At 71.5% G+C, this 56433-nt stretch carries 50 protein-coding genes and 1 tRNA gene (1 of these 51 running past the window's edge); 18 read left to right on the top strand and 33 right to left on the bottom strand.

Annotated elements, in window-relative coordinates; genetic code table 11:
• Positions 1-26: the 5' end (the start) of an energy-coupling factor ABC transporter permease gene (locus tag ACFYNP_RS27975; RefSeq protein ID WP_388420614.1), read on the bottom strand. 1021 nt of this gene lie to the left of the window's left edge; the window shows 26 of its 1047 coding nt (coding positions 1-26); the start codon lies at positions 24-26; the stop codon falls past the left edge of the window.
• Positions 27-240: 214 nt separating this feature from the next.
• Here ACFYNP_RS27975 and ACFYNP_RS27970 point away from each other — a divergent pair, with 214 nt between their 5' ends.
• The gene (locus ACFYNP_RS27970; RefSeq protein ID WP_388789173.1) at positions 241-675 is read left to right on the top strand and encodes an SsgA family sporulation/cell division regulator; all 435 of its coding nucleotides are present in this window, start codon (positions 241-243) and stop codon (positions 673-675) included.
• A 185-nt stretch (positions 676-860) separates the two neighbouring features.
• Here the strand turns inward: ACFYNP_RS27970 and ACFYNP_RS27965 are convergent, their stop codons facing one another.
• Both ACFYNP_RS27965 and ACFYNP_RS27960 read right to left on the bottom strand, forming a co-directional pair.
• A complete protein-coding gene (locus ACFYNP_RS27965) occupies positions 861-3086 on the bottom strand; it encodes an MMPL family transporter (RefSeq protein ID WP_388789170.1) in 2226 nt (741 codons plus the stop codon).
• Positions 3087-3203: 117 nt separating this feature from the next.
• Positions 3204-3779 carry a TetR/AcrR family transcriptional regulator gene (locus ACFYNP_RS27960; RefSeq protein WP_388420611.1) on the bottom strand — a complete coding sequence of 192 codons (576 nt, stop codon included), beginning with the start codon at positions 3777-3779 and terminating at the stop codon, positions 3204-3206.
• A 233-nt stretch (positions 3780-4012) separates the two neighbouring features.
• On the opposite strand from ACFYNP_RS27960, the gene ACFYNP_RS27955 reads away from it, so the two are divergent.
• Positions 4013-7270: a S41 family peptidase gene (locus ACFYNP_RS27955; protein ID WP_388789167.1), complete on the top strand. Its 3258-nt coding sequence runs from the start codon at positions 4013-4015 to the stop codon at positions 7268-7270.
• A 597-nt stretch (positions 7271-7867) separates the two neighbouring features.
• Here ACFYNP_RS27955 and ACFYNP_RS27950 read toward each other — a convergent pair.
• The 3 genes from ACFYNP_RS27950 to ACFYNP_RS27940 are packed head-to-tail and all read right to left on the bottom strand — an operon-like array spanning position 7868 to position 11228.
• Positions 7868-8758: an SDR family oxidoreductase gene (locus ACFYNP_RS27950; protein ID WP_388789164.1), complete on the bottom strand. Its 891-nt coding sequence runs from the start codon at positions 8756-8758 to the stop codon at positions 7868-7870.
• Positions 8755-9693 (bottom strand): alpha/beta fold hydrolase, encoded by a 939-nt coding sequence (locus ACFYNP_RS27945; protein WP_388789161.1) that lies wholly within the window; start codon positions 9691-9693, stop codon positions 8755-8757. Before ACFYNP_RS27945 ends, ACFYNP_RS27950 begins: the two co-directional genes overlap by 4 nt.
• Positions 9690-11228 carry a flavin-containing monooxygenase gene (locus tag ACFYNP_RS27940; RefSeq protein ID WP_388789158.1) on the bottom strand — a complete coding sequence of 513 codons (1539 nt, stop codon included), beginning with the start codon at positions 11226-11228 and terminating at the stop codon, positions 9690-9692. The genes ACFYNP_RS27945 and ACFYNP_RS27940 overlap by 4 nt, the downstream gene beginning before the upstream one ends.
• A gap of 200 nt (positions 11229-11428) precedes the next feature.
• Here ACFYNP_RS27940 and ACFYNP_RS27935 point away from each other — a divergent pair, with 200 nt between their 5' ends.
• The gene (locus ACFYNP_RS27935; protein ID WP_388420619.1) at positions 11429-12049 is read left to right on the top strand and encodes a MerR family transcriptional regulator; all 621 of its coding nucleotides are present in this window, start codon (positions 11429-11431) and stop codon (positions 12047-12049) included.
• A gap of 19 nt (positions 12050-12068) precedes the next feature.
• On the opposite strand, the gene ACFYNP_RS27930 is transcribed toward ACFYNP_RS27935, so the two are convergent.
• Positions 12069-12872, bottom strand: coding sequence for an exodeoxyribonuclease III (locus ACFYNP_RS27930; protein WP_388789155.1), 804 nt, complete (start codon positions 12870-12872; stop codon positions 12069-12071).
• Positions 12873-12930: 58 nt separating this feature from the next.
• Between ACFYNP_RS27930 and ACFYNP_RS27925 the strand changes: the two genes are divergently transcribed.
• The gene (locus ACFYNP_RS27925) at positions 12931-13416 is read left to right on the top strand and encodes a GNAT family N-acetyltransferase (protein WP_388420605.1); all 486 of its coding nucleotides are present in this window, start codon (positions 12931-12933) and stop codon (positions 13414-13416) included.
• 122 nt (positions 13417-13538) lie between these two features.
• Here the strand turns inward: ACFYNP_RS27925 and ACFYNP_RS27920 are convergent.
• The 7 genes from ACFYNP_RS27920 to galU form a co-directional block, all read right to left on the bottom strand.
• Positions 13539-13612: transfer RNA gene (locus ACFYNP_RS27920), tRNA-Ala, on the bottom strand.
• A gap of 74 nt (positions 13613-13686) precedes the next feature.
• Positions 13687-14784, bottom strand: a complete 1098-nt coding sequence (glpR, locus tag ACFYNP_RS27915) for a gephyrin-like molybdotransferase receptor GlpR (RefSeq protein ID WP_388420604.1) — start codon at positions 14782-14784, stop codon at positions 13687-13689.
• 174 nt (positions 14785-14958) lie between these two features.
• Complete coding sequence (locus ACFYNP_RS27910) at positions 14959-15585, bottom strand: GNAT family N-acetyltransferase (protein ID WP_388420618.1); 627 nt, start codon at positions 15583-15585, stop codon at positions 14959-14961.
• Complete coding sequence (locus ACFYNP_RS27905) at positions 15582-16181, bottom strand: molybdenum cofactor biosynthesis protein B (RefSeq protein WP_388420603.1); 600 nt, start codon at positions 16179-16181, stop codon at positions 15582-15584. Before ACFYNP_RS27905 ends, ACFYNP_RS27910 begins: the two co-directional genes overlap by 4 nt.
• Positions 16178-16717, bottom strand: a complete 540-nt coding sequence (moaC, locus tag ACFYNP_RS27900) for a cyclic pyranopterin monophosphate synthase MoaC (RefSeq protein ID WP_388789152.1) — start codon at positions 16715-16717, stop codon at positions 16178-16180. Before moaC ends, ACFYNP_RS27905 begins: the two co-directional genes overlap by 4 nt.
• Before the next feature lie 59 nt (positions 16718-16776).
• Positions 16777-18078 (bottom strand): gephyrin-like molybdotransferase Glp, encoded by a 1302-nt coding sequence (glp, locus tag ACFYNP_RS27895; RefSeq protein WP_388420601.1) that lies wholly within the window; start codon positions 18076-18078, stop codon positions 16777-16779.
• Between the two features lie 5 nt (positions 18079-18083).
• Positions 18084-18986: a UTP--glucose-1-phosphate uridylyltransferase GalU gene (gene galU / locus ACFYNP_RS27890; RefSeq protein WP_388420600.1), complete on the bottom strand. Its 903-nt coding sequence runs from the start codon at positions 18984-18986 to the stop codon at positions 18084-18086.
• Positions 18987-19090: 104 nt separating this feature from the next.
• On the opposite strand from galU, the gene ACFYNP_RS27885 reads away from it, so the two are divergent.
• Positions 19091-19672 (top strand): 5-formyltetrahydrofolate cyclo-ligase, encoded by a 582-nt coding sequence (locus ACFYNP_RS27885; RefSeq protein WP_388789149.1) that lies wholly within the window; start codon positions 19091-19093, stop codon positions 19670-19672.
• A 55-nt stretch (positions 19673-19727) separates the two neighbouring features.
• On the opposite strand, the gene ACFYNP_RS27880 is transcribed toward ACFYNP_RS27885, so the two are convergent.
• On the bottom strand, positions 19728-22478 hold the full coding sequence (locus ACFYNP_RS27880; RefSeq protein WP_388789146.1) for a penicillin acylase family protein: 2751 nt from the start codon (positions 22476-22478) through the stop codon (positions 19728-19730).
• A gap of 310 nt (positions 22479-22788) precedes the next feature.
• Between ACFYNP_RS27880 and ACFYNP_RS27875 the strand changes: the two genes are divergently transcribed.
• The 6 genes from ACFYNP_RS27875 (at position 22789) to mscL (ending at position 28728) form a co-directional block, all read left to right on the top strand.
• Positions 22789-24411 (top strand): potassium/proton antiporter, encoded by a 1623-nt coding sequence (locus ACFYNP_RS27875; protein ID WP_388789311.1) that lies wholly within the window; start codon positions 22789-22791, stop codon positions 24409-24411.
• Positions 24412-24704: 293 nt separating this feature from the next.
• Positions 24705-25976, top strand: a complete 1272-nt coding sequence (locus ACFYNP_RS27870; protein ID WP_388419881.1) for an MFS transporter — start codon at positions 24705-24707, stop codon at positions 25974-25976.
• A 68-nt stretch (positions 25977-26044) separates the two neighbouring features.
• Positions 26045-26359, top strand: coding sequence for an FmdB family zinc ribbon protein (locus tag ACFYNP_RS27865; RefSeq protein ID WP_388789143.1), 315 nt, complete (start codon positions 26045-26047; stop codon positions 26357-26359).
• A gap of 115 nt (positions 26360-26474) precedes the next feature.
• Positions 26475-27308 carry an S-methyl-5'-thioadenosine phosphorylase gene (locus ACFYNP_RS27860; RefSeq protein WP_388789141.1) on the top strand — a complete coding sequence of 278 codons (834 nt, stop codon included), beginning with the start codon at positions 26475-26477 and terminating at the stop codon, positions 27306-27308.
• Positions 27309-27543: 235 nt separating this feature from the next.
• On the top strand, positions 27544-28098 hold the full coding sequence (locus ACFYNP_RS27855; protein WP_388789139.1) for a hypothetical protein: 555 nt from the start codon (positions 27544-27546) through the stop codon (positions 28096-28098).
• A gap of 123 nt (positions 28099-28221) precedes the next feature.
• Entirely contained in the window at positions 28222-28728 is a 507-nt protein-coding gene (gene mscL / locus ACFYNP_RS27850; protein WP_388419887.1) for a large conductance mechanosensitive channel protein MscL, read from the top strand.
• A 22-nt stretch (positions 28729-28750) separates the two neighbouring features.
• On the opposite strand, the gene ACFYNP_RS27845 is transcribed toward mscL, so the two are convergent.
• The 12 genes from ACFYNP_RS27845 to ACFYNP_RS27790 form a co-directional block, all read right to left on the bottom strand.
• Positions 28751-28984 (bottom strand): hypothetical protein, encoded by a 234-nt coding sequence (locus ACFYNP_RS27845; RefSeq protein WP_388419889.1) that lies wholly within the window; start codon positions 28982-28984, stop codon positions 28751-28753.
• A 144-nt stretch (positions 28985-29128) separates the two neighbouring features.
• Positions 29129-29545, bottom strand: a complete 417-nt coding sequence (locus ACFYNP_RS27840) for a hypothetical protein (RefSeq protein WP_388420027.1) — start codon at positions 29543-29545, stop codon at positions 29129-29131.
• Between the two features lie 215 nt (positions 29546-29760).
• Positions 29761-30414 (bottom strand): ubiquinol-cytochrome c reductase iron-sulfur subunit, encoded by a 654-nt coding sequence (locus tag ACFYNP_RS27835; RefSeq protein WP_388789136.1) that lies wholly within the window; start codon positions 30412-30414, stop codon positions 29761-29763.
• A complete protein-coding gene (locus ACFYNP_RS27830) occupies positions 30411-31013 on the bottom strand; it encodes a 4Fe-4S dicluster domain-containing protein (protein WP_100574070.1) in 603 nt (200 codons plus the stop codon). The genes ACFYNP_RS27835 and ACFYNP_RS27830 overlap by 4 nt, the downstream gene beginning before the upstream one ends.
• Before the next feature lie 6 nt (positions 31014-31019).
• Positions 31020-33317, bottom strand: coding sequence for a molybdopterin oxidoreductase family protein (locus ACFYNP_RS27825; RefSeq protein ID WP_388789134.1), 2298 nt, complete (start codon positions 33315-33317; stop codon positions 31020-31022).
• Positions 33314-34435 carry an MFS transporter gene (locus tag ACFYNP_RS27820; protein ID WP_388789131.1) on the bottom strand — a complete coding sequence of 374 codons (1122 nt, stop codon included), beginning with the start codon at positions 34433-34435 and terminating at the stop codon, positions 33314-33316. Before ACFYNP_RS27820 ends, ACFYNP_RS27825 begins: the two co-directional genes overlap by 4 nt.
• A 39-nt stretch (positions 34436-34474) precedes the next feature.
• The gene (locus tag ACFYNP_RS27815; RefSeq protein ID WP_388419897.1) at positions 34475-34870 is read right to left on the bottom strand and encodes a hypothetical protein; all 396 of its coding nucleotides are present in this window, start codon (positions 34868-34870) and stop codon (positions 34475-34477) included.
• Between the two features lie 152 nt (positions 34871-35022).
• Positions 35023-35853 (bottom strand): pyruvate formate-lyase-activating protein, encoded by an 831-nt coding sequence (gene pflA / locus ACFYNP_RS27810; RefSeq protein WP_388419899.1) that lies wholly within the window; start codon positions 35851-35853, stop codon positions 35023-35025.
• A gap of 112 nt (positions 35854-35965) precedes the next feature.
• Entirely contained in the window at positions 35966-38236 is a 2271-nt protein-coding gene (gene pflB / locus ACFYNP_RS27805; protein WP_388789129.1) for a formate C-acetyltransferase, read from the bottom strand.
• A gap of 342 nt (positions 38237-38578) precedes the next feature.
• On the bottom strand, positions 38579-40009 hold the full coding sequence (locus ACFYNP_RS27800) for an MFS transporter (RefSeq protein WP_388419903.1): 1431 nt from the start codon (positions 40007-40009) through the stop codon (positions 38579-38581).
• A gap of 248 nt (positions 40010-40257) precedes the next feature.
• A complete protein-coding gene (gene nirB / locus ACFYNP_RS27795) occupies positions 40258-43020 on the bottom strand; it encodes a nitrite reductase large subunit NirB (RefSeq protein ID WP_388789126.1) in 2763 nt (920 codons plus the stop codon).
• A gap of 262 nt (positions 43021-43282) precedes the next feature.
• Entirely contained in the window at positions 43283-44029 is a 747-nt protein-coding gene (locus tag ACFYNP_RS27790) for a DUF1838 family protein (protein WP_388789123.1), read from the bottom strand.
• Between the two features lie 518 nt (positions 44030-44547).
• Here ACFYNP_RS27790 and ACFYNP_RS27785 point away from each other — a divergent pair.
• Together ACFYNP_RS27785 and ACFYNP_RS27780 are read left to right on the top strand one after the other, a co-directional pair.
• Positions 44548-45219 carry a sirohydrochlorin chelatase gene (locus ACFYNP_RS27785; protein ID WP_388789120.1) on the top strand — a complete coding sequence of 224 codons (672 nt, stop codon included), beginning with the start codon at positions 44548-44550 and terminating at the stop codon, positions 45217-45219.
• A gap of 29 nt (positions 45220-45248) precedes the next feature.
• Positions 45249-46409 carry a low temperature requirement protein A gene (locus ACFYNP_RS27780; RefSeq protein ID WP_388789118.1) on the top strand — a complete coding sequence of 387 codons (1161 nt, stop codon included), beginning with the start codon at positions 45249-45251 and terminating at the stop codon, positions 46407-46409.
• 58 nt (positions 46410-46467) lie between these two features.
• Here ACFYNP_RS27780 and ACFYNP_RS27775 read toward each other — a convergent pair whose 3' ends face one another.
• Both ACFYNP_RS27775 and ACFYNP_RS27770 read right to left on the bottom strand, forming a co-directional pair.
• On the bottom strand, positions 46468-46656 hold the full coding sequence (locus ACFYNP_RS27775) for a hypothetical protein (RefSeq protein ID WP_388789115.1): 189 nt from the start codon (positions 46654-46656) through the stop codon (positions 46468-46470).
• Positions 46656-46856 carry a hypothetical protein gene (locus tag ACFYNP_RS27770; RefSeq protein ID WP_388419915.1) on the bottom strand — a complete coding sequence of 67 codons (201 nt, stop codon included), beginning with the start codon at positions 46854-46856 and terminating at the stop codon, positions 46656-46658. Before ACFYNP_RS27770 ends, ACFYNP_RS27775 begins: the two co-directional genes overlap by 1 nt.
• 183 nt (positions 46857-47039) lie before the next feature.
• Here ACFYNP_RS27770 and ACFYNP_RS27765 point away from each other — a divergent pair, with 183 nt between their 5' ends.
• From ACFYNP_RS27765 to ACFYNP_RS27745, 5 genes are all read left to right on the top strand, one after another.
• Positions 47040-47870, top strand: coding sequence for a helix-turn-helix domain-containing protein (locus tag ACFYNP_RS27765; protein ID WP_388789112.1), 831 nt, complete (start codon positions 47040-47042; stop codon positions 47868-47870).
• The gene (locus tag ACFYNP_RS27760) at positions 47867-48070 is read left to right on the top strand and encodes a DUF397 domain-containing protein (RefSeq protein ID WP_388419919.1); all 204 of its coding nucleotides are present in this window, start codon (positions 47867-47869) and stop codon (positions 48068-48070) included. The genes ACFYNP_RS27765 and ACFYNP_RS27760 overlap by 4 nt, the downstream gene beginning before the upstream one ends.
• Before the next feature lie 85 nt (positions 48071-48155).
• Positions 48156-49208 (top strand): P1 family peptidase, encoded by a 1053-nt coding sequence (locus ACFYNP_RS27755; protein ID WP_388789110.1) that lies wholly within the window; start codon positions 48156-48158, stop codon positions 49206-49208.
• A 112-nt stretch (positions 49209-49320) separates the two neighbouring features.
• Complete coding sequence (locus ACFYNP_RS27750) at positions 49321-50619, top strand: Ig-like domain-containing protein (protein ID WP_388419923.1); 1299 nt, start codon at positions 49321-49323, stop codon at positions 50617-50619.
• Between the two features lie 223 nt (positions 50620-50842).
• Positions 50843-51673, top strand: a complete 831-nt coding sequence (locus tag ACFYNP_RS27745) for a DUF6227 family protein (RefSeq protein ID WP_388789308.1) — start codon at positions 50843-50845, stop codon at positions 51671-51673.
• Positions 51674-51754: 81 nt separating this feature from the next.
• Here the strand turns inward: ACFYNP_RS27745 and ACFYNP_RS27740 are convergent, their stop codons facing one another.
• The 4 genes from ACFYNP_RS27740 to ACFYNP_RS27725 form a co-directional block, all read right to left on the bottom strand.
• The gene (locus ACFYNP_RS27740) at positions 51755-52009 is read right to left on the bottom strand and encodes a hypothetical protein (protein ID WP_100574054.1); all 255 of its coding nucleotides are present in this window, start codon (positions 52007-52009) and stop codon (positions 51755-51757) included.
• Positions 52010-52160: 151 nt separating this feature from the next.
• On the bottom strand, positions 52161-54188 hold the full coding sequence (locus tag ACFYNP_RS27735) for a fructose-specific PTS transporter subunit EIIC (protein WP_388789107.1): 2028 nt from the start codon (positions 54186-54188) through the stop codon (positions 52161-52163).
• Between the two features lie 91 nt (positions 54189-54279).
• Complete coding sequence (gene pfkB / locus ACFYNP_RS27730; RefSeq protein ID WP_388419929.1) at positions 54280-55230, bottom strand: 1-phosphofructokinase; 951 nt, start codon at positions 55228-55230, stop codon at positions 54280-54282.
• Positions 55227-55988 carry a DeoR/GlpR family DNA-binding transcription regulator gene (locus tag ACFYNP_RS27725; protein ID WP_388419930.1) on the bottom strand — a complete coding sequence of 254 codons (762 nt, stop codon included), beginning with the start codon at positions 55986-55988 and terminating at the stop codon, positions 55227-55229. The genes pfkB and ACFYNP_RS27725 overlap by 4 nt, the downstream gene beginning before the upstream one ends.
• Positions 55989-56433: the final 445 nt, after the last annotated feature.

Raw genomic sequence — 56433 nt, 5'->3', positions numbered from 1 at the left:
TTGATGAATCCGTCGGGTACATGCATGGGTGGACTCCGATTTCCCGTTGGCGCCCTCTTCCCTGCGCGGCATGCGCAGAACCGTTTGATGATAGTGCCTTGTTGCGAACACCTCGCAAGAGCGGCCGAGTGACACATGCCAAGCCGACTCACCGAGGGCTTACCCAAAAATTATGGGACATTGGATAACAAATAACGCGTAACGGTACCCAGCAGCAGCACCCAGCGTGAGGAGCGATCGATGTCCCCCGCAGTCGAGGGTCACGCCGAGGACCACGCCGCCGCCGACCGGCCCTCCGCGGGGCCCTCCGCGCGTCCCTCCGTGGAGGATCACGCCCGCGCCAGAATCGTCACGGACGCCCCGCTCTCCCACCCGGTTCCGGTGGCACTGCGCTACGACGCGGCCGGCTCGCCCGGCGCGGTCTGCTTCGCCTTCCCCGGCGGCAACGAGTGGATCTTCCCGCGCGACCTCCTGGAGTCGGGCCTGCGCGCCCCGGCCCGCAAGGGCGATGTGAGCGTCTGGCCGTGCGGCCGGGCCCAGACGGTGCTCGAATTCCACTCGCCGGACGGGGTGGCGGTGGTCCAGTTCGACAGCTCGCCCCTGGTCCGCTTCCTGCGCCACACCTACGCCACCGACGCGCCCGCCGCCCCCGCCCCGGCCGGCCCCCGGCGCTGAGCCCCGGCCCCCAATGGCTCCACGCGAAGGCCCCCCGTGCGCATCGCACACGGGGGGCCTTCGCGGTGTCGGCGGTCCCGTCCCCACAGGCCGCCCGCACCGGCCGGGACCCACGGCCGCTCGGTTCGTGGGGCCCGGCGTTCAGGGGGCGGGGGTCGGACCCGCGCCCGTTCAGGGGGCGGGGGTCAGACCCGCGCCAGCTCGCGGTCGCCGTCGGCGTCGCCGGACTCCTGGTGCCCCCGCAGCCCCTCGCCCTCGACGTCGACGTTGGGCAGCACCCGGTCGAGCCAGCGCGGCAGCCACCAGGCCTTCGCGCCGAGCAGCGCGAGCACCGCGGGCACGATCGCCATCCGGACGATGAACGCGTCGAAGAAGACCGCGATCGCCAGACCGAAGCCGATCATCTTGATCATCTGCTCGCTGGAGCCGATGAAGCCGGAGAAGACCGCGATCATGATCACGGCCGCGGCCGTCACCACCCGGGCGCCGTGCTTGAACCCGGTGACGATCGCCTGTCCCGGCCGCTCGCCGTGGACGTACGCCTCGCGCATCCGCGTGACCAGGAAGACCTCGTAGTCCATCGCGAGGCCGAAGACCACGCCCACCATGAAGATCGGCATCATCGACATGATCGGGCCGGTCTGCTGCACCCCGAACACCGAGCCGAGCCAGCCCCACTGGAAGACCGCGACGACCGCGCCGAGGGCGGCGACCACCGAGAGCAGGAAGCCGAGGGCCGCCTTCAGCGGGACCAGGACCGAGCGGAAGACCACCATCAGGAGCAGGAAGGCGAGGCCGACGACCAGCGCCAGATAGGGCAGCAGCGCGTCGTTCATCTTCTGCGAGAAGTCGATGTTCATCGCGGTCGAACCGGTCACCAGGAGCTTGGCCCCGGTGTCGGCCTTCAGGGAGGCACCGGTGTCCCGGATCGAGTGGACCAGGTCCTCGGTCTCGGTGGAGGACGGCTTGGACTTCGGGATGACCGTGATGGTCGCCGTGTCGTCGCCGGTGTCCTTGTTGTACGCGGGCGGCAGCACCGGGCCCACGTCCGGGAGCTTCTTGATCGCGGCGACCGTGGCGTCGGCCGCGCCCCGCACGCCGCTCGCGGCATCCTTGCCGTCGACGACGACCATGAGCGGACCGTTGAAGCCGGGGCCGAAGCCCTCGGAGAGGTTGTCGTAGGCGCGGCGCTGGGTGGTGGAGGTCGGCTGCGAGCCGTCGTCCGGCAGACCCATCTGGAGCGAGCTCGCCGGCAGCGCGATCGCGCCGAGGCCGATGACGCCGACGAGCAGCACCCACACCGGCTTGCGCAGCACGAAGCTCGCCCAGCGGGTGCCCATGTTGGGCTTGCCCTCGGCGGCCTTCTCGCCCTGCACATGTGCCTTGCGCGCCTTGCGGCCCAGCACCCGCTTGCCGGCGAAGCCGAGCAGGGCGGGTATCAGGGTGAGCGCGATGAGCACGGCGATGACGACGGTGCCCGCGGCGGCCGCGCCCATCTTGGTGAGCATCGGGATGTTCACGACGGCGAGGCCGACGAGCGCGATGACCACGGTCAGACCGGCGAAGACGACCGCGGATCCGGCCGTGCCCACGGCTCGTCCGGCGGCCTCCTCGCGCTCCCTGCCCTCGGCGAGTTCGGCCCGGTAGCGGGAGACGATGAACAGGGCGTAGTCGATGCCGACCGCGAGCCCGATCATCATCGCGAGCGTGGACGTGGTCGAGCCGAGGTCGAGCACATTGGCGAGGGCCGTGATGGTGGAGACACCGATGCCGACGCCGATGAGGGCGGTGAGCAGCGGAAGCCCCGCGGCCACCAGCGAGCCGAAGGTGATCACCAGGACGAGGCCCGCGAGGACCACGCCGACGATCTCGCCGGAGCCGGTCTCCGGCATGGCCTGGAGCGCGTCACCGCCGATCTCGACGGTGAGCCCGGACTTCTTCGCCTCGTCGCCGCTCTTCTTGAGCGCGTCGCGGGTGCTGTCGGTCAGCTCCATCGCGTTGGTCTTGTACGAGACCTGGATGTACGCGATGGAACCCTTGCCGTTGCCGGAGACGGCGTTGGCCTTGAAGGGGTCCGTGACCGAGCCGACCTGGTTGGAGCCCGTCTCAAGACTCTTGACGGTCTTCTCGACCGCCGCCTTGTTGGCGGGGTCGGCCATCTTCTGGCCGTCGGGCGCCTTGAAGACGATGCGGGCGGTGGCGCCGTCGGCGGCCTGGTTCGGGAACCGCTCCTTGAGCAGGTCGAAGGCGCGCTGCGCCTCGGTGCCCGGGATCGAGAAAGAGGAGGAGGTGGCGGTGGTGGCGGAGGCCGCGCCGAACCCGGCGAGGGCGAGCAGCGCCACCCACACCAGGGCGACATAGTGGCGGCGCCGGAAGGCGAACCTGCCTAGGCGGTAGAGGAACGTGGCCACGAGGGCGTACTCCCGGTCAAGTCGTATGGAACCAGCAGGGCATGGGGAACCAGCCCGACGACGAGAGCGGCGTGCGTCAGGTGGAGCGGGTACTGCGCGGGGAGCCGGGCGGGATGCCTAGCGGGGGTCGCCGAGGGCGGGGAGGACCACGGCGTCGAAGTAGTCGGCGAGGAAGGCCTGGTCGACCGGGCGGTCCTCGATGAACTGCCGGGCGGCGAAGGCGCCGACCATCATGTGTACGACATAGGGGAGGGCGCGATTGTCCGCGGCGACCTCACCGCGTTCCACCGCGCGCCGCAGCACGGTGCCGAGACCGGTGATCTCCGGCTCGATCAGTACCTCGCACAGCGCCTTGTGGAGCTCGGGGTTGTCATGGACGGCCCGCATCAGACCCCGCATCAGCGCGGAGTCCTTCTCCATCTGACAGTCGTCCTCGCGGGCGACCATCGCCTGGAAGTCGCCGCGCAGCGAACCGGTGTCGATCTCGGCGAGACTGACCGGCTTGTTGTGCCGCAGCGCCCGCGCGACCAGCTCGGGCTTGCTCCCCCACTGGCGGTAGAGGGTGGCCTTGCTGGAGCGGGTGCGGGTGGCGACGGCGTCCATGGTGAGGGCGTCGTAACCGACCTCGCGCAGCAGGTCGAGCACGGCTTCGTAGAGCTCCGCCTCGCGTTCCGGGGTGAGCCTGCCCGCCATGATCGACCTCCTCTCCTTCTTCGTACCGTACGAAGGTAACTCCGTCACGAAGCGAAACGGAACCGTTTCGCTTGTGTCGTCGACCACAGGTGTCGGAACGGGATAAGTACGCGTACGGGAGCACGCGGAAAGCGCGCACCGGAGCACGCGGAAGGCGGCGGAAACGGAATCGGGAGCGGAATAAACCCCTCCCACAAGTTGCCGCGCCCCTTCCCCGCGGAAAGCATTGGGGGGTGAGTGACGACGCCGCGTACCTCCGGTTCCCGCATCTGCACGACGACTTGCTCTGTTTCGCCGCCGAGGACGACCTGTGGGTCGCCCCGCTGGTGCCGGCCGGGCACAGCCCCTCGCGCGCCTGGCGGGTCACGGTCGACCGCACCAAGGTCGGCCATCCCCGCTTCTCGCCCGACGGGAGCCGGATCGCGTACACGACCTGGCGCAGTCTCGACCCGGAGATCCATCTGGCCCCGGTGAGCGGCGGTCCGGCCCGCCGGCTCACCTTCTGGGGGTCGTCCGACGCCCGGGTGTGCGGCTGGACGCCCGACGGCGACATCCTCGCGGTGTCCTCGCACGGCCAGCCGTTCTCGTACTTCTCCTGGGCCTACAGCGTGCCCACCGACGGCTCCCCCGGCGGAAAGCTGCCCTGGGGCCCGGTCTCCGACATCGCCGTCACCGATGTCGAGGGCGAGCGGCGCACCCTGCTGCTCACCGGAAAGCCGCCGCACGAGCCGGCCGCCTGGAAGCGCTACCGCGGCGGCGCGACCGGCCGCCTGTGGCTGCACGGCGAGCGGCTGCTCCCCGACATCGGCGGCCACCTCGACTCGCCGATGTTCGTCGACGGCCGCATCGCCTTCCTCTCCGACCACGAGGGCGTCGGCAACCTGTACTCCTGTCTGCCCGACGGCAGCGACCTGACCCGGCACACCGACCACGACGCCTTCTACGCCCGGCACGCCTCCAGCGACGGCCGCCGGGTCGTCTACCAGTGCGCGGGCGACCTGTGGATCGTGGACGCGCTCACCCCCGACTCGGCGCCGCGCAAGCTGGACGTACGCCTGGGCGGTCCGCGCGCCGGGCGGCGCAGCTACCAGGTGCCGGCCGCCAACCACGTCGACTCGCTGTCCGTGGACACCACCGGCCGGGCCAGCGCCGTCGTGGTGCGCGGCAGCCTGTACTGGCTCACCCACCGCGACGGCCCGGCCCGCACCATCGCCGACACCCCGGGGGTGCGGGTGCGGCTGCCGGAGATGCTGGGCGGCAACGGCCAGGTCGCCTACATCACCGACGCGGACGGCGAGGACGCCGTCGAGATCGCCTTCCTGCCGCGCGCCAGCGGCGAGCGCGAGCCGCGGCGCCTGGCGGCGGGCGAGCTCGGCCGGGTGCAGGAGATGGTGTCCGACCCGGAGGGCGAGCGCCTGGCGATCGCCGCGAACGACGGCCGGCTGCTGCTCATCGACGTGACGGAGGAGTCCACCGGCGAGGTCACCGAGCTGATCCGCTCGGTCAACGGGCCCGTCCGCGACCTCGCCTTCTCGCCCGACGGCGCCTGGCTGACCTGGTCGCACCCGGGCATCGGCCGCTCGCTGCGCCAGATCAAGATGGCCCGCATCGCCGGGCCCGGCGGCCGCACGGTCGTGGACGTCACCAACGGCCGCTTCGAGGACGAGAACCCGGTGTTCACCAGCGACGGCCGCTATCTGGCCTTCCTGTCCTGGCGCGGCTTCGACCCGGTCTACGACGTGCACACCGGCGACCTGTCCTTCCCGCTCGGCTGCCGCCCCTATCTGGTGCCGCTCTCCTCGGCGACGCCCTCACCGTTCGCGCTCTCGCCGGACGGGCGGCCCGCGGCCGGCGGCATGGACCCGCTGGACGACTCGGGCGACGGCACGGTGACGGTGGAGGTGGAGGGTCTGGAGAGCCGGGTCACCCCGTTCCCGGTCTCCGCCTCCAAGTACTCGGCGCTCCACCCGGTCTCGGGCGGCGGCCTGGTCTGGCTGCGCTGGCCCATCTCGGGCGCGCTCGGCGAGACCTTCGCCAACCCGGCCGACACCTCGGGCCGCCCCACCCTGGAGCACTTCACCATCGCCAAGGCCCGCAGGACCGAACTCGTCGACCACCTCGACTACTTCGCGGTCAGCGGCGACGGCAGCCGGCTGGTCGTGGTGGACGAGGGCGAGCTGCGCGCGGTGCCCTCCACCGAGTCCGGCGACGGCGACTCGACGGTCTACCTGGACCTGCGCCGCATCCTGCACGACGTCGACCCGGCCCTGGAATGGCGCCAGGCCTTCGACGAGGCGGGCCGCATCATCCGCGCGTACTTCTGGGAGCCCCAGATGTGCGGCATCGACTGGCCGGGGGTCCTGGAGCAGTACCGCCCGCTGGTCGAACGGGTCTCGTCACCCGACGAGTTCGCGGACCTGCTCCGGGAAGTACTGGGCGAACTGGGCACCTCGCACGCCTACGTCACCGCCGCCCGCCGCAACGAGGGACCCCCGCACTACCAGCGCGCCCAAGGGCTGCTCGGCGTCAACCTGGTCTGCCGGGACGGAAGTTGGCAGATCCGCCGCATCCTGCCGGGCGACTCCTCCGACTCCAAGGCCCGCTCCCCGCTGGCGGGCGCCGGCATCCGCGAGGGCGCGGTCCTGACCCACGTGGACGGCCGCCCCGTCGACCCGGTCGCCGGCCCCTTCCCGCTGCTCGCGGGTGCGGGCGGCACGACGGTGGAGCTGACCTTCCGCCCGAGCGAGGGCGAGGGCCGCTCGCGCCGGGTGGCGGTGGTCCCCCTCGTGGACGAGCGCCCGCTGCGCTACCAGGACTGGGTGGCCAAACGCCGGGACGTGGTACGGGAGTTGAGCGGCGGCAAGTGCGGCTATCTGCACATCCCCGACATGGGCGGCTCGGGCTGGGCCCAGTTCAACCGCGATCTGCGCCTGGAGGTCAGCCGCCCCGCCCTGATCGTGGACGTACGCGGCAACGCGGGCGGCCACATCAGTGAGCTGGTGGTGGAGAAGCTGACCCGGCGCATCCTCGGCTGGGACCTGACGCGCAACGCGGCGCCGGTCTCGTACGCCTCAAGTGCCCCACGGGGTCCGGTGGTCGCCCTCGCCGACGAGGCGACGTCGTCCGACGGCGACATGATCACGGCGGCGTTCCGGCTCCTGAAGCTCGGCCCCGTGGTGGGCCAGCGCACCTGGGGCGGGGTGGTCGGCATGACGGGCCGTCATGTCCTCGGTGACGGGACGGTCATCACGGTGCCGATGAACGCGGCGTGGTTCGACGAGTACGGGTGGGGGGTGGAGAACCACGGGGTGGAGCCGGACCTGGAGATCCTGCGCACTCCCCTGGACTGGGCGGAGGGGCGCCACGCCCAGCTGGACGACGCGGTCCAACTGGCCCTGGACCTGCTGGCCCTGCACCCCGCGTCGACCCCACCCGGCTACACCACGACCCCCAACCGCCAACGCCCCAAACTTCCCCCGCGATCCTTCTGACCCGGGGTCACCCCCGTTTCCCCGTGCCGGGGCGCGGTCGGCGAGCGCCGGGGGCGCGGTCGGCGAGCGCCGGGGGCGGGGTGCCGGGGTGCCGGGCGCTGGGTGCCGGGTGCTGGGTGCCGGGCGCTGGGTGCCGGGTGCCGGGTGCCGGGTGCCGGGTGCGAGCATGGCCGTTCGCGCAGTTCCCCGCGCCCCTAACGCCGCTTTCGACTGCGGACCGTCATGGCCGCTCGCGCAGTTCCCCGCGCCCCTTGAACCCGTCTTCGCCTGCGGACCGTGCCCGCTTGCTCGCGCAGTTCCCCGCGCCCCAAACGCCGCCTTCGGGCACCCGTCGTGCGTGGCCGCTCGCGCAGTTCCCCGCGCCCCCAAAAGCCTTGGTGCGGGCCCGCATCGGGGCATTTGAGGCCGCCTGGCTGATGGGTGCGGGCCCGCGCAGGCATCTTCAGCCCGTCCGGCGTTTGAGGACGAGCGCCCTTGAGGCGCGAACGGGGTCTGGGGCGGAGCCCCAGGGGCCGGAACCAACCAACCCCGGGCAACGGGCGGGCGGGTGGGCAAACCCCCCCGGGGTCCAGGGCGGAGCCCCAGCGCTCGGGGAGCTCAGGGCCGAGCCGAGCGGGTTGCCCGGGACTGCTCGTCGGCGGAGCCACCCGCCCCGACCAGCCCCCGCGAAACCGACCCGAGCCGCGGCTCGAACCGCCGCATCTCCCGCTGCCCCACCGCCCCGATCACCGCGGGCAGATACCCCCGCACGGACTGCATCCCCCGCAACCACCACTGCGCGTACACGTGCGAGGACCGCCGCTCGATCCCGGCCACGATGCGGTCGACGGCCGGCCCGAGCGGATACGTCCGGTTAGAGGGCCACGGCAGCCGCGAGCGCAGCTCGCGCATCACCTCGTCCTGGTCCGCCCCCCGCACCATGTCCGTGTCGGTCCACGACAGGTATCCGACCCCGACCCGGACCCCCTTGTAGCCGACCTCCGCGCGCAGGCTGTGCGCGAACGCCTCGACCCCGGACTTGGACGCGCAGTACGCCGTCATCATCGGCGCCGGCGTGATCGCCGCGAGCGAGGCGATCTGGAGGAAGTAGCCGCGCGACTCCATCAGGACCGGCAGGAACGCCCGCGCGGTGACCGCACCGCCGATGAGGTTGACCTCGATGACCCGGCGCCAGGCGTCGGGGTCGGAGTCGACGAACGGCCCTCCGGAGGCGACCCCCGCGTTGGCGACGACGATGTCGACCTTCCCGAACCGCTCCTTGACCTCGACCGCGACCCGCGCCATCGCCTCGTGGTCGGTGACGTCCGCATGCCAGGACTCCGCCTCGCTGTGCAGCCGCGCCGCGACCCGCTTCAGCTCGTCCGGTTCGAGGCCGACGAGCGCGACCTTGGCACCGCGCGCCGACAGCTTGCGCGCGAGGAGCTCGCCGACACCGCGGGCCGCGCCCGTGACGACCGCGACCTGTCCTTCAAGACTGACCCTGCTCATACGGCACGCTCCTCGGCGTCGACGGCGGCCGGGGCGGCGAGATGCTCGGCCACCAGCGCGCGGATCTTCTCGGTGATGAATGCGGGCGCCTCGATGGGCGTCATGTGCCCGACGCCGGTGAGCACGTCGAGCGAGCGGCAGTCGGGCAGCAGGGCGGCGAGCCGGCGCGCGTGCACGGACGGCGTGAGCCGGTCGGCGCTGCCGCACACCACTGCCGTCGGCATCGTCAACCCCCGTACGCGTACGCCCAGTTCGAGCTCGGCCAGGACGTGCGACCAGGCCTTGCGGACATCGCGCGGGCAGGCGTGCACGATGCGGGCGCACGCCTCGACCTTGTCCGGGGCAGCCCCGGGGCCCATCGTCGCGTACCGCAGGACCTTCTTGGCGAGCGGCGTGACCGGCCCGAGCGGCGCGCCGGAACCCAGCACCCGCCGGGTGAGCCCGGTCCGCAGCCGCCCGGCCCGTATCGGCACCACCCGCGCGTCGGCGACGAGCTGGGACGCGCCGGTGCTGCACAGCAGGACGGCCGCCGCGTGCTCGCGCAGGCCCGGGCGCCCGGCAGCCGCCATGAGGGTCATGCCGCCCATGGAGTGCCCGGCGAACACGGCCCGCTCTCCGGGCGCCAGCGTCGCGGCGAGCACCGCTTCGAGGTCGTCGGCGAGCGCGTCGGTGGAGCAGACCTCGGCCGCGGCCGTACGCCCGTGGCCGCGCTGGTCGTAGGCGATGACCCGGCACTCCCCGGCAAGGGCCCGGATCTGCGCGGCCCAGAACGCGGTCGAGCAGGTCCAGCCGTGCGCGAGGACGACGGCGGGCGCGTCGGCCGCCCCGTGCACCTCGACGTGCAGGGGGCTGCCGTCGGCGGAGCGCGCGGTCAGGACCCGGTCGGGCGCGGGCGGCGCGTACACGCCGTGCCGCACGAACCCCGCCCGGCTCACGCGGACACCGCCGCTTGCTCACCGGCGGCGGGCGCGACGTCGAGCGCGGACGCCGCCTCGGCGGCCCGGGCCCGTACGACCTCGTACTCCCCGAGGTCGACCTCGCGCGTCAGGCGGCGGAACTCGCCGGTGGTGCCCGGCCAGGCGGTGGTGTTGCGGCCGTTGGCGTCCAGGTACCAGCTGGTGCAGCCGCCGGTGTTCCACACCGTCCGCTTCATCCGCTCCTGCACCTGCCGGTTCCAGGCGCCGACGGCGGAGGGCCGGGGGGCGAGCGCGGTGCGGCCGCCGAGCACGTTCAACTGCCGCAGGTAGTCGGCCATGTAGTTGAGCTGGGACTCGATCATCAGGATCATCGAGGAGTTCCCGAGGCCGGTGTTGGGCCCGATGATGGTCATCCAGTTGGGGAACCCGGCCGCGGTCGCGCCGCGCAGCGACTGCATGCCGTCCTTCCACGACTCGGCGAGCGTGTGTCCCTCGGCGCCGACGACCCGGTCGGCGATCGGCATGTCCGTGACGTGGAAGCCGGTGCCGAAGATGATCGCGTCGACCTCGGCCTCGGTGCCGTCGGCGGCGACGACGGTGGAGCCGCGCACCTCGGCGAGCCCGCCGACGACGTCCACGTTGCTCTTGGCGAGCGCCGGATAGTACGTACTGGACAGCAGGATCCGCTTGCAGCCGATGCGGTAGTCCGGGGTCAGCCTGGCCCGCAGCGCGGGGTCCTTGATGGCTCGGGCCATGTTGGACTTGGCGAGCGACTCGATGAGGCCGAGCTCGTTGGGCCGCTTGGTGAACGCGCTGACCTGCAACTCCCGGATGCCCCACAGGAGTCCGCGGCGGGCGGCGCCGGTGAAGGGCAGCCGGCGGTGCAGCCAGCGTTCGGCTTCCGTGATGCCACGGTCCATGCGGGGCATGACCCACGGCGGCGTGCGCTGGAGCAGCGTGAGCCGCGCGACCTCGGGCTGGATGGCGGGCACGATCTGGATGGCCGAGGCGCCGGTGCCGACCATGGCGACGCGCTTGCCGCGCAGGTCGTAGTCGTGGTCCCAGCGCGCGGAGTGGAAGACCTTGCCGGGGAAGGTGTCGAGCCCGGGGATCTCCGGCATCTTGGGGTCGGAGAGCGGCCCGGTGGCGGAGACGACGACATCGGCGGTCAGGGTCTCGCCGCCCGCGATCTCGATCTCCCACCACAGCCGCTCGGTGTCCCAGCGCATCATCAGCACCTCGTGGTCGAGGCGGATGTGCGGACGCAGCCCGAACACGTCGGCGACGTGTTCGAGGTAGGCGCGGATGTGCTCCTGGCCGGAGAAGGTGCGCGGCCAGTCGGGGTTGGGCGCGAAGGAGAAGGAGTACAGGTGCGAGGGCACGTCGCAGGCGCACCCCGGGTAGCTGTTGTCGCGCCAGGTGCCGCCGACCGAACCGGCCCGCTCCAGGACGACGAAGTCGGTGATCCCCTCGCGGCGCAGCCGCACCGCCGCGCCGAGGCCGCCGAACCCCGAGCCGATCACCGCCACACGTACATGCTCGTGCTTGGCCATGCCACCGCCTCCACGGTCGGTCCCATGATGTTGCCAGCAATCACTGGCACTGTTGGGAGCGTAGAGCAGTCGCATACCGAGCGGTAGGGGTGCGGACGGGGAAAGTTACCGCCGGTACAAGCCGTCGGGCACCGCATAGGCTGAGGCCCGTGGCAGCAGACCAGGCAGGTAACGGCGATCCGGGTGTCCGCGAGTACCGCATGGCGGAGCTGGCCCGGGAGGCCGGCATCACCGAACGCACCCTGCGCTTCTACCGCGAGCGCGGACTGATCCCGCCGCCGCGCCGCCAGGGGCGGATCGCCTGGTACGACGACCACCACCTGGCCCGGCTCCGGACGATCTCGGCGCTCCTGGAACGCGGCCACACCCTCTCCGGCATCGCCGACCTGACCTCGGCCTTCGAGTCGGGCCGCGACGCCGGCGAAGAGCTCGGCCTGGTCGAGCCCACCGAGGAGACCCCGGTGCGCCTGACGCCCGAGGCGCTGGCGGACCACTTCGCGGGCGAGGCCACCCCGGAGAACCTGGCGGCGGCCCTCGACCTCGGCTACCTCGCGGTTTCGGGCGAGGAGATCGTCCACATCAGCCGCCGCCTCCTGGACGTCTCGGCCTCACTGGTGCGCGAAGGGGTCCCGCTCGCGGCGGTGCTCGCGGCGGCACGCGAGGTCCGCGAGCACGCGGACGCCCTGGCCGCCCTGTTCACCGATCTGCTGCACACGCACACCTCGGGGAAGGACGCCGAACGCATGCGCCCGCTGGCCAAGGCGGTGGTGGACGCGGAACTGTCGCTGGCCCTGGACCGCCGCCTGTCCCAGGAACCCTGAGCTCCGCACACTCGCGGGGCTAGAGCTCGTAGACCACCGTCACCGGCGCATGGTCGCTCCACCGCTCGCCGTGCGTCGCGGCCCGCTCGACGAACCCCTTCACCGCCCGGCCGGCCAGCCCCGGCGTGGCGACCTGGTAGTCGATCCGCCAGCCCGTGTCGTTGTCGAAGGCACGGCCACGGTAGGACCACCACGAGTACGGTCCCTCGACGTCCGGGTGCAGCTGACGCATCACGTCGACATAGCCGCCGTCGGCAGTGTCGAACACCCGGGTCATCCACTCCCGCTCCTCGGGCAGGAAGCCCGAGTTCTTCTTGTTGCCCTTCCAGTTCTTGAGGTCCGCCTCCTGGTGGGCGATGTTCCAGTCGCCGCAGACCACGACCTCGCGCCCGTCGGCGGCGGCCCGCACCCTCAGCTCCTTGAGGTACTCCAGGAACTCCGCCATGAAGCGGATCTTCTCGTCCTGCCGCTCGGTGCCGACCTCGCCGGAGGGCAGATAGAGGGAGGCCACGGTCACGCCGGGCAGATCCGCCTCGACATAGCGCCCGCTGCCGTCGAACTCCGCGCTCCCGAATCCGATCCGCACCCGGTCCGGCTCGCGCCGGGTGAGCAGGGACACCCCGGCCCGGCCCTTGGCGGCGGCCGGTGCGTGCACGGCGAACCAGCCCTCGGGCGCGCCGGCCTCGGCGGGCAGCTGCTGCGGCTCGGCCCGTACTTCCTGGAGGCAGATCACGTCCGCCCCGGTCTCCGCGAGCCACTCCACGAAGCCCTTCTTGGCGGCGGCGCGCAGCCCGTTTACATTCACAGAGGTCACAGTGAGCATCCCGGCACCCTACCGACCGGGCCCCACCCACCGCCCGCATAGAAGTACGCTGTCTCGCATGATTATCCAGCAACTCGGCTACGACCATCCCGATGCCGTCACCCTCAACGACCAGGTCCAGCTCGAATACGCCGAGCGGTACGGGGACGAGGGCGACATCACACCCCTGGACGCCGCGATGTTCCTACCCCCGCGCGGCCTGTACCTGATCGCCTACGACCCCGAGGGCCGCCCGGTGGCGACCGGCGGCTGGCGCAGCCAGGACGCCAACGAGGAGAACTACCGCGACGGCGACGCCGAGCTGAAGCGCATGTACGTCGTCCCCGAGGCCAGGGGCCGGGGCCTCGCCCGCCGCATCCTGGCCGCCCTGGAAGCCGACGCCCGCGCGGCCGGCCGCACCCGCATGGTCCTGGAGACGGGCATCAAACAGCCCGAGGCCATCACCCTGTACACCTCGACGGGCTACGAACCCTGCGAGAAGTTCGGCCACTACCGCACGTACGACACGAGCCGCTGCTTCGCGAAGCGGCTCAGCGACGCCTGAGGCGACCGTCGGCATTCACCACGGCGGTGGCCGCTCGGCACCGTCGCCCGGCATCGCGGCATCCCGGAAACGACGAAGATCCCGCCCGATCGTGATGATCGGACGGGATCTCGTTGTTGTTGTGGACCTGAGGGGATTCGAACCCCTGACCCCCTCGATGCGAACGAGGTGCGCTACCGGACTGCGCCACAGGCCCTTGCAACGAGTGAAACCTTAGCACCCGGAAGAGGGTGCTCGGAAATCGGTTCCTCGCTGGTCGGCGGCAGGGGGTCATTCGTTGGCCGCGCGGGGCCGGTCGTCGTCCGCGTACTGGTCGAAGAGCGGCGTACGGCGGCTACTTGGACCCGAGCGCTGCCGGGGCGGCGGGTCCGCGGCGGGTGGGGACGGGGTGGGCTCCGCCGTCGAGGAGCGGGCCGAGGACCACGTGTCCGGGGCGCCGAGGTCGATGCTGCCGGTGGCGCGCGGAGCGACCGGCGCGGTGACGTACGTCGGCAGCGGGACCGGCACCGGCTCCCAGCTCGCGCCGCGCTCGGGGCCGCGCTCGCGCTGCTGGTCCACCCACTCCTGGTGGTCGGTCTGCTCGACGAGCGCGCGCCGGCCGGCCTCCTGCGGGGACAGCGCGGGGGCGGGTACGGGTTCGGGCACGGGGGCCGGGTGGTGGGCGTCGGGTTCGTCGTCGGCTTCGACGCCCGGCGCGGTGGCCCGGGCGCGCGGCCGGCTCTCGCGCAGCCGCTGGGCGGCGGCCTCCGCGCGACGGCGGTCCATGGTGAAGGCGAAGCGCCGCCGCTCCTGGATGCGCAGATGCACGATGTACGCGCTGAGCAGGGCGGCCGGCACGGCCGGTGCCCACAGGAAGCCGAGCCCGCCGACCGCCGCGACGACCGCGCCGAGCGTGAAGGCGAGGAAGAGCACGACGGTGGTGCGCCGGCGCCGGGCGAGCACCGCGCTGCGCTGGGCGCGCCGGGCGCGCTCCGCGGAGGCGGCGTTCGTGGGGCGCGGGCGCTCCTGGCGCTCGGCCTGGCGCTCGGGGTGCGGTTCCGGGCGCGCGGAGCGCTGGGAGCGCGCCGGGGGCACGACGGAGTGCCGGGCGCCCGTGGACTCCCCCGGGGTGTCGAGGGGTTCGGTCAAGGCGTCCGGAGGGGTCCCGGGTCCCGCCTCGGCGGATGCCTCCTCGGTGGCCCGCTGGCGCAGCTCCTTGGCGTACCGGCGCTCCATGGCCGACCGTCCGGACAGGAGCCGGATGGCGGTGCTGAAGCGTTCCGTCGGACGGGCCTCGTTGAGCTCGTCCTGCCTGCGGAGCCACATCGGCACCAAGTAGGCGGCCCAGGCCCCGACGATGACTGCGTAAATGAGGCCGCTGCTGCTCACACACCACACCGTAGAGGGATGGGCGCGCGGGGATACGCCAATTGAGCCGGTGTGTCGCACGATCTGGCTGATATCACCGGCTTTTTTTGTGATTTCTCAGATCGTTCGATGTTCGTTCGATGTTCTGTCGACGATGGACAGCGCGCCAATCCCGATCGAATTCGAACATTTATTTTATTTCCCGTGATGTGATTGCCGGGCCCGCCGCCACCGGGCGAGCAGCCCGTCGGGGACTTCCTCCGCGGTGAGCGCGTACACCAGGTGATCGCGCCAGGCGCCGTCGATGTGGAGATAGCGCGGGCGCAGCCCTTCCTCGCGGAAACCGAGCTTTTCCACCACGCGCCGGCTCGGCCCGTTCTCCGGGCGAATGCACACCTCCATGCGGTGCATCCCGACCGCGCGGAAGCAGTGGTCGACGGCGAGCGCGACGGCGGTCGGCATCACACCGCGGCCCGCCACCTCGCGGTCCACCCAGTACCCGACGTGGCCCGAGCACATCGAGCCCCAGGTGATCCCGGCGACCGTCAACTGGCCCACCAGCTGCCCCTGGTACTCGATGACGAACGGCAGCATGCGGCCGGCGTTGGCCTCGGCCCGCAGATGGCGGACCATCTGCCGGTAGGTGGGGCGCTGCGCGAAGGGCGCGCCGGGCGCGGGCGGCGGGATGGTCGCCTCCCAGGGCCGCAGCCAGTCGCGGTTGCGCCGGTTGACCTCGCGCCAGGCCCGTTGGTCGCGCAGCTTTATGGGGCGGAGGACCACATCGCCCTCCGCCAGCTCGACCGGCCAGGAAGGAACGTTCAGCTCGGGCTCCCCGCGGGTCTGGGGTGGTCGCCGCCGCGGATCTGGTCCACGGCGTGCCGCAGGATCCGCTCCAGGACGGCGATTCCGTCGCGTACGCCGCCGGTGGATCCCGGCAGGTTGACGATCAGCGTGCGGCCGCCGGCCACCCCGGCCAGGCCCCGGGAGAGGGCGGCGGTGGGGACCTTGGCGAGGCCCTCGGCACGGATGGCCTCGGGGATGCCGGGCACCTCGTAGTCGATGACGGACCGGGTCGCGTCGGGCGTGCGGTCGGTGGGCGACAGGCCCGTGCCGCCGGTGGTGACGATCACGTCGTATCCGGCGGCCGCGCCGGCCCGCAGCGCCTGCTCGACGGGGGCGCCGTCCGGCACCACCAGCGGCCCGTCCACGGCGAAGCCGATCGCGGCGAGGCCGTCCGCGAGCAGCGGTCCGCCGGTGTCGGCGTACACCCCGGCGGACGCCCGGTTGGAGGCGGTCACGACGAGCGCCGCGTACGGCGCGAGCAGCGCCCGGCCGAGGCCTTCGCCGCCGGGCGGGAACGGCACGGCGGCCTGCGGCCCGGGCCGCGGCGGGGTCTCGGCGGGCTGAGGGGCCGTCATGCTCCGGCCGCCTCGGGCCGGTTACGGGCGCCCGACCCACCGCCGGTCGTCCCCTCGGGCCGGTTCCAGTCGCCGGACTTGCCGCCGGTCTTCTCCTCGACCCGGATGTCGGTGATGACGGCGGCCTTGTCGACGGCCTTGACCATGTCGACGACGGTGAGCGCGGCCACCGACACCGCGGTCAGGGCCTCCATCTCGACGCCCGTGCGGTCGGTGGTCTTCACCGTCGCGAGGATCTCCACCGCGTCGTCGGCGACCGACAGGTCGAGCTTCACTCCGGACACCGCGAGGGGGTGGCAGAGCGGGACGAGGTCGGGCGTGCGCTTGGCCCCCATGATCCCGGCGATCCGGGCGGTGGCGAGCGCGTCGCCCTTCGGTACGCCCTCGCCGCGCAGGAGTTCCACCACGCGCGGCGAGACGAGGACGCGTCCGCTCGCGCGGGCGGTGCGTGCGGTGACGTCCTTCTCGGAGACGTCGACCATGCGGGCCGCACCCGCCTCGTCGATGTGCGTGAGCCTGCCTTGCGTCGAACTCATTCGGTGGCGCTCCCGGTACGGCTTCTGTGGGCAGACACCGTACCCCCACCGGCCGTCGGTCAGCCGAGCAGGACCACTTCCACCTCGCTGTCGGGCTCCGCGGAGGTGGCTTCCTCGGGGATCACGATGAGGCAGTCGGCCAGCGCGAGCGCCGCGATCAGATGCGATCCGGAGCCGCCCACGGGGCTGACGGTGCCGGCCTTGGCGTCGTAGCTGCCGCGCAGGAACTGGCGCCGGTCGGCGGGCGAGGACAGCGCCTTGTCGGCCTTCAGGACGGCGCGCGCGGTGGGCCTGTTGACGTCGGGCAGGCCCATCAGGGTGCGGATCGCGGGGCGTACGAACAGCTCGAAGGAGACGTAACTCGACACCGGGTTGCCGGGCAGGGCGAGCAGCGGGGTGTGGTCGGGGCCGATCGAGCCGAAGCCCTGGGGCTTGCCGGGCTGCATCTTCAGCTTGCGGAAGTCGATGCCGCTGCCCGGCTCGTCCGCGTCGCCCACCGAGGACAGCGCCTCCTTGACGACGTCGTACGCCCCGACGCTGACCCCGCCGGTGGTGACCAGGAGGTCGGCGCGGATCAGCTGGTCCTCGATGGTGTCGCGCAGCACCGCCGCGTCGTCGGTGACCGCGCCGACCCGGTAGGAGATGGCGCCCGCGTCCTTGGCGGCGGCCGCCAGGGCGAAGCTGTTGGAGTCGTAGATCTGGCCCTGGCCCAACTGCTCGCCGGGCTGCACCAGTTCACTGCCGGTGGAGAGCACCACCACGCGCGGGCGGGGCCGTACGGTCACGGTGCCGCGGCCGATCGCGGCGAGCAGCCCGATCTGGGGCGGGCCGAGGACGGTGCCCGCCCGCAGCGCGAGGTCGCCGGCCTGGACGTCGCTGCCGCGCGCGCGGACGTGAGCGCGGGACTCGGCGCCGCGGTGCACCCGCACCTCGCCGCTGGCCCCTTCGGGGGCCTGGCCCGCCGGGCGCATGCCGGTGGCGGCGCCCCGGCCGGTCCCGCCGTCGGTCCACTCGACGGGCACGACGGCCTCGGCGCCGGGCGGCAGCGGCGCGCCCGTCATGATCCGGGCGGCCTGGCCGGGGCCCACGGTGGGCAGGTCGTCGGTGCCCGCCGCCACATCACCGATCACGGTGAGCACGGCGGGGAACTCCTCGCTGGCCCCCGCGACATCGGCGACACGCACCGCGTACCCGTCCATCGAGCTGTTGTCGAAGGGCGGCAGGGCGACCGGCACCGTGACGTCCTCGACCAGGACGCAGCCCTGGGCGTCGGGCAGTTGCAGCTCGATGGGATCGAGCGGCCGGACCGCGGCGAGGATGTCGTCCAGGTGCTCGTCCACCGACCAGATCGTGTTGCTCACGGGGCCTACATCTCCTCGGTGACGTACCGGCGAAGCCAGGCCTTGAAGTCGGGGCCCAGGTCTTCACGTTCGCACGCCAGTCTGACAATGGCTCGGAGATAGTCTCCGCGATCGCCGGTGTCGTAGCGACGGCCCTTGAAGACGACACCGTGCACGGGGCCGCCGATCGACTCGTCCGCGGCCATCTGCTGGAGCGCGTCGGTCAGCTGGATCTCGCCGCCGCGGCCGGGCTCGGTGGTGCGCAGCACGTCGAAGACGGCCGGGTCCAGAACGTAACGGCCGATCACGGCGAGGTTGGAGGGCGCCTCGGACGCCTCGGGCTTCTCGACGAGCCCGGTGACCCGCACGACGTCACTCTCGGCGGTGGTTTCGACGGCCGCGCAGCCGTAGAGGTGGATCTGCTCGGGGTCGACCTCCATGAGCGCGATCACGCTGCCGCCCTCGTGCTCCTGGATCTCCACCATCCGCGAGAGCAGCTGGTCGCGGGCGTCGATCAGGTCGTCGCCGAGGAGCACCGCGAAGGGCTGGCTGCCCACGTGCGGGGCCGCGCACAGGACCGCGTGGCCGAGGCCCCTCGGGTCGCCCTGGCGCACGTAGTGCATGGTCGCGAGGTCGCTGGACTGCTGCACCTTGGCGAGCCGGTCCGCGTCGCCCTTGCGGGTCAGCGCCGACTCCAGCTCGTAGTTCCGGTCGAAGTGGTCCTCCAGCGGACGCTTGTTGCGCCCGGTGACCATCAGGACGTCCGACAGGCCCGCCGCCACCGCCTCCTCCACCACGTACTGGATGGCCGGCTTGTCCACCACCGGCAGCATCTCCTTCGGGGTGGCCTTCGTGGCCGGAAGGAACCGGGTGCCGAGCCCGGCGGCGGGGATGACAGCCTTGGTGATCCGTGGGGGCGACTGAGTCATGCGGGCACCCTATCCGCTGCGTATGTGCGGGAGATTGTCCTGCGGTGAATTCGTTCTCTTTCGCACACATTTGAGGGGTCGACAGAAATACGGTGAGTGATCACATGTCCGAAAAGGCGGTCTTGCGGCGGAGCCTTCTCGACGCCAGGAAGCGGCTGACCGCCGACGAACTCCTGACCGCGTCCGTGGCTCTTGCCGACCGCGCCCTGGCCCTGCCCGAACTCGCCGCCGCCGGCACGGTGGCCGCCTACGTCTCGGTGGGCAGCGAGCCCGGCACCCGCGCCCTGGTGCACTCCCTGCACACCCGGGGCGTCCGCGTGCTGCTCCCGGTGCTGCTCCCGGACAACGACCTGGACTGGGCTCCCTACGCCGGCCCCGAACACCTGCGCCCGGCCGGGCGCGGGCTGCTCGAACCGGACGGCGAACGCCTGGGCCCGGACGCAGTGACGGCCGCGGACACGGTGCTCCTGCCCGGCCTCGCCGTGGACGCGCGCGGCATGCGCCTGGGCCGGGGCGGCGGCTCCTACGACCGGGTCCTGGCCCGCGTCGAGGCGTCGGGGCGAGCACCGGCGCTCGTGGTGCTCCTGTACGCGAACGAGGTGGTCGCGCGGGTCCCGGAGGAACCGCACGACCACCCCGTGCAGGCTGTCGTCACCCCCTACGGGGTGACGCGCTTTCCCGCGTGACCGGCTGCACTACGGCCTGAGCGCACCCGATGAGATGACGGCCTGAGCGCCCGTACTACGGCGTGAGCTTCAGCGTGTCGACGGTCGAGCCGTCGACCGCCCTGCCGGTGAACGACCAGTCGAGCAGCTCGCCCTTGGCCCACTTCTCGGTCTGGTCCGAGTAGTGCGCGCTGTAGGCGTGGCCCGAGGCGCCGGTGAGGTTGATCCACTTGGACTTGTCGAAGTCCTTGAGGTTGACGACCATCCGCATCGAGGGCACCCAGGTCACCCCGTAGTCGCCGCTCGCCGCGTTCCAGCCGGTCGCGTCCACCGCCGCCTCGCCGCCGCCCAGGTTCCACGGGCCCCGGTTGAGCATGTACTGGAGCACGCCCGGGCCCTCCTTGCCGAGGGTCTGGTTCTTCAGCATCAGCTGGTGCAGCCGGCCCCAGGTCCAGCTCGTGGTGTCCTTGCCGAGCTTGGCGGTCAGCTCCCAGCGGGCGTCCTTCATGGCGCGCGCGAGCAGCTGGTCACGTGTCGTGGTGGCCTTGTCGAGCCGGGTCGCGGGCGCCTTCCACCAGCTGTTGTTCTGGTCGTTGAAGATCTTGCGCACGACCTCGAACCACCGGTCGCCGCCGTCGGGCTGCGCCGAGTCGCCGTCGCGCTCGCCGCACTCCCAGACCTTCTTGTCGGGGTCGTCGACCGGCCCGGTACCGGCCGGCGGCTTCACGTACAGGCACTCGCCCTTGGGACGCAGTTCCTTGGGCAGCTTGTTGCCGAAGGCCAGCTTCAGGACGTTGCGCCACACCGAGTTGAAGTAGGCGGCGGCCGCCGAGTCGTTCTCCTGGGTGTAGTCCCAGCCTTCGAGCAGCTTCTGCGCCTCGCGCACCGACGGGTCGGACACGTCGATCTTCAGCAGGGCGGGCGTCAGCAGCGCGGCGATCTCGCTGCTGTTGTCCATCTGCATCTTCTGCATGTCCTCGGTGGAGATCTTCCCGCCACCCTTGGTCTTCGACTCGATGAGGTCGTTGATCCGCTGGCTGCGGGTGCCGTAGCCCCAGTCCTTGGTGAGCAGGTACGGGTACTTCTTCTCGTCGATCACGGCCTGGTTGGCGGTGACGATGAAGCCCCGCTTGGGGTCGTACTCGTAGGGCAGCGCGTCGAAGGGGATGTACTTCTTCCACGTGTACTTGGAGTCCCAGCCCGGGGCCGGCATGGTGCCGTCGACGCCGTCCGCGCGCATCGGGATCCTGCCGGGCGCCTGGTAGCCGATGTGGCCCTTGGTGTCGGCGTAGATCAGGTTCTGCGAGGGGACCTCGAAGTCCTTGGCGGCGGCCCGGAAGGACTTGAAGTCGCTCGCCCTGTTGAGCTCGAAAACGGCGTCCATGGACTTGCCGGGCTCCAGGGCCGTCCACTTCAGGGCGACCGCGTAGCCGGAACCCCGGTCGGGGGCCGCCGAGTTCACGGGTGCCTTCTGGCCGACCTTGCCCAGCTCGTCGTCCCGGTCGGAGACGAGCGGGCCGTTGTTGGTCTCGCGGATCGTGATGGTCTTGCTGGCCCCGCCGGCCACCTTGATGACCTCCTCGCGGGTGGCGAGGGGCTTCTCCTGGTTGTCGTAGAGGTAGTTGGACCCGGAGATCTTCTCCAGGTACAGGTCGGTCACATCGGCGCCGAGGTTGGTGAAGCCCCAGGAGACGTCCTGGTTGTGGCCGATGACCACGCCGGGCATCCCCGAGAAGGTGTAACCCGCCACGTCGTAGCCGCACTTGCTGGAGACCGTCCGGCAGTGCAGGCCCATCTGGTACCAGAGCGAGGGCATCATCGGCGCGAGGTGCGGGTCGTTGGCGAGCAGCGGCATGCCGGTCGTCGTGTACTTGCCCGACACCACCCAGGAGTTGGAGCCGATGCCGCTGCCGTTCGGGCCGAGCAGCGAGGGGATCTTGTCCAGGGTGTCGGACAGCGCGCCGAGCTGGCTCTGCATGCCCTGGAGCGCGCCCTGCGCGGTGTTCGAGGTGCCGTCCGAGGCGGTCGCGGCCCGGTCGGGGTCGAACTTGCCGCCGGCCTTGCTGTACGAGCCCTCGTCGACGATGGGGCGGTGGGTGGCCGTCGGGTAGGCCGGGTACAGGTCCTTGATCTGCTGCGGGCTGAGCCGGCTCGTCATCAGGGAGCGGTCGATCTCGTCCTGCATGTTGCCGCGCAGGTCCCAGGCCATCGCCTTGAGCCAGGCCACCGAGTCGACCGGCGACCAGGCCTCGGGCTTGTAGTCGTTGGTGAGGTTGAGTGCCGCGTACTCGACGGAGATGTCCTTGCCGTCCTTGCCCTTGAGATACGCGTTCACCCCCTTCGCGTACGCCTGGAGGTACTGCTTCGTGGCGGGCGACAGCTTGGTGTCGTACTCCTGCTGCGCCACCTTGCGCCAGCCGAGCGTGCGCAGGAAGGCGTCGGTGTCGACCTGGCCGCTGCCGAACATCTCCGAGAGCCGGCCCGAGGTCATGTGCCGCCGGACGTCCATCTCGTAGAACCGGTCCTGCGCCTGGACGTAGCCCTGGGCCATGAAGAGGTCGGCGTCGTTGTCGGCGTAGATCTGCGGGACGCCGTAGTCGTCGCGCTTGACCTCGACCTGGCCGAGGAGACCGGGGACCTTGAGGGTGCCCGTGGTCTGCGGGAAGGAGGCGCGCACGGTACTGACTCCCCAGTACGCGCCGTAGGCGACGCCCGCGACCAGCGCCAGCACCAGGACGAGGACGAACAGCCTCAGGCGGCGTCCCCTCTTCCTGCTCGTCTTGCCGGCCGTCGTACCGGCGGAAGGGGCGGTTGTGGTGGCGGGCATCGCTGTCCTTCGAGGGGCAGGGTGGTCCAGGAGTGCTGGGAGCAACCATAGGCGCAGCCGCTGAGAGCCCCTGACGCGGTGTCTGCGTTCACATACCGGGACGGCGTCCACAGGAGCTCTCGCGTAAAGAAAGCGTCAAAGATTAGGTAAGGTAACGAAGTACCTTGGGGTGCCGGAACGTTTCATCCGTTGCGCCCCGGGAGTCCCCGGATGCGCACCAGGCGCTTGGGGATGCACGATTTTCAGGGGGTGCCTGACGGCACCTGAGGGGAAGGATCGGCCACTGACTGTCCACCAGCTCAACGAACTCCTGCTCATCTGCTCGCTCGTCCTGCTCATCGCCGTCGCGGCGGTGCGCATCTCCTCCCGCAGCGGGCTCCCCAGCCTGCTCCTGTATCTCGGCATCGGGATCGCCATCGGGCAGGACGGCATCTTCAACGTCAAGTTCAACGACGCCGAACTGACGCAGGTGATCGGCTATGCCGCACTCGTGGTGATCCTGGCCGAGGGCGGTCTGGGCACGAAGTGGAAGGAGATCAAACCGGCGTTGCCGGCGGCCGTGGTGCTGTCGCTCGTCGGCGTCGCGGTGAGCGTGGGCGTCACGGCGGCGGGGGCGCACTATCTGGTGGGCCTGGAATGGCGGCAGGCACTGATCATCGGCGCGGTGGTGTCGTCCACCGACGCCGCGGCCGTCTTCTCGGTCCTGCGCAAGGTGCCGCTGCCCTCGCGCATCACCGGCGTCCTGGAGGCCGAGTCCGGCTTCAACGACGCCCCCGTGGTGATCCTGGTCGTCGCCTTCTCGACGCCCGGGCCGGTCGACTCCTGGTACCTGCTGGTCGGGAAGATAGCCCTGGAGCTCGCCATCGGCGCGTCCATCGGGCTCGCGGTGGGCTGGCTCGGCTCGTACGGACTGCGTCATGTGGCGCTGCCCGCCTCCGGCCTCTACCCGATCGCGGTGATGGCGATCGCCGTGTCCGCCTACGCGGCCGGCGCGATGGCCCACGGCTCCGGGTTCCTCGCGGTCTACCTCGCCTCCATGGTGCTCGGCAACGCCAAGCTGCCGCACTGGCCGGCCACCCGCGGCTTCGCCGACGGGCTCGGCTGGATCGCCCAGATCGGCATGTTCGTCCTGCTCGGACTGCTGGTCACCCCGCACAACCTGGCGGCCGACTTCTGGCCGGCCGTCATCATCGGGCTCGTCCTGACCATGGTGGCGCGGCCGCTGGAAGTACTGCTGAGCCTGCTGCCGTTCCGCATGCCCTGGCAGGAGAAGGCCCTGATGTCCTGGGCCGGCCTGCGCGGTGCCGTGCCCATCATTCTCGCCACCATCCCCATGGTCTCCGGGGTCGACGGCAGCGAGAAGGTCTTCAACATCGTCTTCATCCTGGTCGTCGTCTACACCCTGATCCAGGGGCCGACGCTGCCGTGGCTGGCCCGCAAGCTCCAGCTCTCGGACTCCGACGAGGCCGCCGACCTCGGCGTCGAATCGGCGCCCCTGGAGCGGCTGCGGGGCCATCTGCTGTCGGTGGCGATCCCACCGAAGTCCCGGATGCACGGCGTCGAGGTGCACGAGCTGCGGCTGCCGCCCGGCGCCGCGGTCACCCTGGTCGTACGGGACGGCAAGAGCTTCGTGCCGGGGCCGACCACGGTGCTGCGCCAGGGCGACGAGCTCCTGGTGGTCGCCACCGATCCGGTGCGCGACGCGGCCGAGGCCCGGCTCCGCGCGGTCGGCCAGGGCGGCAAGCTCGCGGGCTGGCTGGGCACCGGCGGCACGCAGGAGCCCGCCAGGACCGCGGTCAAGAAGCCGGGCAAGGGCTCGGCCAGGAGCACCGCCAAGAGCCCGAACAAGAACTCGGGCAACGGCGCGACCAAGAACACGGGCCAGGACACGGGCACGGGCACGGACGCGAAGCCCAGAAGAACGGCGCATTAAGGCGCGTTGCGCACTGTTAAACCGTGTGTCGGCCGCATAAACACAGGCCGAAAGTTGGCACTCCGTGCGGAATCGTAGGCACGGAGTGCCAAGACTCTGTATCATGAAGGCACACCACTGATCGACCAACTCTGCCTGACGCAGAGCTGGCGCGACCGTATGGCGGTCGGGGGCTCCCCGCAGCACCCCCGGCATCTACCGCAGTTCCGCGCAAGAGGACAGCTCTCGGCAACGCCCGCACCCACAGATCTGTGCATGGGGCGCGCTACCAGGCGGCAGAAAGGCAAGGGGCCGTGGCATCCACGGTCACTTCTGACAAGCGGCCCGGTTACGGCCAGCTGCTGCGCACACCCGGCGCACTGTCCTTCCTCCTGCCCGGCTTCGCCGCCCGGCAGCCCTTCGCGATGCTCACCATCGGCATCCTGCTCCTGGTCCAGCACACGACCGGCTCCTACGGCGGCGCCGGCGCGGTGGCCGCCTTCACGGGCGTCTCCATGGCGCTGTTCGCCCCGCAGAGCGGCAAGCTCGCCGACCGCTTCGGCCAGCGCGCCGTCCTGGTGCCCGGCGTCCTGGTCCACGCGGCCTCGGTCTCGACGCTGACCGCGCTCGCCCTGGCCGGCGCGCCCCTGTGGGCGCTGTTCATCGCCGCCGTGCCCACCGGCGCCTCGGTCCCGCAGGTCGGGCCCATGGTGCGGGCCCGCTGGGCGAACAAGCTCGACGGCTCGCCCCTGATGGCGACCGCCGCCGCCTTCGAGTCCGTGACGGACGAGTTCACCTTCGTCATCGGCCCGGTCCTCGCCACCGCCCTGTGCACCGGCGTGCACCCGGCGGCCGGCCTGATCGCCGAAGCCTCGCTCACCCTGGTCGGCGGCCTGCTGTTCGCGGCCCGCCGCGCCACCCAGCCGCCGGTGCGCAGCGCCGCGGAGCTGGAGCAGGCCGAACACACCTCCGCGCTGTCCATCCCGGGCGTACGCGTCCTGGCGATGGCCTTCCTCGGCATCGGCGCGGTCTTCGGCGGCATGCAGGTCTCGCTCACCGCGTTCGCCGAGGAGATCGGCAACCCGGGCATCAACGGCGTCCTCTACGGCATCTTCGCCGCCGGCAACATGCTGGCGGGCATCGCCTGCGGAGCCATCGCCTGGAAGTCCGCTCCCCGCACCCGGCTGATCGCCGGCTACGCGGCGCTGACCATCGCGGCCTCCGGCCTGTGGGCGGCGCAATCCGCGCTGCTGCTCGGCGGCCTCGGCCTCGTCGTCGGCCTGTGCATCGCACCGGCCCTGATCACCGGCTACACGCTGGTGGAGTCGCTGGTGCCGTCGACCTCGCGCACCGAGGCATTCACCTGGCTGACGGGCGCGGTCGCGCTCGGCCAGGCCGCCGCGGTCACGGTGGCCGGCCGGCTGACCGACGCCCATGGCTCGACGGCCGGTTTCCTGGTGCCGATGGCGGGCACCGCGCTGGCCCTCGTGACGCTGCTCGCCCTGCGCTCGCGGCTCACTCCGCGCCCCGCGGCACGTACCGTGGCGCGTGGCGTCGGTCACCGTGTCCCCGTCACGGTGGACTGATCCCGGGGAATACGTCACTATGGACCGTCGTTAGCACTCATCGAGTGAGAGTGCCAGGAGGAAGACAAGTGCCGACCTACCAGTACCAGTGCACCGCGTGCGGCGAGGGCCTTGAGGCGGTGCAGAAGTTCACCGATGACGCCTTGACCGTGTGCCCGAACTGCGAAGGACGCCTGAAGAAGGTGTTCTCGGCGGTCGGCATCGTCTTCAAGGGCTCCGGCTTCTACCGCAACGACAGCCGCGGCGCGTCGTCGAGCAGCTCGCCCGCGGCGTCCTCGGCGTCGAAGACCTCGACGTCGTCGGGCTCGGACGCGAAGCCCGCGGCCTCCTCCTCGTCGTCGGGCTCCGGCTCGTCCTCGTCGAGCGCCAGCCCCGCCGCCTGACCCAGCCTTCCCGCCAGGGCCCCTGCCGCACCACGGCGGGGGTTCTCGCGTTTTCGCCCCCCGCCCCACTACGGCGGGGGTTCTCGCGTTTTCGCCCCCGGTTAGTGTGACCGCCATGGTTAACGCAGAGATCGGCGTCATCGGCGGCTCGGGGTTCTACTCGTTCCTGGAGGACGTCACCGAGGTCCAGGTCGACACCCCCTACGGCTCCCCCAGCGACTCGCTCTTCCTCGGTGAGGTCGCCGGCCGGCGCGTGGCCTTCCTGCCCCGCCACGGCCGCGGCCACCACCTGCCCCCGCACCGCATCAACTACCGCGCCAACCTGTGGGCGCTGCGCTCGGTCGGGGTGCGCCAGGTGCTCGGCCCGTGCGCGGTCGGCGGCCTGCGCCCCGAGTTCGGGCCGGGCACACTGCTCGTACCGGACCAGCTGGTGGACCGCACGAAGGCGCGCGTACAGACCTTCTTCGACGGGCTGCCGCTGCCGGACGGCACCGTCCCCAACGTCGTGCACACCACGTTCGCCGACCCGTACTGCCCCAGCGGCCGCGAGGCGGCGCTGACCGCCGCGAACGGGCGGGGCTGGCGGGCCGTGGACGGCGGGACCATGGTCGTCATCGAGGGACCCCGCTTCTCGACCCGCGCCGAGTCCACCTGGCACGCGGCGATGGGCTGGTCGGTGGTCGGCATGACCGGGCACCCCGAGGCCGTGCTGGCCCGCGAACTCGGGCTCTGCTACACCTCGTTGAGCCTGGTCACCGACCTGGACGCGGGCGCCGAGACCGGCGAGGGCGTCTCGCACACCGAGGTCCTGAAGGTGTTCGGCGAGAACGTGGCGCGCCTGCGCGAGGTGCTCTTCGACGCGGTCGGCGCACTGCCGGCCACCGAGGACCGGGACTGCCTGTGCGCCCACGCGCACGACGGCTGGGAGCTCGGGATCGAACTGCCGTGACCTGGCGGGGGTGAACTCCCCATACGGGTGAGCGAGTTGTCCACAAGCGGGTCGCCGTCCACAGGCCCCGGCGAGATCCCGCCGGGCAGGGGATCGTGAAGAGCGTCCGAGCAGCACAGGCTCTCCACGATCGGCAGTGGTCACCATGTCCGCAAACCCCGCCAACCCCATGTCCGCCAACCCCGCCAACCCCGCAGGTCCTGTAGGCCCCACACGCCACGCAGGGCACGTCCCCGTGGCACCCTCCTCACCCGCCCCCCGCCCCCGCCCTCTCCCCTTCCTGCCGCCCGCGCCCGCGCCCGAGCCCTGCGGGGTGCCGTTCTTCCCGCCGCTTCGGGTGCGGGGCGGGCAGCACGCCCTGCGCCGCGCGATGCGCAGGCGGCGCCGGGCCATGGCCGCGGGCCTCGCCGTCACGGCAGCCGCCCTCGCGGTGTCCAGCCCGCAGGCGGCCGAGCGTACGCATCCGCCCGCGGCCCCGGCACCACGGGAACGCGGGCCGGCGCGGGAGGCCCAGGTGGTGTCAGCTCCGGTACGGATCGCGGACGCGGAGACCGTACGGCTGCTGAGGCCCGGCGACCTCGTCGATGTGATCGCCGCCGCCAACTCGCCCTCACCGAGCGGCGGAGAGGCCCGGGTGCTGGCAACGGGAGCCCTGGTCAAGCGAGTTCCGGGAGCGGACACCGGCGCGCCGGAGGCGGGAGCGTTGATCGTGCTCGCCGTGCCGCGCGAGACCGCCCGGGTGCTGGTGGGCGCCGGCCCCTCGTCCCGCCTGGCGGTGACACTGTGCTGATTCGCACGGGCGAACGGTCAAGTCACCAGTTCGCGTGCATGGATTGGACAGCGCGACCCTGCCCTGTCCAAGGTGGCGCAGGAGTTTGCCCCACCCCCTGCACATGCGAAGAAAGGCTCATTGGTGAGCGAGGAGAAGACAGGCGTACTGGCCGGCTTCAAGGCCTTCCTGATGCGCGGGAACGTGATCGACCTGGCCGTGGCCGTGGTGATCGGCGCCGCGTTCACCAACATCGTGAACTCGATCGTGAAGGGCGTGATCAACCCCCTGGTCGGCGCGCTCGGCACGAAGGATCTGGACCACTACAGCTCCTGCTTCAAGGCCCCCTGCACCGGCGACTCGGGCATTCAGATCCTCTGGGGCGGGGTGCTCAGCGCCCTGCTGAGCTTCCTCGTCACCGCCGCGGTCGTGTACTTCCTGATGGTGCTGCCGATGGCCAAGTACCTGGCCCGGCGGGCCCAGCAGCAGGGCGTGAAGGAGACGATGGAGGTCAGCGAGCTGGAGGTGCTGAAGGAGATCCGCGACACCTTGGTCGCCCAGCGCGGCCCCGGTACGGGCCCCGGCACGGGTGCCGGTCCCGGCGCTGGTCCGGGATCGGGCTCCGGGTCCGGCCCGGGCGTGGAGTTCTAGTACCGGTACCGGCTGCGACGGCTCAGATGTGGTGGGGCGGCTTCTCGTCGAGGAAGCGCGCGAGGTCGGCGGCGCTGCCCGCGGACGCGGGTCGTTCGCCCCACCCGCGGTCGGTGTCGTCCGCCGACTGCTGGTCCAGCGGATCGTCGAAGACCAGCCGCGGCTTGGGCTTCGGCTGCTCCTTGGGCGCTGATGCCGGCGCTGGTGTGGGCGCTGCTTCCGGGTCGCGCGGTCCGGGGGCGGGGGCGGTGCTCATGCCTCCAGGGTACGGCGGGCGGCGAGGGCGCCCGCGGCCCGGCCACCGGGCCCGGGACCAGGGGCCGCGCGACCGACCAGGCTCGCTCCCCCGTTCTCCGAGCCGCGGTCCGGGCCTCCGTCGGGGCCGTGATCCGGGCCCGGGTCAGCGGTCCTTCGGGTCAAGGGCCCAGATGCCCAGGACCACCAGGAACGAGAGGCAGAGGAAACCCGCGCCCCACCAGGCGGTACCGGTGTTGCCCCGCATCCATTCGTTGACCACCACGGTGAGCCCCCACAGCTGGCCGATGACCACGGTGATGGCGAGCGTGAGACGGGCCGTCAGCTTGGAGGAGCGCTCCGGCTCCTGCTCGGTGCCCGCACCCGGGCCGGGCCCGGTGTGCCGGGTCCGGGGGTCCCCGTAACCGCTGGTCGCGCGGATCTGCGGGTAGCGCTCGCGGACCGGCCGGTTGAGCCGTCGCTGCGCGGAGCCGGGGGTGTACGCGGGCCGCGGGGGAACGTCGGGGTCATCGCCCGGTTGGGCACCTCCGGCGGGACCGGAGTGCCCGCCGGGTCCGGGCAGGCCACCGGGACCGGGCGAACCGCCGAAGCCGCCGTGCCCGCCGGAGCTGCGGCTGCCGTGGGGGGCGGGCGGCCCGTCGAAGCCGGGGGACGCGTTGCCACCGGGGGACGCGTTGCCATCGGGGGACGCGTTGCCACCGGGGACCTCGGGAAGGCCGGGGGTACCGGTGCGATCGGGGGGATCGGGGGGATTGAGGGGATTGAGGGGATCGGGGGTCATGTCCGCTCGCTCCTCTCGGCCGGCTCGGATTTCGCGGCGGGGCAGCCGAGGCGGGCCGCCAGGTCGGGCCGCTTGTCGGCGAACTGCCGGCACATGGCGGCCTCGTCGCTCTCACCGGAGCGTGCCGTGGCCACCGCCCAGACGGCCCCGTCGGCCTCCTCGACGAGCAGCACCTTGGGCAGCGGGCGCGGCGGCGGCCCGGCGGTGACCTCGCCGGTACGGGCGTCGAAGACCCCCTCGTGGCACGGGCAGTACAGCTCTCCTTCGGTGCCGCGGTCCTCGCGCCACAGCACCCCGCAGGCCAGATGCGTACAGACGGCGGAGTAGCCGACGAGAGTGCCGTCCTTGAGGCGAACGGCGACCGCGCGGTCGTCCTCGCCGGGGAAGCGGAAGGCCACGGACTCACCGGGTGCGAGCACCTGCGCGACGCGCTTGGCGTCGGGTGGGCCGTCGCTGTCGCCGTGCCGGTGCAGCACTCCCCCGGCTACGGCGAGCCCGCCGACCGCGAGGCCGCCCGAGACCGTGGCGACGATGCGGAGGTAGTCGCGCCGGGTGGTGAGGGAGTCGGCGGCGATGCGGTCGCGGAGGGCGGCCTGGGCGGGGTCGGCGCCCGGGTCGGGAGCGACCGGGGACTGGTCGGTGACGCTCATCGCGTGACGTCCTTCCCGTTGACCTCGACGATCGGGAGCCCGCCGGGCACCGGCCACTGGACCTTGTCGGCGGGCACGACCATGGCCACGCCGGTGGAGACGACGACATCGCCGAACGTGAAGGAGTCGGCGACCTGGACCCCGGGGCGCTCGGCACGCAGCTCCTCGACGGTCCCGTAGAACAGCGCACCGGTCGGGCAGACCGTGGCGCACATGGGGGCCAGACCGTAGGCGGTGCGGTCGTAGCAGAGGTTGCACTTCATCTGCAGCTTCGCCTGGAGGTCGATCTTCGGTACGCCGAAGGGACAGGCGTTGACGCAGTTCGCGCAGCCGATGCAGCGGGTGGTGTCGGCCTGCTGCACCACCCCGTCCGCGGTCACCAGGATCGCGTCGGCGGGACACACCTCGGCGCACGGGGCGACCGGGTCCTCGCAGTGCATGCAGACGGTCGGAAGGGAGGCGACGGAATGACCCTCGTCGGGATAGTCGAGATGGATCATGGACTTGCCGCGGTGCGAGTCGCACTCGCGGCAGGCGGACACACAGGCCTGGCAGCCGATGCAGCGCCCCGGGTCGATGAAGATCGTTCTGCCCATCATGGGACGTCAGCTCCTCTCCGCGGTGCCACGGCCCTGCGGGGACGTGGGCGGCAGGGGGTCGGTGCGCGAGACCTGGGCCGCCGGATACGCCACCTGCCCCGGCGCGGTCGGCGGCGCCGGCACCTCGTCGATCCGCTCGGCGGCCTCGATGCGGCAGGCGCACACCTTGTACTCGGGGATCTTGGAGCGCGGGTCGAGCGCGTCGATGGTGAGCGCGTTGGCGGCCGTCGGGACGGGCCAGTGGTACGGGATGAACACGGTGTCGGGACGGATGGCCTCGGTCACCAGGGCCGGGAAGACCTCGCTGCCGCGCCGGGTCACCACCCGCACCGGGTCACCGTTGCGGAACCCGTGCGAGGGATGGACCTCCACCCAGGGACGCGGCGTCTGCTCGACGAGCGCGCCGAGCCGGCGGGTCTGGTTGCCGGACAGGAAGTGCGCCACGGTACGGCCCGTGGTCAGCGACATCGGGTGCTCTTCGTCGTACGGGTCCATCGGCGGGTGCCACTCGACGACCTGCATATGGATCTTGCCGTCCGGGTGCGAGGTCTTGCCGCCCTCGAAGAGGCGGGGCGTGCCCGGATGGTCGGTGGAGGGGCAGGGCCAGGCGATACCGCCGGTCTCCTCCAGGCGTTCGTAGGTGATGCCGTAGTAGTCGTTGACCGTCCCGGCCGACGCGATGCGCAGCTCCTCGAACACCTCGCGGGAGCCCGGATAGCTGAACTTGTCGCCCACGCCCAGACGCCCGGCCAGCTGGCACATCACCCAGGTGTCGGTGCGCACCCCGGGCGGGGGCTCCTGCGCCTTGTTGTGCTTGACCACCCTCGCCTCGGCGTTGGCCATCACGCCCTCGTCCTCGGCCCAGGTGGTGACGGGGAAGACGACGTGGGCATTGGCCGCGGTCTCGGAAAGGAAGAAGTCGAATTGGGCGTGGAACTCCAGAGTGTCGTAACCGTTCTTGACCGTCGCGTAGTTGGGCAGCGAGACGAACGGGTTGTTGCAGATGCCGATCAGGCCGCGGATCTCCTGGCGCTGCATCTGCCAGACCATTTCCATCATCGAGGTCCCGGCGGGCGGGAGTTCGCTCTCCTCGATGCCCCAGATCTCGCAGATCTGCCGGCGGTGTTCCGGGTTCGAGATGGAACGCCCGCCCGGCAGCAGATCGGACTTCTGCCCGTGCTCGCGTCCGCCCTGCCCGTTGCCCTGGCCGGTGATGGTGCCGTAACCGGCGCCGGGCTTGCCGAGGTGGCCGGTGGCGGTGCACAGGTTGATGACGGTCAGACAGTTCTCGACGCCCTGCGAATGGTGCTCGATCCCCCGGGCGTGCCAGGCCATCGCCCGCTTGGCGCCCGCGAAGGCCCGGGCCACCTGGACGACCTGCGAGGCGGGGATCCCGCAGATGTCGGCGGCCGTCTCGGGCGTGCAGTCGGCGACGGCGGCACGCACCTCGTCCCATCCGGTGGTGTGCTCGGCGACGAACTCCTTGTCGACGAGGTTCTCCTCGATGACGACGTGGAGTACGGCGTTGAAGAACGCCGCATCGGTGCCGGGGCGCAGGGCGACGTGGATGTCGGCGGTGCGCGCGATGGCCGTCTCGCGCGGGTCGATCACGATGAGGCTGGCCCCGCGGTCCCGGGCCCCCCACAGGTACTGGGTCATGACGGGGAAGCACTCCCCCACGTTCGACCCGGCGATCAGCAGGCAGTCGGTGAGGAGGATGTCGGAGAACGGATTGCCCGCCCGGTCGATGCCGAAGGCCAGCTTGTTGGCGCCGGCCGCGGACACCATGCACAGCCGGCCGTTGTAGTCGACGTGCCGTGTCTTGAGCGCGACCCGGGCGAACTTGCCGACCAGGTACGTCTTCTCGGAGAACAGACTCGCCCCGCCGAGCAGCCCGAACGCGTCATTGCCGTACGCGCCCTGGATGCGGCGGATCTCGGCGACCGTGAAGTCGAGCGCCTCCTCCCAGGATGCCTCCCGGAACGGCTCGTCCCGGGAGCGGCGCAGCAGGGGCGCGGTCAACCGGTCGGGGTGGTTGACCTGCTGGTAGGCGTTGATGCCCTTGGGGCACAGGCGCATCCGGTTGATGTCGTGGTTGCGGGGCTCGACCCCGAACACCTTGCCCGCCCGGTCGACCCGCAGATACATGCCGCACTGCACCCCGCAGAAGCAGCAGTGGGTGGGCACCAGGGTTTCGCCGTTCTGGTCGGCGTGCCACTGGTCGGCGGGGATGCCGCCCGCGTCCCGGAAGTTGCGGGTGCCGGGCGGTGCGATCGAAGGGTCCAGCGGGATGGGGCTGCTCACTTGAAGCCCTTCTTGACGTGGCTGAGGTAGGCGGTGCCGCGCAGCACCCGCTTGCAGCGCGGGCAGTACTGGGCCCACGCGTCGAAGTCGAGCTTCAGATCGCGCATGGTGCCGCGCAGGTTCTCGACGTAAGGAGCGGTATCGATCGGCTCGCCGCAGCGCTTGCACGGGAAGACCTGCTCGTCCTGGCGGGTCGTGTACTTGAAGAGCTGCATGCCGACCGCGGCCGGCCGCTGCACGATGTGGAAGAACTTCCCGAACGGAATGTAGATGAGCGTGAACACCACCGACACCATGTGCAGGATCGCGAGGAACTCGTAGCCGCCGCCGTGCAGGAAGATCGACGAGAAGGTGAGGAGGAGTCCGGTCACGGAGATGACGATCAGCGCGATCAACGGGACGAGGTCGTAGCCGAAGCGCTGGCCGGTGATGGCACCGCGGTCCTTCATCCGCCGCCACAGGAAGTACGAGGCGCCGGGGATCACCAGGACGGCGGCGATGTCCAGGCCGTGGAACATCAGCCAGCCGACCGGGCTCAGCGCGTCGAACCCGAGGATCTTGAACCCCCAGATCCGCATCTCGTACCCGGGGCCCGAGCCGGACCCCGAGGTGAAGGTGAACCAGCCCCAGGTCAGCGGGAACGTGATCGCCGCGGCCAGGATGCAGCCCCAGAAGATCAGCTGGTGGGCGGCCCAGCGTGCGTGCGAGCGGGCGCCGAGGAACTTCTGGAAACCCAGATAGGTGGCGATCATCTTCGGCAGGGCGGTGGGCGTCTTGCGGAAGTTGGCGACGGAGAACAGGCTGCGCCAGCCCTGCCTGAACAGGCGGCGCGCGCCGGGAGAGGAGATCCACACGGTGTAGCGGTAGGCGACACCGAAGGCCAGGAAGACGGTGGCGACCGCGTACGGAAGGAGGGCGGAGTCGAAGTCCTGGAGCAGCCGGCTGCCGAAGACGATGGCCAGGATCAGCAGCACGGAGACTGCCGCACCGGCCAGCGTCGCGCGCAGCGCCACGGAACGCGGGGCACGGGCGACGGCAACAGCCACCACCGGTGGCGGCGGCCCGCCCGGGGAGGACGCGTCCTGGGGTGCGGCGGGGGGCGCGGGGGGCTCGGTCACCTCCTCACGGTAGGGACAGGAAGGGGTGAACCACCTGTTTTAGGCATCAACAGGGTGAGCGTCGGCCTCGGCGAGAATCGCGGCCCGCACCCGGTCGTAGGCGTCGACGGCAGCGAGCACCCCATCGAAGTAGTCCTCCCAGAAGCCGGCGCGCTGCCACTCCCGCGGGGCCAGCGTCAGCTCGCCGTCCCTCAACTGCGCGACCCAGCAGCTCGGCACCCGGTCGCTGACCACCGTGAACATGGCGGCGTCCCACAGTCCCGGGGAGTCCCGGTACTCCGTCGTGTCGACGATTTCAGGAAGGCGAAGCCGTACCCCGTGCACGGTGGTGAGGACTTCCAGCACCGGGTACTCCCCACCGACCTGTATGGAGGGGTGCTCGGGCACGACCTCCCCGGTGGTCGGGCTGATGATGTGGTCGCAGCGAACGATCATGCCGACAGCCTAGGCAGGCCCGGGTCCGGGCCTCCGACCTCCGACCTCCGATCTCCGACGTTCGGCAGCCACTCGCCTCGAACCACTCGGGACCGGGCCGGATCCCGCTCCGATCGGGCTCCGATCGTGGTGGGAGCGCGATCGGACCGCGTTCAGACCGCGTTCAGACCGTGCGAGGCGAAGATCTCACGGGCTGTCGTCAGCGCGACCGGGGTCGGTGACGGGGTGTCGTGGAGGGTGAAGTTCATGTCGAGGGCCTGCCACTTGCTCTCGCCCAGCTTGTGGAAGGGCAGGACGTCGACGCGGGACACATTGCCGAGGGAGGCGGCGAAGGAGGCGACACCGTCGATGTTGGCGGGGTCGTCGGTCAGGCCCGGCACCAGCACGAAACGGATATGGACCTCCTTGCCGAGGTCCGCCAGGCGGTGGGCGAAGTCCAGCGTCGGCCGCAACGGCCGGCCCGTCACCTTCCGGTACGTCTCGTCGTCCCAGGACTTGATGTCGAGAAGCACCAGGTCGACGTCGCGCAGCAGCGCGTCGGTCGCCCGGGTGCCGAGGAAACCGGAGGTGTCCAGGGCGGTGTGCAGGCCCAGGTCGTGCTTGTAGCGGTGCAGCAGTTCGCCGGCGAAGACGGGCTGGAGCAGCGGCTCGCCACCGCTCACGGTGGCGCCGCCGCCCGCCGCCCGGATGAACGTCGTGTACTTGGCGGCCTCGGCGACCACGTCGTCCGCGCTGGTGCGCTTGCCGTTGCGCATCCGCCAGGTGTCGGGGTTGTGGCAGTACAGGCAGGTCAGCGGGCAGCCCGAGAGGAAGGTGACGAAGCGCGTGCCCGGGCCGTCGACGCCGGTCGACAGGTCCCAGGAGTGGACCGAGCCCACGATCGGCCGGCGGGTGGCCGCCCCGGCGGGCGTGGTCGCGTCCTCGTCGCAGCCGAAACGGGCCGGCCGGCCGACGGGGATCTCCGGGCTGAGCAGAACGGCCATGGCAGGACCTTCCTGGACGAGGGCTGAACGGGGGGCGGGAGGGGTGGGGTGGGGTGGGGTGGGTGGGCGAGGGGGGCGGGGGGGAGGGGGAGCCCCCCCCGCCCCCCACCTCTCAAAGCCCCCCGTGGAACGTCCGGTTGATGACGTCCAGCTGCTGTTCGCGGGTGAGGCGGACGAAGTTGACCGCGTAGCCGGAGACCCGGATGGTGAGCTGGGGGTAGTTCTCCGGGTGCTGCATGGCGTCTTCCAGGGTGGCCTTGTCGAGGACGTTGACGTTCATGTGGAAGCCGTTGCTGGCCATGAAGCCGTCGAGGACGCCGGACAGGTTGTCGATGCGCTCGCGCGGGGTGCGGCCGAGGGCGTCGGGAGTGATCGTGTTGGTGAGCGAGATGCCGTCCTCGGCGTCGTCGTAGGGCAGCTTGGCGACGGACAGCGCGGAGGCGATGTAGCCGTGCTGGTCGCGGCCGTTCATGGGGTTGGCGCCGGGCGCGAACGGGGTGCCGGCGCGGCGGCCGTCGGGGGTGTTGCCGGTCTTCTTGCCGTAGACGACGTTGGACGTGATGGTCAGCACGGACTGGGTGTGGACGGCGTCGCGGTAGGTGGGGTGCTTGCGCACCTTCTCCATGAAGTCGTGCACGATCTTGGTGGCGATCTCGTCGGCGCGGTCGTCGTTGTTGCCGTAGGCCGGGTAGTCGCCCTCGATCTCGTAGTCGACGGCGAGGCCGGTCTCGTCGCGGACGACCTTGACCTTGGCGTGCTTGATGGCGGACAGCGAGTCGGCGGCGACCGAGAGCCCGGCGATGCCGCAGGCCATGGTGCGCAGGATCTGCTGGTCGTGCAGAGCCATCTCGATGCGCTCGTAGGCGTACTTGTCGTGCATGTAGTGGATGACGTTGAGCGCGTGGACGTACGTCTTGGCCAGCCAGTCCAGCATCGCGTCGTAGTGGGCGGCGACGGTCCCGTAGTCGAGGTACTCGCCCTCGATGGGGGTGAAGCCCTCGACGACCAGCTTGCCGCTCTTCTCGTCGCGGCCGCCGTTGATCGCGTAGAGGAGGGCCTTGGCGACGTTGACGCGGGCGCCGAAGAACTGCATCTGCTTGCCGACGGCCATGGCCGACACACAGCAGGCGATGGCGGTGTCGTCGCCGTACTTGGGCCGCATCAGTGCGTCGGACTCGAACTGGATGGCCGAGGTGTCGATGGCGACCTTCGAGGCGAAGTCCTTGAATCCGGCCGGGAGTTCGCGGTCCCAGAAGACGGTGAGGTTGGGCTCGGGGGCGGGGCCGAGGTTGTAGAGGGTCTGGAGGGCGCGGAAGGTGGTACGGGAGACGAGGGGGCGGCCGTCCTCGCCGATGCCGGCCATGGACCAGGTGACCCAGGTGGGGTCGCCGGAGTACAGCTCGTTGTATTCGGGGGTGCGCAGGAAGCGGACGATGCGGAGCTTGATGACGAAGTCGTCGATGAACTCCTGGGCCTGCTCCTCGGTGATGAGGCCGGCCTCGATGTCGCGCTGGAGGTAGATGTCGAGGAAGTTGTCGATGCGGCCGATCGACATGGCCGCGCCGTTCTGCTCCTTCACGGCGGCGAGGTAGGCGAAGTACAGCCACTGGACGGCTTCGCGGCCGGTGGTGGCGGGGCCGGAGATGTCGTAGCCGTAGGACAGGGCCATGGCCTTGAGTTCGCCGAGCGCCTTGATCTGCTCGGAGATTTCCTCGCGGTCGCGGATGACGTGCTCGGTGGCCCAGGCTTCGCCGAGGCGGGCCTTGTCGGCCTCCTTGGCGGCGATGAGGCGGTCGACGCCGTAGAGGGCGACGCGGCGGTAGTCGCCGATGATGCGGCCGCGCCCGTAGGCGTCGGGCAGGCCGGTGATGATGCCGGAGGAGCGGCAGGCGCGGATCTCGGGGGTGTAGGCGTCGAAGACGCCCTCGTTGTGGGTCTTGCGCAGGTGGGTGTAGACGTCGCGGATCTCGGGGTCGGCCTCGTAGCCGTAGGCGTTGAGGGCGCCTTCGACCATGCGCCAGCCGCCGTTGGGCATGATGGCGCGCTTGAGGGCGCCGTCGGTCTGGAGGCCGACGATGAGGTCGTTGTGGTCGGCGGGGGTGCCGTCGATGTAGCCGGGCTTGAAGGCGTCGATGCGGGACGGGGTCTTCACGTCCACGTCGTAGATGCCCTGCTCGATCTCCTGGGGGAACATCGACAGGAGCTTGTTCCAGACGGCGGTGGTGCGTTCGGTGGGGCCGGCGAGGAAGTCGGCGTCGCCCTCGTAGGGGGTGTAGTTCTGCTGGACGAAGTCGCGGACGTCGATGGCGTCGCGCCACAGTCCGCCCTTGAAGCCGTCCCAGGCTGCGCCGTTCTTCGTTGCCTCTGCGGGGGTCGCGGTCATGGCGGGCACCCTTCCGAATCGCCGTTGACGTGGTACTTCGTGTCGCACTTCGCGTCGTTGAGCGGTATCTCTCCGACCGCTCTTCGACTGCTTCCATTCCACTCCTTTTGATCGATCAATTGCGGCGGCATAGGTCACCAGATCCGGGCCGAAAGGCCCCTTCTTCCGCCGCCGAATTCCTTGACGATGCTCATGACCTGCACTTCCCGTCGGGACTTTGGCCCCTAGTTCGCTTGTGAACGCATTCACAAGAATTGCCGACCGGCCTCGGAGGAAAAACGAAGGAGGCCCGCACAGAACGTGCGGGCCTCCTTCTCCAGGACCTCCTCCAGGGCGTTCCGCCTAGCTCGGCGCCTCCGCGCCCTTGCGGGCGTAGAACCACCAGGCGACCACGATGCAGCTGACGTAGAAGGCCACGAAGCCCCACATGGCGCTGGTCACCGCGAAGTTGGCGAACATCGCCGGGATGAAGAAGAAGCCGTACGCGGCGATCGCGGAGGTGAAGCCGGTGACCGCGCCCGCCTCCATCTCGGACTGCTTGAGCGCCTTGGCGTACTCGGGGGTGCCCTCGGTCAGGCCCTTGAGGTGCTGGTTGCGGAAGATCACCGGGATCTGCCGGAAGGTCGAGCCGTTGCCCACGCCGGAGAAGAAGAACGCGGCGAGGAAGCAGGCGAAGAAGCCGTAGAAGTTGCCCGAATCGCCGCCCGCCGGAAGGAAGTTGATGACGCCGATGATCGCGAGCGCCATGCCGACGAAGGAGATGATGGTGACCTTCGCGCCGCCGAGCTTGTCCGCGATCCAGCCGCCGGCCCAGCGGGCCAGTGCGCCGAGCGCCGGGCCCATCCAGGCGTAGGTGGCGACGGAGTAGGCCGGGAACGTCGTCTTGATCAGCAGCGGCAGGGCGGCGGCGAAGCCGATGAAGGAGCCGAAGGTACCGACGTACAGCCAGGTCATCAGCCAGTTGTGCTTGCGCTGGAAGATGACCTTCTGGCGGCTGAACGGGGTGGAGGCGACCTTCAGGTCGTTCTGGCCGAACCAGGCGATCAGGGCGAGGACGATCAGGACCGGGACCCACAGGAACGCGGCGTTCTGGAGGTAGACCGGGGTGCCGTCCTTCTTGTGCTGGGCGGAGCCGATCGCGATGGTCGAGAAGGTGATGACGATCGGGGTGAGCAGCTGGACGACGGAGACGCCGAGGTTGCCCAGACCGCCGTTGATGCCGGTGGCGTTGCCCTTCTCCTTCTTCGGGAAGAAGAAGCCGATGTTGGCGAGCGAGGAGGCGAAGTTGGCGCCGCCGATGCCGCAGAGCGCGGCGATGACCACCATGACGCCGTACGGGGTCGAGGTGTTCTGGATGGCGATACCGAGCCAGATCAGCGGCACGATCAGCACCACCGTCGACAGCGCGGTGAAGCGGCGCTGGCCGATCATCGGGCCGAGGAAGGTGTAGAGGATGCGGGCGGTGCCGCCGGTCAGGCCCGGTATGGCGGTGAGCCAGAACAGCTGGGAGGTGGAGAAGGTGAAGCCGACGTCCTTGAGGTTGGTCGCGGTGACGGACCAGACCTGCCAGACCACGAAGGCGACGAGCAGGGCGGGGACGGCGATCCACAGGTTCCGGGTGGCCACCTTCCGCCCGACCGAGCGCCAGAAGACCTCGTTCTCCGGCTCCCATGCGGTGATGGTGCGTCCGGGACGATAGTCCGCCGGGTCGTACGAGCCTGTGGTGTCGGGGCCGGCGTCGTGCCGGGTGGATGGCTGGAGCGCGGAACTCATGGTGCTTCCCAGGGGGTTGAGACGAGTCCTGACATATCCAGACTGCGCCTCGCGCGCCGCCGGGGTGAGAGCCGAATGCCATGAGTGCGGGCGGCCCTAGGTCCCCGGGTCGGCCGCCGTAGGGCCCGCCGGTCCACGACGGGACGACGGGCCGGGGCCGGGGCCCGGAACCACCGGGCGGCTCGACGCTGGAACCGGGTCGCGGGGACGGCGGGCCGGGGCCGCGAACCGAGGGGACGGCGGCGTCGTTAGAAGCGGGTCGCGGCGACCTCGGAGAGGTCGACGACGGGGAGGCGGACGTCCGGGTCGTCGAGGCACTGGCCGGTGCGCAGGTCGAATTCCTGCTTGTGCATGGGTGAGGCGACGACGGGAACGCCGTCGCGGCTGCCCATGATGCCGCCCGCGATGACGTCGGCACCGGAGAACGGGTCGCGGTTGGACACCGCGTACACCTGCCCCGTAGGGGACTTGAACAGGGCGGCCTCGCCGCCGTCGGGGAGCCTGGCGGGTCGTCCCCGGCCGGGTTCGAGGTCCTCGTGGGCGCCGAAGTCGACGTGGCCGAAGCGGTCGAGGGCGGCGGGGTCGGCGAGGACGGCGGCCCACTCGTCGCGGTAGGCGGCGACATGGCGGTCCATCTGGGCTTCGAGCTCGGCGCAGATGCCGAGGGAGTCGGCGAGCAGGACGTCCTTGAGGTGGTCGAGACCGCCGTCGATGCGCTCGATCCAGGCGGCGGTGCGTTCCAGGCGTTCGGCGGTGCGCACGTAGTACATGAGGAACCGGTCGATCGTCCTGAGGAGCTCGGCGGTGGACAGGTCGGAGGCGAGCAGGTCGGCGTGGCGGGGCTGGGCGCCGCCGTTGCCGCAGACGTACAGGTTCCAGCCCCCGGCGGTGGCGATGACGCCGATGTCCTTGCCGCGTGCCTCGGCGCATTCGCGCAGGCAGCCGGAGACGCCGCCCTTGAACTTGTGCGGGGTGCGCAGGCCCCGGTAGCGGTTCTCCAGGTCGATGGCGAGCTGGATGGAGTCGCCCTGGCCGAAGCGGCAGAACCGGGCGCCCACGCAGGACTTGACGGCCCGCAGCGACTTTCCGTATGCCTGCCCGGACTCGAAGCCGGCCGTGCCGAGGCGGCGCCAGATGTCGGGGAGCTGGTCGGCGCGGGCGCCGAAGAGGCCGATCCGCTGGGCGCCGGTGATCTTGGTGTAGAGGCCGTAGTCGCGGGCGACCTCGCCGAGCGCGATGACCTGTTCGGGGGTGACCTCGCCGCCGGGGACGCGCGGGATGACGGAGTAGGTGCCGTCCTTCTGGAGGTTGGCGAGGAAGAGGTCGTTGGAGTCCTGGAGGGTGGCCTGCTCGCCGTCGAGGACGTGACCGATGCCGAGTTCGGGGGCGAGGGTGCCGAGGACGTTGCCGACGACGGGCTTGCAGACGGCGCAGCCTTCCCCGCCCTTTCCGTGACGCTCCATCAACTCACCGAAGGTCCGGATGCGTTCGCCCTTCACGACGGCGTAGATCTCGGAGCGGGACAGCTCGAAGTGTTCGCACAGGCCGCGCGCCTTCATGACGCCGGCGGCGGCGAGTTCGGCGTCGAGGACGGCCTGGAGCGAGCCGAGGCAGCCGCCGCAGCCGGTCCCGGCCTTGGTGCAGCGCTTGATGCCGCCGATGTCGGTGAGCCCGTGCTCGGCGACGGCGTCACGCACCCGGCCCTTGGTGACGTTGTGGCAGGAGCAGACGACGGCGTCGTCGGGCAGCGCGTCGGCGCCGGGCACCTCTGCGCCGGCCGGGGCGATGAACGCCTCCGCGGGCCCCGGGAGTTGGCGGCCGGTGTGCGGCTGGAGCGAGCCGTAGGCCGCCGCGTCGCCGACCAGGATGCCGCCGAGGAGGCGCCCGTCGGGGCCGAGCAGCAGCTTCTTGTAGACGCCCTCGCGCCCGTCGGAGAAGAGCACCTCGACGGCGCCGCTCCCGGAGGTGGCGAAGGGGTCGCCGAAGGACGCGACGTCGGCGCCCATCAGCTTGAGCTTGGTGGAGGTGTCGGCGCCGGTGAAGGTGAGGTCCGCGCCGCCCGCGAGGCGCTCGGCGACGGTCTCGGCCATCTGGTAGCCGGGCGCGACCAGGCCGTAGACACGGCCGTCGACGGTCTGGGCGCACTCGCCGACGGCGTAGATGTACGGGTCGGTGGTGCGGCAGTGCGCGTCGACGGCCACGCCGCCCCGGTCACCGACGGCGAGCCCGCACTCACGGGCGAGGCGGTCGCGGGGGCGCACCCCGGCGGAGAAGACCACGACGTCGGCGCCGATGCGGCGGCCGTCGCTCAGGCGCAGCTCGCGCACCCGGCCGGCGTCGTCGAGCTCGACCTCGTGGGCGCCGACGCCGGTGTGCACGGCGACGCCCATGGACTCGATGGTGGTGCGCAGGGCGGCGGCGCCGCCGTCGTCGACCTGGAGCGGCATGAGGCGGGGCGCGAACTCCACGACGTGCGTGCTCAGGCCGAGCGTGCGCAGCGCACCGGCGGCCTCCAGGCCGAGCAGTCCGCCACCGATGACGACACCGGTGCGGGCGCCTTCGCGGGCGTACCGGGTGAGCTGTTCGACGTCGTAGAGGGTGCGGTAGGTGAAGCAGCCGGTGGCGTCGGCTCCGGGGATGGGCGGCACGAAGGGGTAGGAGCCGGTGGCCAGGACGAGCGCGTCGTAGCGGACGACGGTGCCGGAGGTGGTGGTGACCGTGCGGGCCGCCGGGTCGATGGCCTCGGCGGGGTCGCCGAGCCGCAGGTCGATGCCGTGCCGGTCCATGAACTCGCCGTCGCACAGCGCTAGTTGCTCACCCGTCGCACCGGTGAAGGCGGACGACAGATGGACGCGGTCGTAGGCGGGGACGTCCTCCTCGGCGAGGACGGTGACATGCCAGCCGGGGGCGCCGGGCCGGGCCAGGGCCCCGCGCTCGGCGAGGGCTTCCAGGAGGCGGTGGCCGACCATGCCGTGGCCGATCAGCACGAGGTTCTGCGCGGGCTGCGACATGGCTTCGCTCCGGGGGCTCGGGCCCTGCCCCGTCGACGGTGCTGGAGGTCCACACGACGGGGACTGGGCGGTCTACCCCTTCGACGCTAGACCGCCCGCGCCCGCCCGAGCCCCCGAAAAAGCCCTCGTCACCAGGGCCTTGTGGCCCCCCGGGGCGGGTAGTTGGACCCGCACCGCGCTTCCTCCGGGCGGGTCTTGCAGGCAGGTCTTCTCGACGGGGCTCCCAGGCGGGGCTTCCGGGCGGGGCTTCCAGGCGGTTCTTCTAGGCGGGTGGGTTGAGCTTGCGGAAGTAGGTCCAGCTGGTCTCGTTGGGCTCGCTCCACTTCTCCGGGGCGTGCGCGTACTCGGGGTGGTGCTCGGCGATGTACGCGCGGGTGCGCTCGGGCACCTCACCGTACGAGCCGAGCTTGCGGCCCCGGCAGTGGTAGGTGAGGCCGCCGGGCCGCTGGCCGCGCGCCATCCAGGGCAGCCACGGGGACATCCGGGTCCAGGACATGGTGGCCGGAACGCTGTCGGCGTCGCCCGCGAGGTCGGCGCGGTCGGCGAAGAACTGGAAGAGCTCCAGGGCCTTGTAGGTGTCGCCGGCCGAGTGCAGGGGGTACTGCGCGACGGGCAGCGGCGACGGGTAGGCGAGCGGGATCTCCAGGCTGAAGCAGACCTGCCCGCCGAGCTCGGTGGTCGGCACGGGGAAGGGACGCCAGCGCTGGTTGGCCGGGTCGTTCCAGATGTGCACGACGGGCAGGTCCTGCCAGTTCTCCAGGATGTCCCTGCTGACCGGGTCGAGGTAGAACGCGGCCTCGCGGGTGAGCAGTTGATACGCGTCCGGGCCTCCCTCTTCGTCCTGGACGAGGCGGGCGACGTTGACCCCCTCGAACCCGAAGAGCCGCGTATAAGGCTCGTCGGGCGCCCAGGAGTACACGTCCCCGGACCACCAGTAGGTGACGTCCTCGCCCCCGAGGGAGGCGCGGGTGCGGGCGAGGTCGCGGAGCTGCTGCACGGGTGTGGTCATCCCCCCACTCTGCGCGGCTTCCCCGCCCCGGGAAACCCCCACCCCCTTCTCGCCCTCGCGCCGCACGTGGCCACTCGCGCCCCCAACCCCCTTCTCGGCTTCGCGCCGCACGTGGCCGCTCGCGCAGTTCCCCGCGCCCCTCAAACCCGCCTTCATCCGCAGGCCGTGCCCGCTTCTCGCGCCGTTCCCCGCGCCCCCGGCAAGACCGGTGCTGGGGCACCTACAGCCCGTCATGGGGGTCCCCCCTGGCCCTCAAGGCCTTGGGGGAGATTGAGGACGAGCGCCCTCAAGGCGCGAACGGGGTCTGGGGCGGAGCCCCAGGGGCCGGAACCAACCAACCCCGGGCCACGGCGGGCGGGTGGGCAAAAACCCCAGGAGGTTGCCCCGGACGAGCACAAAGGCCTCCCACCAGGGGACCTTGGCCGGGCCCGCCGCACGCGACCCCGCGCTAGCGTGAAGACGCCGGGGTGCCACGACACCACCCCGGCACCCACCACCCACCCCCCGGGAGGCCCGCGATGCTCGTGATCGCCGTACACGGCAGCTCCGCCCCCGGCGCGGGCGCCACCATCGGCCGGCTCGCCCAGGCCCTGGGCCGCCCCGCCCTCATCGCGCACCTGGACGTGCAGCGCCCCAGCCTCGCCGATGTCCTCGCGCGGAACCCCGGCGCCGTAGTCGTGCCGCTCCTCCTCGGCGAGGGCTACCACCGCCGCGTGGACGTGCCCGCCGTCGCCCGCCGCTTCCACTGCACCGTCACCGCCGGACTCGCGGGCGAGCCCGACGTGGCCCGAGCCGTGCACGACCGGCTCCTCGCGGCCGGCGGGCCCGGCGACGCGGTCGTCGTCGCCGGCGCGGGCTCGACCCGCCCGCACGGCAACGACGGAACCCGGGCCGTGGCAAGGGAGTTGAGCGCCGCCCACCCCGACATCCCCGTACTCGACGCGTACTGCTCCGCCGCGCACCCCGGCGTCCGTGACCGCGTCGAACAGCTCCACCGCGCCGGGTTCCGGCGGATCACGATCGCCACCCACCTCCTGGCCCCGGGCCGCTTCACCCACGCGCTCGACGCGATCCGCGACACGACCCCCGGCGTGCACGCCGCATCGGCGCCGATCGCCGACCACCCGCTGCTCGCGCGCCTTGTGCTGAACCGGTACGAATCCGTACGCCCGGAAGTGTTGGCCGCCTAGCGCACCGGCCCGTCTGGTGTGCTGTGCGCATGCCCCGCATGACCGCACGCAGCCGCCACGAGGACCACCGCGCCTCGACCCCGCTGGAACTGTTCTTCGACCTGTGTTTCGTCGTCGCCGTCGCACAGGCCGGCGCCCGCCTGGTCCACGCCCTGGCCGAAGGCCACGTGGGCACGGGCCTGGCCGGTTACGCCGCCGTGTTCTTCGCGATCTGGTGGGCGTGGATGAACTTCTCCTGGTTCGCCTCCGCCTACGACACCGACGACGCCCTGTACCGGGTGGTGACCCTGATCCAGATCACCGGCGTCCTGATCCTCGCGGCGGGCGTGCCGCGCGCGTTCGACGACGGCGACTTCACGATCGGCGTCATCGGCTACATCGTGATGCGGCTCGCGCTGACGAGCCAGTGGCTGCGGGCCGCGTACAGCTGCGGGGACCCGGCCGAACGCCGGGTGTGCCTGCGGTACGCGGCCGGGCTCGTGGTGTGCCAGGTGGGCTGGGTCGTGATGCTGTTCGTGCCGGACTCGTCCCGTACCTGGCTGTTCCCGCTGCTCGCCCTCGCCGAGCTGAGCGTGCCGCTGTTCGCCGAGCGCGACCACTCCACCAGCTGGCATCCGCACCACATCGCCGAGCGGTACGGCCTGTTCACCCTGATCGTGCTCGGCGAGACGGTGTCGGCGGCCACCATCGCCGTACAGGAGGCGCTGGACGAACACGACGAGCTCGGCGATCTCCTGCCGCTGGCCGCAGGCGGGTTGCTCATCGTGTTCGCGGCCTGGTGGATCTACTTCGCGGTCCCCATCCACGACCACCTCACCTCCAACCGGCAGGCGTTCGCCTGGGGTTACGGCCACTTCGTGGTCCTCGCGTCGGCGGCGGCGATCGGCGCGGGCATGGAGGTCGCGATCGAGCAGACCGTCGGCAAGGCCCCCATCTCGGCGAACGCGGGCGCGGCCGCCGTGACGGTCCCGGCAGCCCTGTTCCTCCTGACGGTATGGCTCCTGCACTCCCGCCACTTCAAACGCGGCACGTCCCAGCAACTGGTGTTGCCCGTCTCGGCGTTGGCCATCCTGGCCTGCACCTTCGCGGGCCACACGGCGGTCCCGCTGGCCGGGGCGGTGGCCGCCGTGACGGTCGCGGTCGGCTGGACCCTGAACCGCCGCAACCCGGAGACCCCGGCCACCACGTGACGGCGGCACGCCGCGTCGGCCCACCGCACACACCCGCGCGGCCCGCCGAGCCCACCCCTCACGGCTCCCCCGGGTGGCGAGGATGCGCCCGCACATCGCGGGACGCCTCGTACCGCCCCGTCTGATCGCCCGCCTTCTCCGCCTCGGCGAGTCGCCGTATGGCCCGCGCGCAGCCGTCGCACCCCGCCACGGGGTCGGCCTCGTACAGCCACGCGTCCAGACTCGCCGAGGGCTGCACGGCCCACATCAGCGCTCACCCCCGACCGGGGTGCCGTAGATCTCGGCCCGCCGACGTTCGAGTTCGGTGGGCGGCCGAAGCCGGTGCGGGGCCACGGCCCACTCCCTGCCGCCGCCGGGGGGCCGCAGATACACGGACCCGGCGTACCGCCCGACGATTTCCCCGACGCGGCCCGTGTCCCTGTCGACCGCGTACCGTCCCTGCTTCATGTCGCTCACCTTCCCCGATGAATCAACTCCCTTGCCGCACGCAAGAGTTCACTGGTGCCGCTACCATCGGAAGCATTTCGGAGCCCGACCAGGGATTTGGGCACGGCGGCATATGCCCGTTCAGCCGACCTGCAATGGGCGGACATCGCCGACCACGCCCACCATTGTGGGAACGGGGACAAGATGACCGCCGAGCGGGAAGCGGACGGCCACGACGCACGTCGTCGGTTCGCCGAGGAACTGAAGAGCGCTCGGGAGCTGCACTCGGACAGCGCGCTCACACAGACGGAGGTCGGCCGGCTCACCCGCACTTCCAAGAGCACGATCAGTCGAGTGGAATCAGGCACGGGGCGGATTCCTGACGAGCTTCCGGCCGCCCTTGACCGGCTGTTCGGGACCGACGGTCGGTTCAAGCGCCTGTACGAGGAGGTAATCGCCTCCACCTTCCCCGTCCTCTATCAGCGCCGCATGGCGATCGAGCGGACCGCCGTCGAGGTGCGGGAGTGGTCTCAGACGGTCGTTCCAGGACTGTTGCAGACAGCCGGGTACGCCCACGCCATCCTGCGCAAGGGCGACCCCAGGGCGAGCGACACCGAGATCGCCAAGTCCGTCCACCTGCGGATGGCGCGGCAAGACGTACTGAACGGAACCGCGCCGCCGGTGCTGCGTGTGGTGCTGTGCGAATCAGTACTCCGACGACAGCTGGCCTCTCGGGAGGTCATGAGGGCCCAGTTCGCGGCCCTACTGACCCAGGCCGCCCGGCCCACGACCAGCGTGCGCGTGCTGCCCCTGGACGCCGAGGCCCATCTGCTGCTGGAAGGCTCGGCCAGCTTTCTGACGACCCCAAACCATGTGACCGTGGTCTGTGTCGAGGCTTACCGTACGGCGGGAATCATCGACGATCCCGAACATGTCCGAAGGGCTGAGCACGCCTACGACGAGATCACGGGTGAAGCGCTCACCAGACGGCAGAGCATGCAACTCATCCAGGCGCAGATGGAGAAGCTGACGTGAACAACCACATCCCCACCGAGTGGGTCAGGTCCAGCCACAGCGGCCCCGAAGGGGGCAACTGCCTGGAATGGGCGCCCACTTACGCCGCGGCGACCGGCATGGTCCCCATACGCGACAGCAAGCACGGCCCCCAGGGCGGCCCCACCATGACCACCACCCCCGCCGCCTGGGCGGCCTTCGTGACCGGGCTCAGGGCGTAGCCCGGCTCCCACCCGCAACACCGTTCGCAGCCAAGGGGGTTCAGCACCCAGGGCCGGACGGGGCGGCATGGTAGGGATGGCCACCATGACGAATCCCGCACCCACGAACAACTCCCTCACCGACGTGCCCGGCTTTCGCGTAGGCCACGCCGCCGTCGCCGGGCCGGGCGCCCTGAGCGGTACGACGGTCGTGCTCGCGCCGCCGGGCGGGGCCGTCGCCGCCGTCGAGGTGCGCGGGGGCGGGCCCGGCACCCGGGAGACCGACGCGCTCGATCCGCGGAACGTCGTGGAGCGGATCGACGCCGTGGTCCTCACCGGCGGCAGCGCGTTCGGGCTCGACGCGGCGGGCGGCGTGATGGCCTGGCTGGCGGAGCAGGGGCGCGGGGTGCGCGTGGGGCCCGAGCCGCACCAGGTGGTGCCCGTCGTGCCCGCGGCCTGCTTGTTCGACCTGGGGCGGGGCGGTGATTGGGGGGCCAGGCCCGACGCGCACGTCGGGCGGGCCGCGGCGGAGGCGGCCGGGGCCGCCGGGCCCGAGGTCGCCGAAGGCAACGCGGGGGCCGGGACGGGCGCGGTGGTCGGCGGCGTCAAGGGCGGGGTCGGCACGGCGAGCGTCCGGCTCGCCTCGGGGGCGACGGTCGCGGCGCTGGCCGTCGTCAACGCCCTCGGCTCCGCGATCGACCCGCACACCGGGGTGCTGTACGGGGAGTACGGAGAGGGCCGCCCCCAACTCCCGTCAACAGAACTGCACTTGGCGGCCCAGGAGCAGATCGCCCGGTCCCGCGAGCGGATGGGGATCCCTCCGCTCAACACCACCCTCGCCGTCGTGGCCACCGACGCCCCGCTCAGCCGGCCGCAGGCGCAGAAGCTCGCGGGGACTTCGCACGACGGCCTGGCCCGCGCCCTGCGGCCGGTCCATCTGATGCACGACGGCGACACCGTGTTCGCCCTGGCCACCGGGTCGCACGCGCCGGACGGCACGCCCGCGCCCGCCCCGCTCGGCGCCCTGGAGCTGAACGCCGTCCTGGCCGCCGGAGCGGATGTCGTCGCGCGGGCGATCGTGAGGGGCGTGCGGGCCGCAGAAGGCATCGACGGACCCGGGGGGACATTCCCCTCTTATGGGGATCTGTACGGGAGTTGAGCCCCTGAAACCCTCCATTGTGACCGCCGTCACAATTGAATCTCGCAACCAGTTGGCCCATTTGGGTTCTCTATGCCCGTACTGGATTCAATTCGCAGTACATAACGCAGACATGGAGCAGCCCGTGACACCGCCGGCGTCGGACAACGCAGCGCAGCCTCAGCAGTTCAGCACCCCGCGCACCGCGCGTCCGCTCGCCCGGCGTCGTGTCCGCCTCATCGCGGGCGCGGCCGGCCTGCTGGTCGGCGCGCTCGCGCTGACCGCCTGCGGCGGGGACGCCAAGGCCAACGACGACGGCAAGAGCGGCAAGGGCGCCGACGCCTCGGCCGCCAAGGACGCCTCCACGCTGAAGATCACCATCTCGGCCAAGGACGGCTCCACCAACGCCTCCATCAACGACGTCACCGTGAAGGCCGACGGCGGCAAGCTCTCCGACGTGACGATGACCGAGGCGCAGGGCGGCAAGGCCGTGCCCGGCACGCTCGCCGCCGACGGCCTGTCCTGGAAGCCGACCGGCAAGGTCGAGCGCGGCACCCAGTACAGGATCACCGCGAACGGCAAGGACGACAAGGGCCGGGCCGCGACGGAGAACTCGCAGTTCACCACCGTCTCCGCCAAGGACAGCTTCATCGGCACCTACACCCCCGACGACGGCTCCACGGTCGGCGTCGGCATGCCGGTGTCCTTCAACTTCAACAAGGCGATCACGAACAAGAAGGACGTCCTCTCCCACATCACGGTCACCAGCAGCAGCGGGCAGCAGGTCGTCGGACACTGGTTCAACTCGCAGCGCCTCGACTTCCGCCCCGAGCAGTACTGGAAGGCCGGGTCCAAGGTGACGATGAAGATCGACCTGGACAAGGTCGAAGGCGCCAAGGGCGTCTACGGCGTGCAGAAGAAGGACGTCACCTTCACCATCGGCCGCAACCAGGTCTCCACCGTCGACGTGAAGACGCAGGAGATGACCGTCCAGCGGGACGGCAAGACCGTCAAGACGATCCCGGTCTCCACCGGCAGCGCCGAACACCCCACGTACAACGGGCAGATGGTGATCTCGGAGAAGTTCACGCAGACCCGCATGAACGGCGACAGCGTGGGCTTCGGCGGCGAGTACGACATCAAGGACGTGCCGCACGCGATGCGCCTGTCCACCTCCGGCACCTTCATCCACGGCAACTACTGGGGCGACCCCTCGGTGTTCGGCAACGAGGGCACCAGCCACGGCTGCGTCGGCATGCGGGACGTGAAGGGCGCCGCGGGTGACACCTCGGCCAAGTGGATGTTCGACAACAGCATGATCGGTGATGTCGTCGTCGTGAAGGGCTCGCCAGACAAGACGATCGCCCCGGACAACGGCCTCAACGGCTGGAACCTGTCGTGGGCGCAGTGGACGGCGGACAGCACCTCCTGACCAACTCCCTTTCCTTTGAAGGTACTTCACCGGCCGGTAACCCATGTGTGGGCTGCCGGCCGGAAAAGTTTCGGCCATGCCCGCTGCGCGAAACGCCCTCAAGGGCTACGTTGAGCACCTTCTACGTGACCAACAGCGACGGCCAGGAGAAGCCTTGGTGCTCCATGTGCCCCACCCGCTCGACGGCGAGCGCGGCCCCCACGAGGAATCGGCCCAGGATCAGCTGGCCGCACTTCTGGGGCGGGCCCTGAACTCCTTCGATCTGCCCGACGAACTCGTCGAGCGCCTCGGCCTGGCGATGGCCCACACCACCTCGCTCCACTCCTCGCTGCACACCTCGGCGGCGGAGGCGGGCGGCCGCCGGCTGAGCCGCGAGACGTGGCGGCACTGCTATCTGCTCCTGGACGGCACCACCGTCACCCTGTGGGAGCTGACCCACCACGACGGCCGCGCGTACACGCACGAGGTGTACGCGAACGAGGACGAGGCCCGCCTGGCCGCCGCCCGGCTGTGCCGCAAAGCGCTCCCGGCGCCCGGCGCCGACGACGAACTGGAGGCCCTGGTCACCGAGCTGAACGGCATCGGACTCGGCATCGGGGGCCCCTACGAGCCCCACCAGGACGTCGAGGGCTTAGCCGGCGGCTGGGAGGCCGGGCCGTTCGGCCCCGACGCCGCCATCGGCCGGGACCGCGCCGCGCCGCCCTCCGGCCGCGCACCGTACGCCCCGTACGCCCACGCCGACTCGGCGGACCACGCGCGCCGGCTGCTGCGCCGCGCCGAGAACCCGGACCGGCCCGACGAGCGCGTCGCACTGCGGCTGCGGTCGGCGCACGGGCACCGCATCACCCAGGCCTTCGGCCGGCACTGCCGCACGGGCGGCCGCGACGCCGCGTTCACGCTGTACGAGCACGCGTTCCGGCTGCTCGACGGCGGTGAGCTGAGCCTGTGGGAGGTCGAGCACACGGCGACGCCGGACGGCCGTCACATGTGCGAGGTGTACGCCACCGAGCAGGCGGCCCGAGCCGCCATGAAGCGCCGCGCACGGGTGAGTTGAGCCCCGGCCTGCCGAGCTCCGCTTGCGCTGCGCCCCGCGCGAGGTCTGGGCGCAGGGCGGGGGAAGCGGGCACGGGACGGTTCAGGAACTGCGCGGGTCGAGCTGGCGGATCAGGCCCGCGAAGGCGTCCCGCTCGGCCTCGGTGAGGGCCACCGCTTCCCGGGCGGGCGGCCCGGCCTGGCGGCCCACCGCGCGCAGGCCGCGCAGCGCGTGCCACTCGGCCCGGTCGGCGCGCTCGCGGCGCAGTATGCGGACAAGACCCACGACCCAGGCGACACTCGCCGCAGCGAGGACGGAAAGGCCTATCTGCTGAATGATCGTGATGTTCTGAGCCACGCGCCCCAGTAGACAACACCGTCCGGGACTTGCGGCAGGGCCTGAAGGGACTTTGGTCCTCAAGTGGTACATGTCACGTCATGACGGCCGAAGACGCCCGGCCCTCGGGGGCCGGGCGTCATGGGCGGAGGGGCAGGGCGGAAGGCGCGTCTCAGGCGACCACCGCCACCTCCCGCTTCTCGGCGTGGCCGACCGCCGCGTCCTCCGGCTCCGGCCGCTGCTTGCGCAGGCCCTTGAGCAGGACGACCAGGGCCGCGCTGACCACCGTGCCGGCCGCGATGGCGACCAGGTAGAGCAGGGCGTTGCCGATCAGCGGGACCACGAAGATGCCGCCGTGCGGGGCCCGCAGGGTGCAGCCGAAGGCCATCGACAGGGCGCCGGTGACCGCGCCGCCCGCCATCGCGGAGGGGATGACCCGCAGCGGGTCGGCCGCGGCGAACGGAATCGCGCCCTCGGTGACGAACGACGCCCCCAGCACCCAGGCCGCCTTGCCGTTCTCGCGCTCGGTACGGGTGAACAGCCGGCCCCGCACGGTCGTGGCCAGGGCCATCGACAGCGGCGGGATCATGCCCGCGGCCATCACGGCCGCCATCACCTTGAAGCTGCCCGCGGTGCCGTCGGCGAGCCCGCCGATGGCGAAGGTGTAGGCCACCTTGTTGAGCGGTCCGCCCAGGTCGAAGCACATCATCAGGCCGAGGATCACGCCGAGGACGATCACGTTGGCGCCGTTGAGCCCGTTGAGCCAACTGGTCAGCGCGGACTGGAGTTTGGAGATCGGCTCGCCTATGACGAGGAACATCAGGAAGCCGACCACCGCCGAGGAGATCAGCGGGATCACCACCACCGGCATGATGCCGCGCAGCGAGGCGGGGATCTTGACCTTCTGGATCGCCATCACCACGGCGCCCGCGATCAGACCGGCGGCGAGGCCGCCGAGGAAGCCGGCCTTGATGTCGAGGGCGATCGCGCCGCCGACGAAGCCCGGCACCAGACCGGGCCGATCGGCCATTCCGTACGCGATGTAACCGGCCAGGACCGGGACGAGGAACTTGAAGGCGACGCCGCCGACCTGGAACAGCAGCGCGCCCCAGCTGCTCGTGTCCGTCCACAGGAAGTGGTCCATGACGGAGGGGGCGTCACTCACCTTGTAGCCGCCGAGGGCGAAGCCCAGCGCGATGAGCAGTCCGCCGGCGGCGACGAACGGAACCATGTAACTGACGCCGGACATCAGCCACTTGCGCAGCTTGGTGCCATATCCCTCGCCGGGCTCGCCGGCCGCCTCCACGGGAGACGGCTTGGCGCCCGCCTCGGTGATCTCGCCGCGGGCCGCCTTCTCGCGGACCTCGGCGATCAGCTCGGCGGGCCGGTTGACACCGGCCTTCACACCGACGTCCACCGTGGCCTTCCCGGCGAAGCGCTCCTTGTCCCGGACCGGCACGTCGTGCGCGAAGATCACGCCGTCGGCCGCGGCGATGACGTCCGGGTCGAGTCGGGTGAACCCGGACGAGCCCTGCGTCTCGACGCTGACCTCGACGCCCTCGGCGCGCCCGGCCCGCTCCAGGGACTCGGCCGCCATGTAGGTGTGGGCGATGCCGGTCGGGCAGGAGGTGACGGCCACGATCCGGAAGGGCCGGTCCGCGGGCGCGGGCGTCGCTTCCGCGGGTCCCTGCGGTTCGGGGTCGGACGTGGGTTCCGGTGCGGCCTGCGGCGGCGCGTCCGGGGCGAGCTGCTCCTCCTCGCCCCCGATCAGGGCCGCGGCCTCGCCGGCCGTCGTCGCCGCGCGCAGTGCCGCGGTGAAGTCGGCGTCCATCAGCTGGCGGGCCAGGCCGGACAGGATGGAGAGGTGGGCGTCGTCCGCGCCCGCCGGGGCCGCGATGAGGAAGATCAGGTCCGCCGGGCCGTCCGGCGCCCCGAAGTCGATCCCGGCCGCGCTGCGCCCGAAGGCCAGCGTCGGCTCGGTGACATGGGCGCTGCGGCAGTGCGGGATGCCGATGCCGCCGTCGAGGCCGGTGGGCATCTGTGCCTCGCGGGCCGCCACGTCGGCGAGGAAGCCGTCGAGGTCGGTGACGCGGCCGAGCGCGACCATCCGCTCGGCGAGCGAACGGGCGGCGGCTGCCTTGGAGTCGGCGGCCCGGTCGAGTTCGAGGTCGACCAGTTCCGCGCTGATCATCTGGCTCATCGCGGGCTCCTTTGCGGGCGGTGAGGGCGGGCGGGGGGCATGGCTCCGGTTCGCGCCGGTGCCGTCAGGGCGCGGTCCGGCGGGGCGGGGGTCATGGCGCCGGTTCCGTCAGGGGGCGGTCCAGCGGTACGGCGTCGGTGACGGTCACGGAGGCCGGGTCGAGGTCGCCGGGGGCGGGCATCACGCTGCCGGGCAGTTGGACGGCGGCGGCGCCGTGGGCGACGGCGGCGGCGAGCGCGCCGGGCCCTTCGCCGCCGGCCGCGAGGAATCCGGCGAGCGAGGCGTCACCGGCTCCCACGTTGCTGCGCACGGTCGCCACGGGCGCGGAGGCGAAGTAGGTGCCGGCGGCGGTGACCAGGAGCTGGCCGTCGGCGCCGAGGCTGGCGAGGACGGCGCCGGCCCCCAACTCCCGTACTTCTTCGGCCGCCTTGACCGCGTCGCCGACGGTGGCGAGGGGGCGGCCGACGGCCTGGGCGAGCTCCTCGGCGTTGGGCTTGACCACGTCGGGGCGTTCGCGCAGTGCGGCGATGAGGGACGGTCCGGAGGTGTCGAGGGCGACCTTGGCCCCGGCAGCGTGGGCGCGCGCCACCAGCTCGGCGTACCACTGGGGGGCGAGGCCGCGAGGAAGGCTGCCGCAGCAGGCGATCCAGTCGGCCCGGCCGGAGTGCTCGCGCACGGCGTCGAGCAGCAACTCGCTCTCGGCGGCGCTCAGTTCGGGACCCGGCGCGTTGATCTTCGTGAGGGTTCCGTCGGGTTCGGCGACGGAGATGTTGGAGCGGGTGTGCCCGGCGACGGGTACGGGCGCGACCTCGATGCCCTCGGCGCCGAGCAGTTCGGCGACCAGGGCGCCGGGGGCGCCGCCGAGCGGCATGACGGCGACCGTGCGGTGCCCGGCCGCGGCGACGGCGCGTGAGACGTTGACGCCCTTGCCGCCGGGGTCCACCCGTTCGCCGGTGGCCCGCAGCACCTCACCGCGCTGGAGGCCGGGAACCTCGTAGGTGCGGTCGAGGCTGGGGTTGGGGGTGACGGTGAGGATGTTCATACGGTGATCACGTCCGTGCCGGCGGCCTCGATGGCGGCGATGTCGTCGGGCGCGAGCCCGCTGTCGGTGATGAGGAGGTCCACGTCGGCCATGCCGGCGAAGCGGGCGAAGTGCTCCTGGCCGTGCTTGGCGGAGTCGGCGAGCAGCACCACGCGCCGGGCGGCGCCGATCGCGGCCCGCTTGACGGCCGCCTCGGCGAGGTCGGGGGTGGTGAGGCCGTGGGCGGCGGAGAAGCCGTTGGTGCCGAGGAAGACGACGTCGGCGCGGATCTCGCCGTAGGCGCGCAGCGCCCAGGCGTCGACCGCGGCCCGGGTGCGGTGGCGGACCCGGCCGCCGACGAGGTGCAGGTCGATGGAGGGGTGGTCGGCCAGCCGGGCGGCGACGGGCAGGGCGTGCGTGACCAGGGTGAGCCCGCTCTCCAGGGGGAGCTCGGCGGCCAGGCGCGCGATGGTCGATCCGGCGTCGAGGATGACGCTGCCCTCGGCGGGCAGTTCGGCGAGCGCGGCGTGGACGATGCGGTCCTTCTGGTCGGCGGCGGTGGACTCCCGCTCGGCGAGGTCGGGCTCGAAGTCGAGCCGCCCGGCCGGAATGGCCCCGCCGTGCACCCGGCGGACCAGGCCGGCCCGGTCGAGGGCCTTCAGGTCGCGCCGCACGGTCTCGGCGGTGACCTGGAACGTCTCGGCGAGCGAGAGCACGTCGACGCGTCCGCTCTCCCGCGCGATCCGCAGCATCTCCTGCTGGCGCTCCGGTGCATACATGTCTGGTTACGTCCGTTTCCCTACCCGAACCGGTGGTTACACGGCCAGCGTACGGGCGGACTGGGCCCATGTAAATCAATTCGGGCATCACCCGGACACAAACGGGCTTTGGTCCCGGCACGGAAGGCCCACCGACCCGGGGCCGACGGCCCGGCCCCCTCAGGACTCCGCCCCGACAGCCGCGACCTACGGGTCCCGGGCCACCTACAGGGGCGCGGGGAACTGCGCGACCAGCCACCCACGGTGCGAGCCCGACAGGGGGTTAGGGGCGCGGGGAACTGCGCGACCAGCCACCCACGGCCCGCAGCCGACGAACCGGGTCCGGGGACCGGGGTCCGGGGTCCGGGGACCGGGGACCGGGGACCGGGGACCGGGGACCGGGGACCGGGGACCGGGGACCGGGGACCGGGGACCGGGGACCGGGGACCGGGGACCGGGGACCGGG

Source organism: Streptomyces sp. NPDC006691, from assembly GCF_042869955.1.
In the GTDB taxonomy this organism is placed as follows: Bacteria; Actinomycetota; Actinomycetes; order Streptomycetales; family Streptomycetaceae; genus Streptomyces.
Note: the sequence above shows the minus strand (reverse complement) of the source record. Positions and strands in the feature narration are given on the sequence as shown.

Excerpts from the sequence above, each read along its gene's own strand:
- ACFYNP_RS27970 (WP_388789173.1), top strand. The coding sequence starts at position 241 with ATGTCCCCCGCAGTCGAGGGTCACGCCGAGGACCACGCCGCCGCCGAC.
- ACFYNP_RS27960 (WP_388420611.1), bottom strand. The coding sequence starts at position 3,779 with ATGGCGGGCAGGCTCACCCCGGAACGCGAGGCGGAGCTCTACGAAGCC.
- ACFYNP_RS27950 (WP_388789164.1), bottom strand. The coding sequence starts at position 8,758 with ATGAGCAGGGTCAGTCTTGAAGGACAGGTCGCGGTCGTCACGGGCGCG.
- ACFYNP_RS27940 (WP_388789158.1), bottom strand. The coding sequence starts at position 11,228 with ATGGCCAAGCACGAGCATGTACGTGTGGCGGTGATCGGCTCGGGGTTC.
- ACFYNP_RS27935 (WP_388420619.1), top strand. The coding sequence starts at position 11,429 with ATGGCGGAGCTGGCCCGGGAGGCCGGCATCACCGAACGCACCCTGCGC.
- ACFYNP_RS27930 (WP_388789155.1), bottom strand. The coding sequence starts at position 12,872 with ATGCTCACTGTGACCTCTGTGAATGTAAACGGGCTGCGCGCCGCCGCC.
- ACFYNP_RS27925 (WP_388420605.1), top strand. The coding sequence starts at position 12,931 with ATGATTATCCAGCAACTCGGCTACGACCATCCCGATGCCGTCACCCTC.
- ACFYNP_RS27905 (WP_388420603.1), bottom strand. The coding sequence starts at position 16,181 with ATGACGGCCCCTCAGCCCGCCGAGACCCCGCCGCGGCCCGGGCCGCAG.
- moaC (WP_388789152.1), bottom strand. The coding sequence starts at position 16,717 with ATGAGTTCGACGCAAGGCAGGCTCACGCACATCGACGAGGCGGGTGCG.
- galU (WP_388420600.1), bottom strand. The coding sequence starts at position 18,986 with ATGACTCAGTCGCCCCCACGGATCACCAAGGCTGTCATCCCCGCCGCC.
- ACFYNP_RS27885 (WP_388789149.1), top strand. The coding sequence starts at position 19,091 with ATGTCCGAAAAGGCGGTCTTGCGGCGGAGCCTTCTCGACGCCAGGAAG.
- ACFYNP_RS27880 (WP_388789146.1), bottom strand. The coding sequence starts at position 22,478 with ATGCCCGCCACCACAACCGCCCCTTCCGCCGGTACGACGGCCGGCAAG.
- ACFYNP_RS27860 (WP_388789141.1), top strand. The coding sequence starts at position 26,475 with ATGGTTAACGCAGAGATCGGCGTCATCGGCGGCTCGGGGTTCTACTCG.
- ACFYNP_RS27845 (WP_388419889.1), bottom strand. The coding sequence starts at position 28,984 with ATGAGCACCGCCCCCGCCCCCGGACCGCGCGACCCGGAAGCAGCGCCC.
- ACFYNP_RS27835 (WP_388789136.1), bottom strand. The coding sequence starts at position 30,414 with ATGAGCGTCACCGACCAGTCCCCGGTCGCTCCCGACCCGGGCGCCGAC.
- ACFYNP_RS27830 (WP_100574070.1), bottom strand. The coding sequence starts at position 31,013 with ATGATGGGCAGAACGATCTTCATCGACCCGGGGCGCTGCATCGGCTGC.
- ACFYNP_RS27815 (WP_388419897.1), bottom strand. The coding sequence starts at position 34,870 with ATGATCGTTCGCTGCGACCACATCATCAGCCCGACCACCGGGGAGGTC.
- pflA (WP_388419899.1), bottom strand. The coding sequence starts at position 35,853 with ATGGCCGTTCTGCTCAGCCCGGAGATCCCCGTCGGCCGGCCGGCCCGT.
- pflB (WP_388789129.1), bottom strand. The coding sequence starts at position 38,236 with ATGACCGCGACCCCCGCAGAGGCAACGAAGAACGGCGCAGCCTGGGAC.
- ACFYNP_RS27800 (WP_388419903.1), bottom strand. The coding sequence starts at position 40,009 with ATGAGTTCCGCGCTCCAGCCATCCACCCGGCACGACGCCGGCCCCGAC.
- nirB (WP_388789126.1), bottom strand. The coding sequence starts at position 43,020 with ATGTCGCAGCCCGCGCAGAACCTCGTGCTGATCGGCCACGGCATGGTC.
- ACFYNP_RS27790 (WP_388789123.1), bottom strand. The coding sequence starts at position 44,029 with ATGACCACACCCGTGCAGCAGCTCCGCGACCTCGCCCGCACCCGCGCC.
- ACFYNP_RS27785 (WP_388789120.1), top strand. The coding sequence starts at position 44,548 with ATGCTCGTGATCGCCGTACACGGCAGCTCCGCCCCCGGCGCGGGCGCC.
- ACFYNP_RS27780 (WP_388789118.1), top strand. The coding sequence starts at position 45,249 with ATGCCCCGCATGACCGCACGCAGCCGCCACGAGGACCACCGCGCCTCG.
- ACFYNP_RS27775 (WP_388789115.1), bottom strand. The coding sequence starts at position 46,656 with ATGTGGGCCGTGCAGCCCTCGGCGAGTCTGGACGCGTGGCTGTACGAG.
- ACFYNP_RS27770 (WP_388419915.1), bottom strand. The coding sequence starts at position 46,856 with ATGAAGCAGGGACGGTACGCGGTCGACAGGGACACGGGCCGCGTCGGG.
- ACFYNP_RS27765 (WP_388789112.1), top strand. The coding sequence starts at position 47,040 with ATGACCGCCGAGCGGGAAGCGGACGGCCACGACGCACGTCGTCGGTTC.
- ACFYNP_RS27755 (WP_388789110.1), top strand. The coding sequence starts at position 48,156 with ATGACGAATCCCGCACCCACGAACAACTCCCTCACCGACGTGCCCGGC.
- ACFYNP_RS27750 (WP_388419923.1), top strand. The coding sequence starts at position 49,321 with ATGGAGCAGCCCGTGACACCGCCGGCGTCGGACAACGCAGCGCAGCCT.
- ACFYNP_RS27735 (WP_388789107.1), bottom strand. The coding sequence starts at position 54,188 with ATGAGCCAGATGATCAGCGCGGAACTGGTCGACCTCGAACTCGACCGG.
- pfkB (WP_388419929.1), bottom strand. The coding sequence starts at position 55,230 with ATGAACATCCTCACCGTCACCCCCAACCCCAGCCTCGACCGCACCTAC.
- ACFYNP_RS27725 (WP_388419930.1), bottom strand. The coding sequence starts at position 55,988 with ATGTATGCACCGGAGCGCCAGCAGGAGATGCTGCGGATCGCGCGGGAG.